The sequence below is a fragment of the Caballeronia sp. LjRoot29 genome (genome assembly GCF_964252755.1).
In the GTDB taxonomy this organism is placed as follows: Bacteria; Pseudomonadota; Gammaproteobacteria; order Burkholderiales; family Burkholderiaceae; genus Caballeronia.
Genome location: NZ_CAXUPU020000049.1, coordinates 1 through 51,077, shown reverse-complemented (window position 1 = coordinate 51,077; position 51,077 = coordinate 1). Strand labels below are relative to the sequence as shown.

Here is a 51,077-nt window from a genome sequence, read left to right as displayed (position 1 = left end):
CGCCGCCACGCGCAGTGGCTAATAGAGCTAAAAAGATCAATCAGAATAGAACCCGCGAAGACCTGAAAAGCAGCATCCCGGCACTGAACCAGACCGCAAACGCCAGAATCAGGGGCGCCGCGGCATAACCCCACCGCCCACTGCCCACCGCGATCGAATCCTTACAGCCCACCAAGCTGAAGTTCCTGCAGTGCAACCATAGCGGCATCCGCCGATTCTATCGGCACAAAGATGTGATCGTGGTACGCCGCCGCAACTACATTACAACTGACGTTTGCCTTCCCGAGCGCAGTAGCGAAGGCAGCAGTCAGCCCGACCGCCTGAAGGTCCGAATGGACGGTGAGCGTGATCCAGGCCGCGCGGAATAAGGACCGTATGCCCGCTCTCGATGCCGCCCCTTCCTCCACGATGATCGTCAGGCCTTCTCGTTCGCGGAACGTCGCAAGCGGGACGATATTGCCGAGGTCATAGGCAAAAGGCACAGTCGCGTAGATGTACACGCCCGGCTGGCGTTCAGGCGACATGGATGCAAGCAGCATGTTCAGGTCGGTGATGGGGTTGGTCATGGTTTGTCTATCCTGCAGTTATTTTGTCCACCAGCGAGCCGCGCGATTGGTCAATACACTCTCCTAAAACCACCCTCAAGGAGCAGCCCAAAAATGATTTCCGATCGCAGCGAAGTGACTCGCATGATTCTCGCCGCCAAGGTGAGCAAAGGCCTGAAATGGGCCAACGTGGCGGAGCAAGTCGGCATGAGCAAGGAGTGGGTGACGGCAGGTTGCCTCGGGCAGATGACGTTCTCCAAAGCACAAGCCGAAACCGTCGGCGCCCTCTTCGACCTCTCCGATGAAGCCGTCGCCTGGCTGCAGATTGTGCCCTATAAAGGCTCGTTGCCGACGGCCGTCCCGACCGATCCCCTGATCTATCGATGGTACGAAATAGTGAGCGTTTACGGGACCACGATCAAGGAGCTGATCCACGAGGAATTCGGCGACGGGATCATGAGCGCAATCGATTTTTCGATGGATATCCAGCGCGAACCCAATCCCAAAGGGGACCGGGTCAACGTGGTTTTATCGGGCAAGTTTTTGCCCTACAAGAGCTACTGAGGCGTTACCGAGAAGTCACTGCACCGCCTCGGCCGTCTCCGTCCCGCGCTCGAGCACCGGCCGCAGCGCGGCGCCCGTATGACTGCGGGGATTCTTCGAGAGCGTATCCGGATCGGTCGCGGCCACGATCGATCCGCCTTCCGTGCCGCCCTCAGGCCCGAGATCGATCACCCAGTCGGCTTCGGCTATCACATCCAGATCGTGCTCGATCACGACCACCGAATGCCCGCCATCCACCAGCCGATGCAGCACGCGAATCAGCTTCGCGACGTCGGCCATATGCAGGCCAACCGTGGGTTCATCGAGCACATACAGCGTATGCGGCGCCTTCTGCCCACGCTTGCCAATATCGTCCCTCACCTTCGACAACTCCGTCACCAGCTTGATCCGCTGCGCCTCGCCGCCTGACAACGTAGGCGACGGCTGCCCAAGCGTCAGATAACCCAGCCCCACATCCTTCATGAGTTGCAGCGGATGCGAGATGCTGGTCATCGCGGAGAAGAACTCGACGGCCTCGTCGATCTCCATGGTCAGCACTTCGCCAATGTTCTTGCCGCGCCACGTCACCGCCAGCGTTTCCGGATTGAAGCGCTGTCCGTGGCAGACGTCGCACGGCACCTTGACGTCGGGCAGGAAGCTCATCGCGATAGTGCGCACGCCCTGGCCCTCGCAGGCCGGGCAGCGGCCGTCGCCGGTGTTGAAGGAGAAGCGCGATGCCGTGTAACCCCGCGCACGCGATTCGAGCGTGTCCGCGAACAGCTTGCGGATGGTGTCCCACATGCCGATATACGTCGCCGGGCACGATCGCGGCGTCTTGCCGATCGGTGTCTGATCGACTTCAAGCACACGGTCGATGGTCTCGAACCCTGTCACCTCCGTGCACCCTTGCCAACGATGCGTGACGTCGAACTTGGCGCGCGGCGCCTCGCGTGACAAAACGCTCGAACGATTGCGCGCGGGCATGTCGGCTTGCGCGGTTTTACGCGCGCGGCGCGTAGCCGGCGACGACAGAACCGAGCGGCCCACGGCATCGAGCAGGTTCGTCATCAGCACGTCACGCGCGAGCGTGGACTTGCCGGAACCGCTTACGCCCGTAATAGCAATCAGGCGGCCGAGCGGCATGCTCGCGGTGACGTTACGCAGGTTGTGCAGCGTCGCGCCATGAACCGTGAGCCAGTTCTCGGGCGTGGCGGCGCGTTTCGCGGTCGCGGTTTTTACATCGCGGCGTGCTTGCAACGGATGCTGGATCGGGTTCGCCAGATACTGCCCCGTGAGGGAATCCGGTTGCGCCGCGAGATCGGCCACGTTGCCTTGCGCGACGACCGTGCCACCGCGTTTCCCCGCTCCCGGGCCAATATCGATGATGTGATCCGCGCGGCGAATCGTGTCCTCGTCGTGCTCAACCACCACCAGCGTGTTGCCCTTGTCACCGAGTTTCTTCAGCGCGTCCAGCAGGATCTTGTTGTCACGCGGATGCAAACCGATAGTCGGTTCATCCAGCACATAACATACGCCCTGCAAGTTGCTGCCGAGTTGCGCGGCGAGGCGAATGCGCTGCGCTTCGCCGCCCGACAACGTGGGCGCCGCACGATCCAGGCTCAGATAACCAAGGCCGACTTCTTCGAGGAAGAGCAAGCGGCCTTCAATTTCACTGACCACGTCGCGGGCGATATCCGCATCGCGGCCCTTGAGCTTCAGCTTCTTGATCCAGCCACGCGTTGCGCTGACCGTCCAGCGGCCGACTTCGGTTATCGGCTGATTGCCAAACGTCACCGCACGCGCAACTTCGTTCAGGCGCGTGCCGTTGCAATCCGGGCACGGTTGATCGACGACATCGTCCGGTTCCTGTTGCGCCGATGGAATCGTCTGCTCTCGGCCACGGCCGTCATCGGAGATCACGGTGTCGTCATAGACTTCGCGCTGTTCGCGTGTGAGCGTGACACCTGTCCCCACGCAGGTGTTGCACCAGCCGTGCTTGCTGTTGTACGAGAACATGCGCGGGTCGAGTTCGGGGTAACTCGTGCCACAAACCGGACACGCGCGTTTGGTTGAGAACACGCGAATCTCGCCAACGTGCTTTGTTCCCTTCTTGCCGCCATTCAGTGCGCCATGCAGGTCGTCGAGCGGAGCAAGCAAATGCATCACGCCCTTGCCCAGTTCGAGCGTTTCCAGCAGCATCGCTTTCAGCGTGGTTTCATCGCTGGCGCTGACAACCAGGTCGCCAACCGGCAACTCGATCGTGTGCTCCTTGAAGCGATCGATCTTTGGCCACGGATCGACAGCAAGGAACTCGCCGTCCACGCGCAAATGCGTGTGACCGCGTGTCTTCGCCCACTTCGCGAGGTCGGTGTAAATCCCCTTGCGGTTCACCACGAGCGGCGCGAGCAAGCCAATATGCTGACCTTTGAAATCCCGCATGATCTGCGCGACGATCGATTCCGGGCTCTGCGCCGTCACCGGCGCGCCGTCATGGATGCAATGCTGGATGCCGAGCTTCACATACAGAAGCCGCAGGAAGTGCCAGACTTCCGACGTGGTCGCGACCGTGCTCTTACGGCCGCCACGCGATAAACGCTGTTCAATAGCCACCGTCGGCGGAATGCCGTAGACAGCGTCCACTTCAGGACGCCCGGCCGGCTGAACGATCGAACGCGCATACGCATTCAGCGATTCCAGATAACGGCGCTGGCCTTCGTGAAAGAGGATATCGAATGCTAATGTGGACTTGCCCGAGCCCGATACACCCGTAATCACGTTGAACTTGCCGTGCGGGATATCGACGTCGAGCGACTTCAGGTTGTGCTCGCGTGCGTTGACAATACGCACCACGTCTTCGCCCTGCAATGCGCGCCGCGCCGCCGCGACTTCCGCGGCCAGTTGCAGCGGAACCCCCGACATGCGCTTCTGCGCCGCGCCCGGCGCCATGGCCTCTTCGTAGTCGAGCAGAGCACGGCCGGTATGCGATTGTTCGCACGCCGAAACATCGTCCGGCGTGCCGACGCAGACCACCAGACCGCCTGCATCGCCGCCTTCCGGACCGAGATCGATGATCCAGTCGGCCGCGCGGATCACGTCGAGATTGTGCTCGATCACGATCAGCGAATGGCCGCGCTCCAGCAAGCGCCGCAGCGCTTGCATCAGCTTGGCGATATCGTCGAAATGGAGACCCGTTGTGGGCTCGTCGAACATGAACAGGCGGCCCGGCAGGTTGCCGCTCGCCTGCGCCGTTTCCGCGAGGAACCCCGCCAGTTTCAGGCGCTGCGCTTCACCGCCCGACAGCGTGGGAACCGGTTGCCCGAGCTTCACATATTCCAGTCCAACGTCAACGATTGGCTGCAATACCCGCAGCACTTCCTTGTCTTTTGCAAAACAAACAACGGCTTCGCTGACGGTCAGGTCGAGCACATCCGCGACGCTGAGCGACTTGCCGTCGCGCTCGATCTGCACATCGAGGATTTCCGCCCGATACCGCCGCCCATCGCAATCCGGACAACGCAAATAGACGTCGCTCAGGAACTGCATCTCGACGTGTTCGAAGCCCGAACCGCCGCATGTCGGGCAACGGCCATCGCCGGAATTAAAGCTGAACATGCCTGCGCCGCTATAACCCCGTTGCGCGGCCAGCGGCGCTTTTGCAAACAGCTTGCGAATCTCGTCGAACGCGCCGACATAACTCGCCGGATTGGAGCGCGCGGTGCGGCCGATCGGCGATTGATCGACGAAGATCACTTCGCTCAACGCGTCCGCGCCCTTCAATCCGCGGAATGCGCCCGGCGATTCGGTCGCCTTGCCGAAATGACGCAGCAACGCGGGGGCGAGCACGTCCTGGATCAGCGTCGATTTGCCCGACCCCGATACACCCGTCACGCACACCAGCCGCTGCAACGGAATCTCGACTGTGACATCACGCAGGTTATGTTCAGTCGCACCTTCGAGCAGAAGCCTTGGCGTCTTCGCATCGACTGCACGACGCTGCCAGTTCGATGCATGCGCCACGTGCTTGCGGCCACCGAGGTAGGCGCCGGTCAACGTGTCGCTATGCTCGATATCGTTCGGCGGCCCGTCATAGACAATCTCGCCGCCGCGTTCGCCCGGCCCCGGACCCATGTCGATAAGACGATCCGCCGCGAGCATCACCGACGGATCGTGCTCCACCACCACGAGCGTATTTCCCGCATCGCGCAAGCGGTGCATGGCTTCGACAATGCGGTTCAGGTCGCGCGGATGCAAGCCGATGCTGGGTTCATCGAGCACAAAAAGCGTGTTCACCAGCGACGTGCCAAGCGCGGTCGTCAGGTTGATCCGCTGCACTTCGCCGCCGGACAGCGTGCGGCTCTGGCGATCCAGCGTGAGGTAACCGAGGCCGACATCGCAGAGGTATTTCAGGCGCGTGCGGACTTCGTTATGCAGGAGCTTGAGCGCGTCGTCGAGCAGCGTGCTCGGCAACGTCAGCGAGTCGAAGAAGCGGCGAATCCGGTCGATCGGCATCAGCATCAAGTCGTGCAGCGTAAGCCCCGGCAGCGCTTCGAGTTGCGGCCGCGTCCACTGCACGCCAGCCGGCAGAAAACGATCGGCGGGCTTCAGCACGGCATCGGCTTGCTCCTTCGTACCGAGACGCCATAACAGTGCTTCAGTCTTGAGGCGCGCGCCCTCGCACGTCGGACATTTCGTATAGCTGCGATATTTCGACAACAACACGCGGATGTGCATCTTGTACGCTTTCGATTCGAGGTAATCGAAGAAACGCTGCACCCCGTACCACTGGTTTTGCCACTTGCCAGTCCAGTCGGGCGAACCACCAATCACCCAGTCGCGTTCCTTCTGCGTGAGTTCGCTCCAGGGCACGCCGAGGCGAATGCCGGCCTTCGCGCCGTAGCGCAACAGGTCGTCCTGATTCTCTTTCCATGCCGGCGTTTGCAGGGTCTTGACCGCGCCCTCGCGCAGCGTCTTGCGCTCGTCGGGAATCACCAGGCCGAGATCCACGCCGATCACCCGGCCGAAACCGCGACACGTTTCGCACGCGCCATACGCCGAGTTGAACGAGAACAATGCGGGTTGCGGATCGGCATAGCGGATATCGCTTTCCGGGCTGTGCAAGCCGGTGGAGAAGCGCCACGTTGGCACGTCGTTTGTTTCAGGCGTTTCCTCACCCGGCTCCGGCAGCACGTAAATGTTCACACGCCCTGTGCCGCGCAGCAGCGCACTTTCAATCGCCTCCAGCGCCCGCGACCGCTCCATCTTCTGCAAGCGGAACCGGTCGGCGACCACGTCGAGCATTTGCCGGCCGTCGACATGCCGCTTGGCCTGCACGCGCGTATAGCCGCTGGCGGAAAGCCACTGCGCGACTTCTTCGTCACTCGCGGACTCAGGCAGTTCCACCGGAAACGTGATCGCAATCCGCGGATCACTCGCCTTCGTGCGCTCGAGCAATTCGACGTAGATCGTCTCCGGCGTGTCGTGCCGGACCTGATGCGAGGTCTTTTTATCGAAGAGCTCGGCGGCGCGTGCGTAGAACAGCTTCAGGTGATCGTTCAGCTCGGTCATGGTGCCGACGGTCGAGCGCGAACTGCGCACCGGATTCGTCTGATCGATGGCAATAGCCGGCGGCACGCCGTCCACGCGATCCACCTGCGGACGGTCCATCCGGTCGAGAAATTGCCGCGCATAAGCACTAAACGTTTCGACGTAGCGACGCTGGCCTTCGGCATAAAGCGTATCGAACACCAGGCTCGATTTGCCCGAGCCCGAAGGACCGGTCACCACGGTCATCTGACCCGTGTAAAGGTCAAGATCGATGTTCTTGAGATTGTGCTGGCGAGCGCCGCGAATGCGGATTGCGTTGTTGGATGCCAATTTTTCCTAACCGGTTCAATGAGTTAGATCGTCCGCCAAGTGGCGCTTGGGCGAAGCGTGGCTCGCGCTGAGGAGCCGCCGTTCGACACGCATTAGCGAGATAACGGCCGATGAAGTCGACACTGTACACCCATACAGTGTTTTCGACAGGCCCGGCCATCGAAGAAGAGGACGCGGAAATGCGGCGTTGAGGGACGCGTTTGGGCAGGCAATCGAACAAGGTGCACCCGGAGGCTTCCGGGTGCAAAAAGCGCTAGAACGATACGGCAGCACGCAAGCTGGCAACCGCAGCAGCGTTCAAACGTATTTGATAGTTCTGCGAGTAATTGAGGGTGAATCCCGACGTGCCGGGTATTGCCTGCACGTACGCGTTGCCGCCCTGCACCGTACCGGACTTGATCAAACTGCCTACGTAGACGTTGCCGTTAAGCTGGTAGTAGGTCCGATATGTCGGTGTCGTCAGGTTTGGGCGCACGTTCGACGATACATAGGTCGTGAGGCCATTGATTGTCGATATGCTGCCGTTGCTGAGCGTATAGACCGTCGCGTCGGAATTCGACGTAATGCCTCCCGCTGCCATCAGCGCCGCGATCGTCGTGCCACTTGCTACTGGCACTGGCGCATTGCCGGTCGTGGCACCCGTATAGTCCCCGACCGTGTAAAGGTCACCGATCTGCGTGCTGGTGTATTTCTCGTAGGCAGAGCCCGCATTCCAGGTAACCGTTGCACTGAGCAACAACGGGTTGGAATAAAGCGCGTTGAAAAATTGCGCGAACTCTGACGGTGCCGCGGCGACCGCCCCCGTTAGCGGCACCACCGAATAATTCGAGCGGAGCGAACTGGCGACAGCCGTTACGTTGTCCGCAGCAAGCCCGTCGGTCCGGACCCCTGTTCCCTGGTAACTCATGTAGCTCTGCGACGTCGAGCCGACGAGAATCACGCCGTTGACCATGTAACGCGCGGCTGTTGCCACTGGCAAACCGAGCGAATTTGCAATTGACGTAGGTGAAGTCTCAATGAGCTTTTGCGCGCCGGCTGTCAATGGCGACGCGGCAATTGACGCGTGCTCCTCTATCAGGAAATTCACGCCACTCACCGGGATACCCGCGCCGGGCAAATCCCACTGCAAATTATATGAAGCATTTGGCGCAAGCACGAATTGTTCAGACGCGGCCTGATCGGCACTGAGCGCCACCGTATTCGCAGAGGGACTCACATCGCTGCCGCCCCCACAGGCAGCCAGGAACGCTGACAGACCGAACGCAATGAGCGCCCCTCGCAGACCGATAGTTTTCATTTTCCTTACCCGTAGTTTTAATTTATTGTTTTGAGTGTATTTTTAATGCCGACTCGAATTCGGCTTTTTAATTACAGATTACTTTCCGCAAAATGGGCTCTCGCTGGTTATTAAAATGCTTTTAGCGAACCGGGAAAATATCTGATGTTGTCGCGAGTGTCCAGCCTTCAATTACGACCCGACAAGGCTTAATCCAAAAGAGCGTGCCGGGCGACCTGAAAAACTTCGGGTGACGAAGGCAGGAGAAAATATGCCGAAGGACTCACGCTCCCATGCGCGACTGTTGATGGAGTCGAAGGATAAATCGAGGATCATATCAATCCCGGCCGCCAGAACCGCAGGCGGCTCGCCGAACTCATGCTATGGATAACTCATCTTTTTCTGAATTTTTCCCGGCCTCCCCGCTACCTCTTGCCGTGGTCCACAAAACACGACCGTGCCGCTATCCGAACCTTCCGTTCTGGCACGCGGCAGTTTGCTCAATTGCTTCCTCGGTAAAGTTCCCGCATCTGCGCTGCCTGGGCGCTGTTCTGAAAATCTGCCAACTCGCGCTCCACTTGCTCGCGTGTCAATCCTGAGGAAGCCGAAGGTGTCAGTGCGATGGGCGAAACCGCGGCCCCTTGATCCTGCGAGGCGACGCCAGCCGCCATCGATTGCGTCTGATCGGTCGCTGATTGGGCAAAGCATCCATCTGCTGCGACGCCAGCCATCAGGGCAAGGCCGACGGCGATCGATTGATGAAGTTTCATGGGTGTTCTCCTTTGGCGTTTAAGAGATCGGCTTGCGCATCGTTTTGCCGACCGGCCGACAGCAGTCTTCCCACAAACCACTCAATGAATGCTCTCTGAGCGCTGCTGTCATAGTCATTCTTGGTCGGGCGACTCGCTGTTGCAACGCACATGCGTAGGCAACGGACAAGTCATCCGCGCGAAAGATGTATGCACTCCCGTTGACCGGTCCGGGTGAAGTCCGAGGTAGCCGCCTTCCATGACCGGGCTGCTCGCCAAGCCGTCCAGATGCGGACAAAAACACATCACGTTGCTTGATACATTTGTGGCTGATGGACGGGATGGCGACCTGCTATTCTGTTTTAATCGCGATGTGGCCAGAACCTGTCCAACTCCTGGTGCGCCAATCAAGCTTCTCGATTCCGCGCACTATCCGCCCACGGCAGCTTTCCTGATCAAGCAGCCTTATGAGACCGTCAGACTTCGTGGTGCGCAAGTTCAGGTCGGCGGCTTTAGAGCGCGCGTTTCGCCGGGACTATGCACGTCGCTACGCTGGTCAACGCAGGATTGCCTCGGCCATCTTCACGCTCATATGGGTCTATTTTGTTATCCGTGATTTGTCCCGGCCGGACGCGCTGGATCCCGCCGACCTCTACCACCATCAACTTGTCTACCTGAGACTTGTCACCGCCGTGGTTATGTCGGTGGCGGTGGGATTGTTGTGGGGACGACGCGCCTATGACGAACGCTGGGCAGTCGCATTACTTAGCGTATGGACGCTGAGCTGTTGGTTCACCTTGTTGCGGATGATGGAGATTGCCCTGATCGAGCAAGCGTGGCGGTCAGTTTTCCCCATCCTGTCTTTAGTCCTTTTCATGATATTCACGTCGTACCGGCTTCGTGCCATCACGGCAATATGGTTAGTTTTGCTATGCGTTACGTCATTTCACCTTACGCTTTACTGGTGGCCGAGGGGTCCTATTAAAACGCAATGGGCTGACTGGGTTACCCGTGGGACCATGCTCGATATGACGTATGCCATTGGCGCTGTCGTCAGCATTCCATTGGAACGCGCCGCACGGCGCGAATTCATGTCCCGGCGGACGCTGCGCGCAGCCAAGGCACGCGTTGACGCGACATCCCGCATAGTCAAGCAGCAAAATGAACGTATGAAAGATCTGGTTAAAGAAAAGGAGCGGTTCTTTTCATCGGCTTACCACGACATCCAGCAGCCTCTCGCCGCGATCAACCTCTTCATCCGTAGCGCGCGGGTGAAACTCGACGACAAACACGCCGCGAGTCATGACCTTGATGTCATCGAAGAAACCGCGCGCGATATCCTCGACATGTTCAAGGACATTCAGGACTACAGCGAGCTGGGCTCTTACACCCCACACAAGGTGCCAGTCGACACGCAGGCAGTGCTGACGGAGGTCTTTCAGCAATACCTTGAGCCTGCAAAATCGCGAGGCATCGAGTTGAGAATCGGCGCACGCCGGCACGCCCCGCCGCCCATTGAAACGGATCGCTCCCTGTTCAAGCGGGCACTGTCCAATTTCGTATCGAATGCGATCAAGAACACCCCCGCGGGCGGTGTCGTGATCGGCTGGGTGGAGATCGGGGAACGCCTTCGCATCGACGTGCGCGATACGGGCGTTGGCATTGCGCCTGCACATAGGGAAGCAATATTCACCGAGTATTATCAGATCAACAATCCGGGGCGCGACCGCTCGAAGGGGCTGGGACTCGGGTTGTCTATCGTGCATAGGGTGATGGGTATCTTGCCGAAGCACAGCATGAGTTTCTGGTCGGCCGAAGGGCGCGGGTCGCGCTTTTCCCTGTACGCACCAATTTCCGAAACGGCACCTGTCACTGCCACAGACGATCAAAGAAGCGTTGCCTCCACGTCCGTCCTCCAGGGCCGATACATCCTGCTGTGCGACGACGAACCGAACGTTCTCGAGGGCCTGCGGCGCTTGTTCCTCAGTGCGGGCGCGCTGGTGGATACCGCTGAATCGATGGCGGGATTCGAAACCATCATGGCCGATGACGGCCGCATACCCGACATCCTCGTCACCGATATCCGGCTGCGCGACGGACCAACCGGCATCGAAGTTGCGGAACGGATCCGGCGGCATTTCGCCTGGGCGGGCGTGCTCCCCGTCGCGTTCATTACGGGCGAACTGGTGTCCCCGCGCGCGCTTCGCGATTTCGCCGAACCGTTCGTTCTGCTCCGGAAATCTTCCGCGCCAGAAAACACGCTCGCCGAAATCAGCCGGTTCGTGGCCGCTCAACAGTCGACAGTGCTCGATCCAGCGCTGGATCCGTGACGGGCGGGACACCGAGTTTGATCCCTCTATCCGCCAGCATGACAATGAGTTCCGTACGGCGCCGCAGATTGAAATGCGCGAGCAGGTGACTCACGTATTTCCGGACCGTGATGTCCTCGAGCCCCATTTTCAGCGCAATCGCCTTGGACGGAAGTCCGCGCACGAGCCACGCCAATGTCTCGAACTCTCTCGGCGTCAGTTTCAGCTCGGACGCGGTGCTCATGTCCGAATTGACGCTCGGCCGAGTGTTTCCCGGTTCTCCGGGTTCATGCGCAGGAGCTTCGTCCGTGCCCATGTCACGCCTGAGCCTCGCAATGCTGGCGGCGGGCAGGAATACGCCCCCGGCAAGCACCGCGCTGATGGCGGCGTGAAGTGCTTCGGGTGGCGATGATTTGGGTACGTATCCCATGGCGCGAAGTTCGATGCATCGCGTAATGGTTTCCACGCTCTCGTCAGCCGAGATCACGATCACCGGTAACGACGGCCGTGACTCCTTCAATTCGGCTAGTGCGCTGCAACCGTGGCCATCGGGAAGATCGAGATCGAGAAAAACGATATTCAGCATTTCCCCGAGCGCATGACGCATCCCTTGCGACAGGGTGCTTGCGTGCAGCAACTCGATATCCGGAAAGAGGTCTTTCAGCAGCAGCGCCAATCCGGCCCTGAACAGCTCGTGATCATCAACGATCAGTACGCGCATGCCGTTGTCTCCCGGGAAGACTGTCGAGGGGAGCTGCAATTACACATTCGGATACTACACGCAGTGCAGCATGTCACGAACCGCCATGGTTTGATCAGACGAATGAATGGCGGTCGAGTACGGTGAATTGTCTGAGAGATGGGTGCGGAATTAACCCCCCGAGTGCGAACGAAACCCCATCTACGATACAAACGGCAGCTTCACATCGCGCGCCGCATCAAGCATCGACAAGGTGATCTTCCGGACCTCCAACTTGCTCTGCGTGATATGCGCGCGCAACAGAATAGTTGCCTCAGTCAACCGGCTACGCTCTATAAGATGCAGCATGGTCGAGTGCTCGTCATAGGTCGCACTGGTCCGATGAGGCTTAAGAAAATCCAGCCGCCGCACAATGCGGATACGCTCCGTGACGTCGTTATGCACGCGCACCATCTCGGCATTGCCGGTAGCCGCCACAATCTGCCGATGAAAATTTTCGTCCATGCCGAACATTTGCACCGGATCGGCTTCACGCGCTTCCGGCTCGACGCACCAGATTGCCTTGAGCGCATCAATAGCCCGACGCGCTGTTTCGCTTCCCGACGTCAACCGTTCAAGCGCCGCCACTTCAAGCACGATACGCAGGTCATAAAGCTGATCCATCTGATCGAAGTCGATTCGCGCAACCTTCCATCCGCGCCGGAAACCAACCTCCAGATAACCCTCGCGTTGCAGCCGGAACAAACCGTCGCGCATCGGCGTGCGCGATACACCGTAGTACTGCGCAATCCCATTCTCCGAAAAGCGATCACCCGGGAATAGACGGAAGTTGAAGATATCAGTCTTCAACCGCTGATAAACCTGCTCGGCAAGCGGATTGGCGGCGCTCGGCTCGATTGCTTCAATACCTGTTTCAATTGTCTCTTCCGACATGAGGGTTCCCCTTTGTTCTTATTATCGGCGTTTCAGGGCTTGGGAATGAGGCTCACGTGCGCAGCGATAATCTTCCAACCTTCGGCAGGACCGAGACGCGCCCAGGTCTGCATCTGACGTCCGATCAACGGCGTTGCGTCACTCGTGAACTCCGTGCTGACAGTCGCGAAGTCGCGGCCGAATGTGGTGATGACAGTCCGATGCAACGCGCGTGAAGCAGGCACCGGTTCACAGGTTTCGCGCCATTGGCGAATCGCTTCGCCGCCATGCTGGATTTCGGCAATGCCATAACGCACCGTCTCCGGTGCGTCCCAGAACAGCGCGTTCATCGTTTCAATATCGTTCGCCACGAGCGCGCGCTCATACTCCACGAACGCCGCACACACTTCGGCAATCACTTCCGGCAGATTGATGTCCATCGTCGGCAGGTTCCTCATGCGGCGGTAAAAGATGACAACGGCGCGGTCCATCCAACAATGCCGCCCTGGGACCGCACCATATCCAACGTCGCAAGCTTGAACGCCGGAAAATAGCTGGCGGTCGCGTCCTCGACCAGCAGGCAATCGTAACCGCGGTCATTCGCCTCGCGCATCGACGTCTGCACGCATACCTCCGTCGTAACGCCGGCGAAAACCAGATGCGTGATATGCCGCGCCTCCAGCGCCTGGGTTAATGATGTGGCATAAAACGCGCCCTTGCCGGGTTTATCGATGACAAGCTCGCCTTCGGCCGGTGCAAGGGCATCGACGATCGCATTGCCCGGTTCCCCCCGAATCAGGATGCGGCCCATCGGCCCCTCGTCCCCAATGCGCGCGTCGGGCGCGCCGCGAAGCCGTTTGGCAGGCGGACAGTCCGACAGATCCGCAGCATGCGATTCGCGCGTGTGGACTATGAACCATCCATTTTCACGCGCTAAAGCGAGCAGCGAGGCGACAGTCGGCACGATCTCTGCGAGCAGGGATACATCGTTGCCCAACGACTCCCCAAAGCCACCAGGTTCGATGAAATCACGCTGCATGTCGATGATGACAAGCGCCGTCGTCGACGGCTCAAATGTGAAGGGACCAGGCAGCGCTGGAATCGTGATCGTCATAGCGCTCATTCAATAACCTCCTTCAACGCTTCGGCAACCGGCGCAACGTGCGCCACCGAGTCACCATGTCCCGCCATGTGGTGGCCCAGCGTCGCGCGCTCGGCGCTCGAGGCGGGCGTCTCGTAGACAAGCTCCCCTTCCGCGATCACGACAATCCGGTCCGCCAGTTCCAGCAATTCGTCGAGGTCTTCACTGACGAGCAGGACGGCCGCGCCGGCATCGCGCGCCGCCATGATGCGCGCGTGAATATCCGCCACTGAGGCGAAGTCGAGACCGAACACGGGGTTCGCCACGATCAGCACATCGACCGGCTGACCCAGCTCGCGCGCGAGCACCGCACGCTGGACATTGCCGCCCGACAGCGTGCCAATAGCGCGTTCGGGCAGCGGCGGACGAACGTTAAAATCGTGGATGAGATGGGCAGCGCGGTCCCGCATCGCACGCCGGTCCAGACGCCAACCGCCCCGACGCAACGGCGCTCGATCGAAGTCCCGGAGAGCGAGGTTTTGCGCGACGCTCATGTTTGCGACGCACGCGTTTTTAAGCGGCTCTTCAGGGATCGCAAACACGCGGCGCTGCGTCATTTCCTTGCGCGTAGCGTGGTATGCAACGCCTGCTATCTCCATCTCGCCGGTCTTCACGCGGCGTTGCCCGACGAGCGCCTCGACCATCTCTTTCTGGCCGTTCCCCGAGACCCCCGCGATCCCGAGTATTTCACCTGCTCTGATCTCAAGCGATGCGCGTCTGACCGCCGTGTGGCCGCGATCATCGTCGATAGAAATATCCCTCATGGCAAGGCGTATTCGCGCTGCGGGGTCAACTGGTTTGCGCGCGGCCCGTTCCGCGTTGACCACCTCCATGACCGCGGTGTCACGCGTCTCGGCGGCGCCCATCATCAAACCGGCGAGCGCGTCGCGGCTGGTCGCCGATACCGCACTCGTCCCGACTTGCCGGCCTTTTCGAAGCACAGTCACATCGTCGGCATACGCCATCACTTCTCGGAATTTGTGCGTGATCATGAGCACGGTCAGCTCGCCGCGTGTTGTCAGGTCTCGCATCAACCCGAGCACCTCGTCCGCCTCTTGTGGCGTCAAGACGGAAGTCGGTTCATCGAGAATCAGGAAACGCTGCCGGAGATACAACTGCTTGAGAATCTCCAGCTTCTGCTTTTCCCCTGCCGCCAAGCCGGATACCGGCGCGTCGAGCGGCAAACGAAACGGCATGCGCTGCATGAACGCACTGAGTGCTTTACGTTCTGCGGCCCAGTCTATTTTCCAGGACAAGTTCCCGCGTGCCAGCAGCAGGTTCTCTTCCACCGACAAGCCCGACGCCAGCGTGAAATGCTGATACACCATGCCGATACCCAGCGCTTGCGCATCGCGCGGCGAGGCAATTCGGACCTCACGGCCATTAGCTGAGATCTGGCCTTGGTCGAGCAGGCCGTAGCCCACCAGTCCTTTCACGAGGGTACTTTTGCCCGCGCCGTTTTCACCGAGCAGCGCGTGAACCGTGCCCGGCCGGACTTTGATTGACACATTATCCAGCGCACGAAATGCACCGAACGACTTGCCGGCGTTGTGCACTTCCACCTCTAACGCATGCAGAGGAGTCGACATGGTCAGCCACCGAGTGTGGTCAGGAGTGCGGTTGAATCGGATACCGCGCCGAACACGCCGCCTTGCATCGTGATCATGTGCAGCGCCGCCTGATGGTTGCCCGGATCGGTCGCGCCGCAGCAGTCCGCTAGGACCGTGCATTCGAATCCGCGGTCGTTCGCTTCGCGCATGGTGGTATGGACGCAGACGTCGGTGGTGATCCCGGTCAGCACGAGGTTCACGATACCCCGCGTGCGCAGGATCAGCTCGAGATCGGTGGCGCAGAACGAGCCCTTGCCGGGTTTATCGATAACGATCTCGCCCGGCAGCGGCGCCAGCTCACTGATGATTTCCCAGCCCGGTTCGCCGCGAACGAGAATGCGGCCGCACGGGCCGTCATCGCCTATTCCCACGCCTTCCGTGCCCGCGCGGCGACTGCGCCAGCGCTTGTTCGCCGGCAGGTCCGACAAATCCGGCCGATGCCCTTCGCGCGTATGAATGATCGTGAAACCCTGCTCGCGCATCATGGCCATCACGCGCTTGATCGGCTCGATCGGCGCGCGCGTCAGCGACAGGTCATACCCCATCTTGTCGACGTAACCGCCATGCCCGCAAAAATCCGTCTGCATGTCGATCACGACAAGCGCCGTATTGTCGGGACGCAGGTTGCCATCGAAGGGCCAGGGGTATGGAGAGGCATTGATAAATCGGTTCATGGTGATGGCCGCCATTGAAAATGGATAAGCAGGTCGTTCAACGTGTAAGGCTCAACTCGCCCGGTGCACCGGCAAGCGTCCGGTCCGGACGGCAATTGATGATCATGATGACGAGCGTGAGCACGTAGGGCGCGGCGTTATACAGGTAGTAGCCGCTCGTCACGCCAATCGACTGCAACGCCGGACCAAGCGCGCCCGCCGCGCCGAAAAGCAATGCGGCCCACAGGCATCGCATCGGTTGCCAGCGCGCAAAAATAACCAGCGCGACGGCCATCAACCCCTGCCCGCTGGACAGTCCTTCGTTCCAGCTACCCGGATAAACCAGCGACAAGTACGCCCCGCCGATTCCTGCAAAAAAGCCGCCCACCGAGGTCGCGATAATGCGAATTCGCGTAAGCGGATATCCCATCGCGCGGGCGGTCTCGGCGTGATCGCCGACCAGACGCAGCGTCATGCCCCATCGTGTGCTGCGCAGTCCCCACTGCAACACGAACGCCAGCACCACACCGATCACGAACAGCGGGTTGATATGCAGCGCGTTATGCAATTGCGGCGAGCTTGTCCACGTGCCGAGATCGAACGATTGAAGGCCCGGCGCCTGAGGTTCAATGAACGGCTTGCCCAGATAAAACGCGAGTCCGGTCCCAAGCAACATGAGCGCGATACCGAACGCAATGTCCGACACCCGGGGCAGCGAACACACAAGCCCATGCAGGCATCCGAGCAGCAAGCCGACGCCGCCCGCCGCGAGCACGCCGAGCCACGGCGAGCCGGTCAGGAACGACGCGGCATACCCGCTCATCGCGCCCGACACGAGAATGCCCTCGAGCCCGAGATTCACGCGGCCGCCCTTCTCTGTCAGGCATTCACCCAGGCTGACAAACAGATAAGGTGTGCTGACGCGGATCGCACCCGCGAAGAGGGACAGCAGCAGGATCACGAAGGGCGAATGCGCATCAAGCATGGGTCTGCTCCATCGGCAAGTTGATGTCGGCGAGTGCGGCGGCTTGCAGTTGCACGCGCCACGCGGCAATCCTGCCGCCCAGCGCTTCCCATGCCAGCAGGTTCGCGAACAGCAGGCCTTGCAGCACGAGCGTGGTGGCATCGGGGAGATCGAGCCTGCGTTGCAGCAGACTGCCGCTTGCTTCGATCCCGCCGATCATCAGCGCGCACACAATGATCGCAAGCGGATTCTGGCGCGCGGCGAACGCGACCAGGATGCCGGCGTATCCGTACCCGGCGAGCAGCGACGCGTTCGCGCTGCCCTGCACCGCCGCCACTTCGAACATGCCCGCAAGGCCTGCCGCCGCGCCGCCAAGCGCGCAGGCGGCCAGCGCGAGCAGGTTCACCGGCAGGCCGACCAGACGCGCGGCGCGATTGCTGCCGCCGACCACGCGCATCGCAAAACCCTTGGTGCTGTACTTGACGAAGACCCATGCGCCAATGCACGCAAGAACGCCCCACAACAGGCCCCAGTGGACTTCGAGGCCGGGGAGCGACCCAATCATCATCGATGGGGGCACGGGGAGAGTAGAGGGCTTGTTGAGGCTCGCCGGATCGCGCAACGGCCCTTCGACCAGATGCTTGAACAGCGCAATAGCGATGTACGCCATCAACAGGCTGCTAATGGTTTCGTTCACGCCGCGCCATTGCCGCAGCGCCCCCACTGCACCGATCCAGACCGCGCCCGCCACCATCCCGGCGATCGCCATCAGCGGTGTAGCAATCAGCCATGGCGTGCTCGCCGGCAGCATCTGCGGGACGATGGCCGCGCACATGCCGCCGAGCGCCAGCGCGCCCTCACCGCCAATCACGATCAACCCGACCTGCGCGGGCAACGCAACGCACAACGCGGTCAGCATCAGCGGCGATGCACGCAGCAAGGTGCTTTGCCACGCGAACGACGAGCCAAACGCGCCCTTGAAAATCAGGCTGACGGCATCGAGGACCGGCTGACCCTGCACCAGCAGGAACAACGAAAACAGCACCAGTGTTCCGACGAGCGCGAGCACGGTCGGGATTGCAGGCAATAACGCGAGCAATACTCGGGCAGTCTGGGCATGAGGACGCATCACGACTCCTTCAGTGGTCAGGAAAGCCGCACATCAAATCTGGCCGGTTACGCCTGCCACGAGATAGTTCATGCTTTCCAGCGTGTAGTCGGTCTGCACGTGGCTTGTTCCGGAGGCGATCGCAACACCGCCCTTGTTGTCCTTCACCGGCCCTTTGAAGATCACGAAGTCGCCCGCCATCATGCTGCCCTTGATCGTATCTGCCGCTTTCTTGGCTTCAGGCGTGACCTTCGCGCCGTATGGCGACATCTTGACGAAACCTTCCTTGAGGCCGCCGCGCAGAACGTTGGGCTGAGGCTTGCCGGCTTGGGCATCGGCGACAAGCGCCTTGTACGGCGTCGCCCAATCCCACTCGGCGCCGGTGAGATAACCCTTGGGCGCAAGAGCCGCCTGGCTTGCGTGATAACCGCAACTCATCACGCCGCGCTTCTCGGCCGTTTCAACCACGACCTTCGGACCATCGACGTGACAAGTGATGACATCGCAACCCTGGTCGACAAGACTGTTGGTCGCTTCCGCTTCCTTCACGGGCATCGACCAGTCGCCGGTGAAAATAACTTGCGTGGTAATAGCCGGATCAACGGACTGCGCGCCGAGCGTGAACGAGTTGATATTGCGCAGCACCTGCGGAATCGGCTTGGCCGCAACAAAGCCAAGCTTCTTGCTCTTGCTCATGTGCCCGGCGACCACGCCATTCAGGTACTGGCATTCATCGATATAACCAAAATAGCTCGCAATGTTCGGCGGATTGCCCTGCTTCCACAAACCGCCGCAATGCGCGAAGCGGACGTTCGGATACTTGGCGGCCATCTTGAGCACATGCGGATCGAAGTAGCCGAACGAAGTCGCGAAAATCAGCGTTGCGCCGTCCTGTTCGATCATCGCTTCCATGGTCTTCTGGACCGCGATGGTTTCGGGCACGTTCTCTTCTTCCACGACCTTCACGTTAGGCATCTTCTTGATGATCGCTGCCGCCGATGCCTGCGCCTGGTTGTAGCCATAATCGCCGCGCGCGCCCACATAGATCACGCCGACCGTTGTGTTGCCCGCAGCGAAGACCGACTTGAACGGGACCATGCTCGCGAGCGCCAGCAGGCTCGCGTCCTTGATGAAATTGCGGCGGCTAGTCATGTCGTTCGATTCCTGGTTAGCGGTTAATGGGCTGGTTACTGAGCTTTTATTAGGCTATTTTTGAAGACTGTCGAGGTAGGCGATCCAGCCGCCGAAAGCGGTAATGTCGTTCGCGCCGCTATCCGCCGATACCGCCGACGGCTCGCAGATGAAACCCTTGACGATGCGGCCGTCGTTCAACTCCACGGTGCCGATTCCCATCGGCGCAGGAACGTCCGTCACGAACTTGCCGAACGTACGCAACGGCAGCTCCCACACTTCCACGGCAATGGCTGCACCTTGAGCGCCGGGGGTACGCACAAGCCCGGGTTTGGGCGGTGAGGTATTGGCAAGTGCAAAGAGCCGATACCCCGGCGCGGTATGAGTCGCTCCCTTGAAGCGAGCGCCCGCTTCCAGCAATTGCCGGTTAAGCGGCTGCCCTCTCAGATGCGCGCCGACCACGGCCAGCGCGACGGCCGGCTCCTGGAATGGCAGCGGCTGGAAATCGGGAGACGGATTGGAGTGTTGATCGAAAAACGCCTGGATCCGCGCGCCCAACACAGCCAGCCGATGGTCCGCGCCGCTCGGCGCAATCAGCGTCACGCCGGCCGGCAAACCGTCGCTGCGACGCAGGCATGGCACGGCCAGCGCGCACAGATCCAGCAGGTTGACGAAGTTGGTGTAATAGCCCAGTTCGCTATTTCGTTCGATAGGGTTTTCCTGCACATCGGCGATCAGCGGATGGGTCGGCGTGGTCGGGACAATCAGGATATCGAACTGATTAAAGTATTGATCAGCTTTACGCTTGAGTTCCGCGAGCGTGTATTGACCATTGAAGGCATCAACTGCGCTGAATTGCTCAGCCTTGCCGATCACCGCCGCCACCGTTGCGTCGATGTCCTCGTGGTGGGTCTCGAAGAATGTGCCCAGCGTAGCGCGGCGCTCGGCGACCCACGGGCCGTCGTAGAGCAACGCCGATACCCGTTTAAACGGGGCGAAATCGACCTTGACCGGCGTCAGGCTCAGTCCGGTCGAGATCGTATCGAGCGTCGAAAGAAACGCGTTTTTGGCGTTGGAGTCGCCGAAAAATTCCAGCTCGGCGGGCACTCCTATCCGGATGGGCGCAGCGCTCGCGCCCAGGGGCGGCAGCTTGCGCGAGTACGCATCGAGGGTATCGAACGCTGCCATCTGCTGCAGCACATGCCAGGCGTCCGCCACATCGTGCGCGAAGATTGACAGCGTATCGAGGCTGCGGCAAGCCGGCACCACGCCGCGCTTGCTCACCAGTCCCAGCGATGGCTTGAGTCCCACCAGCCCGTTGAATCCCGCCGGCACGCGGCCGGACCCGGCTGTATCCGTCCCGAGCGAAAACGCGACGCACCCGGCGGCAACGGCGACTGCCGACCCGGAACTCGATCCGCCCGATACATACGCGGGAAACTCAACCTGACGCACCGCGCCGAACGGCGAGCGTGTGCCGACGAGACCCGTAGCAAACTGATCCAGATTGGTCTTGCCGACAAGGATCGCGCCCGCATCGAGCAGACGCTGAACAGCGAACGCCGACACATCGGGCGTGTAACTGAAAGGTTCGCAAGCGGCGGTGGTCGGCAACCCCGCTACATCGACATTGTCCTTGACCGCGAACGGCACGCCGAACAGCGGCAAACGTTCGAACACCGCATCGCCTTCTTCGGCCAGTGCGTCTTCGAGCACCCGCGCCCGAGCGCACGCGGCGTCCTCCGGCAACAGCGCGATCCATACTTCCGGGCGGTCAATGGCGCTAATCCGCTTGAACACCGCATTGACCACGGCTAGCGGTGAGCAGCGTCGCGCCGCATACGCGGCTAAGAGAGCCGCGACGCGTGGTCGTTCGAAGAGGTCGATTGAGTTGGACATGAATTCCGTCTTGCATACAAGATTGAATTCATCAATGCAGAAGCTATGCCAGGCGCGCTACTGCAGCCTTCCAAGCCTTATTGAACAAGGCTCACGACCAATGTTGCACGCTCGGCGGATCGCGTCGCCGAGCAGCGGCCGCTCTAGTTGCTGGTGCGCGATGCACCGTCGGGAGACGCGCGCGCACAAAAGCGGCGCTCCCCGCTCCCAATCAGAGCGCGCTCAAAGAACGTTGTTTTCAGGAGGCCTGGTTGGCGCGCGACGACGCGGAAACGCTTCTTCCCGTCAGGTATCTACCCAGCAGGATCGATGGGCGTTCGATCACGAAATGCGTCACGGCAGCAACGGGAATGACCAGCACGACCGCCATCGCGATCGCGTGCCACGCCGGTCCCGAAGCAGGCATCAGATGGATGACTGCGAGCAGGACGACCGTGTGGGTCAGGTACAAGCTGTACGAGATCGTGCCGAGGAAAACGACCGGGCCCCTGGCTAGCATCAACGTGAATCGCCTGGATGCGATTGCGGTGCAGACGATGCCCGCAGCGCCCGCCACGACGCACCAGTCGAAGATGCACTGACCGACAGCACCCGAGTTAATCGACAACACCAGGCGCGACAGGAAAAAGAGCACGAGCGAAGCGGCGAGGACAAACATCTTCCGCTTGCCCTTCGCGAGCCACTGTTGCCAGCTCAAGCGATGGCGCGCCAGCGTCCCGCCGACAATGAACATCCCCAGGTAATGCGCGGTCATCACCCAGTCGCCGCTAAAGCTGGGATTGGTGGCCTCGCCCGCATTTCTCGCCATGGCGAACAGGAAGGAAATCACGGAGATAAAGAGTGCCGCGGACAGGCAAGCGCGCGCGGAAAAGCGGCTGACGCAATACACCACCAACGGCATCATCAGAGAAATACGCATTTCGTAAATCAAGGACCAGATCACGGGAATGACACGATTAGCTTTATATTGTCCGATGAATAACAAATGATCTAGTATCTCTCTCCCGGAGAATGATCCGGTCCATATATCGTTGAACCATGAACCAGCCCATTTGACCGGTTCTATATTGATCAGATTAATTACGGAGAAAGCAGCAAACAACACGGCCAGGTAAGGCAGATAGATCCGGCAAATTCGCCTGAGTGCGTAGTCGCGATAAGCAATACGCCGATCCGACATTAATTGCAGGGTCAGGACAAATCCACTAAGTATGAAGAATAGGATAACCGCTTCATGGCCGAGCGCCAGCAGGCGCAACGGCGACCTGGGTATCCACCAAAGCGGACTCACCAATAAGAAGTGATTAATCACAACCATCAGGGCGGCGATGCCACGCAATGCATCGAGTTGGGGAAAATAACGGCCACGAGAAGGGCTTATTTCATTCATCCGATAAATACCTTCGGTCGGGAGTATTGGCGGGCGATGACAATGTTCGGTTGATACGCTGCACCAAATTAAATATTTGGTAAAGGAAAGTTTAATAGGCAATTCAATAGACAATTAGCGCCGTATAACTTTCTAATACTTTTTTTCGTTATTGCCGATATCCGCCGCTCTGGCAGTCGTAATTATTGCCAGCGTGATTCAGGTATGACGAATAGATCCGTAAGGAACTCAAGCGGATGCGGTGGGCTCGCCAACGGGTTCGGCGGGATCGATGGGGCCGCCGGAAACCTCTGGCACGCCTTGGTTCTTTCGCCAGTACGCCGGCGGTGTTCCAAATTCGCGTTTGAACGCCCTGTTGAATGCCGCCTCCGATTCGTAGCCGACCTGCTCCGCCACCGCGGCGAGCGACTTGCTGCCGTTCAGGAGTTCTTGCGCCGCGACCTGCAGCCGCCAGCGGGCCAGATACTGCATGGGCGGTTGTCCGAGCAGGTCGGTGAATCGTTGCGCCAACGCGGAACGCGACAGACCCACCTTTCGCGCGAGTTCATCGACGGTCCGCGCGTGCGCGGGTTGCGCGTGAAGCATCGATAACGCACGGCCGACGAACCGGTCGCGCACACCCGCGAGCCATCCTTTGCGATCCGCAGGCAGGGTATCGATACAACGACGGACCGCTTCCACGAACAGCAACTCGGACAGTCTCGCGAGAACGATCGCACTGCCGGCCCGCCATTCGCTCGCTTCGGCGGCCGCGAATTGCAGTGACGACGTAAGCCATGCCGAGTGCGGATCGTGGCGCATGTCGACCTTGAGGATAGGCGGTAGCGAGGAAAGCAACGGATTGCTCAAGCTGTTGTCGCAGGCCAGGAAACCGCAGATAAGACGTGTGCTGGTTCCACCGCCTCCATAAGACAACGTCATCACCTGGCCCGGCGATGTCTGCAATTGACTGGCGAGCAAGGGCGCTGCCGACGCGGGAGAAAGCGCCAGGTCGCTGCCGATGACGTGCGCTTCGCCTTGCGGTACCACCAGTAATTCGCCGGCGTTGAGGTAGATCGCAGAGCCTTGATTATTAGCGAGTTGCGCCCAGCAGCGCCCTTCAGTGATCAGGTGATAGGACACCACGCGTTCCGATAACGGCAAGGAAAGCCCCATAAAAGGCCGCATTTCCCTGCCCTATCACGCACCACGGTTCAGTGAACTCGCCATTGAGATACACCGCTCCGCTCAGGCGCACCGCGCGAAGCACATCGGAAACGGCATCCATGAATTGTGTCCGTTGAATAGCGCCTGTTGAATCCGGCGTCCTGCACAAGAAATCTGGATGCCTGATCATTCACCAGGATAAGCGATTCGTAAATACTAGTACCCACGTACCGCAGCTTCCAGTGCCAATCCTGACGCTCAGACGAGTGCATGCGGTGCTATCGAATGCGTGCTGTGGGGCGCATCATTTCATCGGGTGAGGCTGCATGGTCAGACCCATGCGCGCCCGGGTAAAAATTATTGGAGGAGATGCATCATGAGCGACGAAAGAACCTACAAGGGAGCGTGTTTTTGCGGAGCGGTTCAGCTCACCGTCACCGGCGAACCGGTTGGCATGGGCTATTGCCACTGCGATTCGTGCAGGCACTGGTCGGCAGGGCCCGTCAACGCCTTCACGCTATGGAAGCCCGAGGCGGTACACGTTACGCAAGGCGCCGACAACATAGGCACTTACAACAAGACGCCGCACAGCTATCGCAAATGGTGCAAGTCCTGCGGCGGGCATCTCTTCACCGAGCACCCCGGCATGGGACTCACCGATGTGAGCAGCAACCGTTCAGGCGACAGCACGCTGGTGCTGCCTAGCGAATACCTTGAAATCGTGATCGAGAGAAAGTGACGATGAACTACCGCTGAATCAGTCGCGAACAGCAACAATAGCTTCGATCTCTACCGTGATGTTGCCCGGCAACGACCCCACGCCGACAGCAGAACGCGAGTGCCGTCCCGCATCGCCGAACACATCGACGAAGAGATCGGAGCAACCGTTGATCACGCGCGGGTGATCGGCGAAATCCGGCGTTGCATTGACCATGCCGAGCAGCTTCACAATGCGTTTTACCCGGCTCAAATCACCCAGTTCCACATGCAGCACCGACAACAGATTGAGACCCACGAGTAACGCGTGTTCGTACGCTTCATCGGCGGTGACGGTATCGCCGACCTTGCCCGTCATCAGATGGCCTGTTGCATCGAGTGGCCCTTGTCCCGACAAGAACAGCAGGTTGCCTTCGCGTGTGCAGTGAGTGAAGTTGCCTATGGGTGCGGGCACGTCCTGAAGTTTTAAGCCGCGCGCCTGCAGTCGTTCATAGCAGTTCATCTCAGTCGAAAATCCCATGTTGCGTTAGTTCTCTTTCAAGTGTTGAGGACAGAATTCAAATACCGGATAACCCGCTAACCGGCGCCTAGCCGATCGAATCAGGCGTGCGGCGCTGCCAGCCGAGCCGCGCTTCAATGCGTGCGGCAACGACCTTCAGTTCATCGCCAAAACGTTCAGTACTCTGAAGCGCTTTGGCTTCCGGCATCACGATCGATATGGTGAACACGCAGTCTCCTGCCTGATCGAGTACGGGCGCGGCCAGACACGCTACAGACGCATCCGATTCCCCGATCTGGATCGACAGGTGCGCATCCAGCGCTTCGCGCGCCATTTTCGCGAGCACGGCGGGACGCGTCTCGGCGCGCGCAGTGGGCGACGGTTTCGCATAGCGCTCGAAATAAGCGACCCGCTCGGCGTCCGGCAGATGTCCCACCAGCAACCGCCCTGATGCAGTCCAGTTGAGCGGCACGCGGCTTCCCACGCGCGAGGTCACGCGAAAATGCCCTGGCCCCTCCGCCATTTGCAACACGACCATCATCCCTTCTTCGAGTCCGCAGACCTGCACCGTCTCTCCGACCTGGGCCGACAACCGGTTCATCTCCTCGTGCGCGACCGCCAGATAGTCGAGCGAACTGGCGTACGTCAGCCCGTACCCGTACAACCGCGAACCGAGCCAGATTGCACCCTCGGGCGTACGGGCCAGCAGGTTCTTCTCCACCAGATCGTTGATGATGGAATAGACCGTCGATAACGGCGCTCCGACCAGACGCGCGATCTCATACGCCGTGGTGGGACGGTTGGTTTCCTGCAACGCGTCGAGAATCTGCACGGCCCGGTCGATGGCGCTCGTGCGCGTGCGGGGCGACGTGGCTGGAACCTCGGACGCGGCCTGCTCGACTGGCTGCGGTTCCTGCTTGTTTTGACTGGGCTTGGCGGCCATCGCGATCCTGGAGGCTGAATGTTTTTGTACAGTTTGACGCAAGCGCATCGTATGATAATCTAATACACAATTACAACATATATTCCACAATAAAGGAATGTCAGGAGCCGCACGATGGATATTTATTCCCGATTTGGTCTACGCCCGGTCATCAATGTGTCGGGCACGATGACGAGCCTGGGTGCGTCTATTGTCGCGGCCCCGGTCATTGAAGCCATGGCTGCCATCCTGCCTCAGTTCGTCGAGATCGACGACTTGCAGCGCAAGGCGTCGGCCGTGATCGCGCAGGCTTGCGGCAGCGAAAGCGGCTATGTCACGGCGTCCTGTTCGGCTGCGATCACGCTCGGGATTGCTGCGACCATGACCGGCGACGACACCGGACTGATCGAACGATTGCCCGATACAACCGGACTGCGCAACGAGGTCGTCGTGCAAACGGGCCACCTTGTCAATTATGGCGCACCCATCGATCAGGCGATCCGGCTCGCCGGCGCTCGCGTCGTGCCGGTGGGAGCGGCCACGGAGTCGCATGGCTACCAGCTATCCGCTGCGATCAACGAGCGCACGACCGCGGCGCTCTATGTAGTCTCGCATCACACGGTCCAGTTCGGATTGATCCATGTGGAAGAATTTATCGCTCTCGCGCATGCGAAGGGTGTGCCCGTTATTGTCGATGCGGCGTCGGAATATGACCTCACGCGTTTCATTGCCGCGGGCGCCGATCTCGTGCTGTATTCGGCGCACAAGTTTCTCGGCGGTCCGACTGCGGGTATTGTCGCCGGCAAGAAAACGCTGGTACGTGCCGCCTATTTCCAGAATGGCGGCATTGGCCGTGGCATGAAAGTGGGCAAGGAAGGGATTGCCGGTGCCATCGCCGCGCTTGAGCAATGGCAGCAGCGCGATCATGCAGCGGTGCGCGCCCGCGAGCGCGGTTATCTTGAGTTGTGGCGTGAAGCACTGAATGCTCGCCTTGGCGTGCGCGCGGAGATCGACGCCGATCCGACCGGCAATCCGCTCGATCGCCTGAAACTGTCTATCGATCTGAGTGAAGCGCGCATCAGCGCATGGGATCTGGCCGATGCCCTCGCCCATCCGCCCACGGGCAGCGTACCGGTGATTGTTCGCGATCACGAGGCCGAACTGAATTTCTTCTTCATCGATCCGTGCAATCTGCATCCGGGCCAGGAGCACAGCGTACTTGAACGCCTGCTCGAAGAACTCGAGCGCGCGCAGCAAGCGCCAGATCCGCTGATCACCCCGTTTTTCCAGCGCGATGCGCGGCGTGGCGCCGGCCGGCGGAATTGGCCTGAATAAGCACGCTGACTGAGAAGCCGGACCGAGTAGCCGGACGAACCTGATTTTTTGTATGACCGATACGCCGGATTTCTCCGGCGTCGCTTTGCCTTGCACGTTTAGTAATCCTTATTCCATCGAAGAGAACAAAAATTCATCGATGGATGCCCTTCTTTCGACCAGAGGAAACCAGATGCATAAGCAGATCCTTCGCACGGCCGTGGCCGTCGCCGTAACCGGAAGCGTTGCGCAAGCCGCTTTGGCCCAAAGCAGCGTGACGCTCTACGGTATTGTGGATGCCGGCTTCACGTACACCAATAATCAAAAAGGCAACAGCGCGTATCAGGCGACTCAAGGCAATGTGCAAGGGTCGCGCTGGGGCTTGCTGGGCAGCGAGGATCTGGGCGGTGGCAACAAGGCCATCTTCAGGCTCGAGAACGGCTTCAGCCTGGAATCCGGCGCGTCGGGCCAGGGCGGACGCATGTTCGGCCGCAGCGCATGGGTGGGTTTGGCCAACGACCGCGTAGGTACGCTTACGCTTGGGCGTCAGTACAACAGCGCGCAGGACTATCTCTCGAACTTGCAGATCAATGGCGTGGGCGCCCTGAGCCAGTACGGCAATGCGATCTACGACAACGACGACCTCAACAACACCTACCGCACCGACAACGCCGTCAAATACACCACGCCGACGTTCTCGGGTTTCACCGCCAACGCCATGTACGCGTTCTCCAACACGGCCGGTGACTTCGCCAACAACCGCGCCTGGAGCGTGGGCGCGGACTATGTCGCGGGACCGGTGCGCCTGGACGCGGCCTACTCGCTGGTCAATCGCCCGGCGTCGAACACGGCCGGCGCGGCGCCATCGGACAACTACTACGGCACCAGTTCGTCGATCATCAGCAACGTCGCGCGCAATCAGGTATGGGGTGCAGGCGGCGCCTACGCGTTCGGGCCGGCGACCGTCGCGCTGCTGTACACGAACTCGCATTTCGACCTCCTAACGGGTGGCAGCCTGCGTTTCGCGAACTATGAAGCAAGCGTGCGTTATCAGTTCACGCCCGTCACGCTGCTGTCGCTCGGCTATATCTACACGAGCCAGAACAGCAGTTCGGGGACGGCGACCAATGCGCATTACAACCAGCTCGCATTGGGCGGTGAGTACTTCCTGTCGAAGACCACGGACGTCTATGTGAACGGCATTTACCAGCGTTCGTCCGGCTCGAAGGCATGGGTCGAAGGCGTTACGAATCCGTCCAGCAACAACGGTCAGTTCGTCAGCGTCGTGGGTATCCGGCACAAGTTCTAACCGGGTATGCCGGACCCGTTGTTGTCCGAAGCGGCTCGACGGCCCGGCTTTTTCGACCGGTTTTTCCCACCGCTATTTTGGAGCCTCCATGGCGACTGTCCAGGGAAGTCTGTTACTCGTCTACGCGCTGGTCGCGATCATCGCGCTGGTCGTGCTGATCGCGCGATTCAAGCTCAATCCGTTCATCACGCTGATGGTCGTGTCGGTCGCACTCGCGCTCGCCGTCGGCATGCCGATGACATCCATCCTCAAGTCGTTTGAAACCGGCGTAGGCGGAACGCTCGGGCATATTGCGATCGTCGTCGGGCTCGGTACGATGCTCGGCAAGATGATGGCCGAATCCGGCGGCGCAGAACGCATCGCGCAAACGCTGATCGGATTGTTTGGGCCAAAGAATGTGCATTGGGCAATGATGTGCATCGCGTTCCTCGTCGGCCTGCCGGTCTTTTTCGAAGTCGGTTTCGTGCTGTTGATTCCGATCGCGTTCAACGTGGCGCAGCGTACCGGCACGTCGATGATCCGCGTCGGCATTCCAATGGTCGCCGGCCTCTCGGTCGTGCACGGATTGATCCCGCCGCACCCGGCCGCGTTGCTGGCTGTGACGGCTTATAACGCGGACATCGGTCACACGATTTTCTACGCGTTGATCGTCGGCATTCCTACCGCGATTATCGCCGGACCGCTGTTCTCGAAACTCATCGCCAGGTTCGTCGTGCTCGAGGGTGTCAACCCGATGGCGCAGCAGTTTATCGAGCAGGATGCCGCACGCGCCACGCGGAAACTGCCGAGCTTCGGTATAACGCTGCTGACGGTCTTGTTGCCGGTGCTGCTGATGCTGGTGGGCAGTTGGGCTGACCTGATCGCTCCGGCGAAGTCGACGGCCAATGACGTGCTGCGCCTGATCGGGCATCCGGATATGGCGCTGCTGCTTGCGGTGCTGTTGAGTTTCTACACGTTCGGCTCGGCGCGCGGTTTCAATCGCGATTCGATCCTCAGGTTCACGAACGAGTGTCTGGCGCCTACGGCCAGCATCACGCTCGTGGTGGGTGCAGGAGCGGGCTTCGGACGCATCCTGATCGACAGCGGCGCCTCCAAAGCGATTGTCGATGTCGCCACAGGCGCGCACGTGCCGCTCTTGATCCTGGCGTGGCTGGTCGCCGGGTTGATCCGCGTGGCGACGGGATCGGCGACGGTTGCCATGGCCACGGCCGCGGGGATTATCGCGCCGATCGCGGCCGCCGCCGCCTCGACCGCAACGGGCGTGCGCCCCGAGCTGCTCGTGCTCGCAACGGGCGCGGGGTCGCTGATCCTCTCACATGTGAACGATGGCGGTTTCTGGCTGGTCAAGGAGTACTTCGGCATGACCGTGACGCAGACGTTCAAGACCTGGACCGTGTGCGAGACGATCATCTCGGTGACCGCGCTGGTGTTCACGCTTGGGCTGTCGATGGTGATCTGAAGCAGCGCGGCAAGTGCATGGAACGCCTGCCTCATGACGTTTCAAATCCGGTGCACGCGTGCAAGTGCACCGGCGTAAAGGCGAGAACTAACTAACAATCTGCAAGGTCGCACCTCCCTGGTGCGCCTCGTCATCAAAGGTTCATTCAACTAGTCCAGTGTCGCGCCGTTAAGCCAATCAGCTCAACGGGACTCCAATGCAATTCTCTACCCTCCATGTGACCCACGGCGCGCCGTCAACCGTCGACGCGTTGATTGCCGATCGTGCGTTATGGGCGGTATTCCAGCCAATCGTGCGCCTTGCCGATGGCGAGATTGCAGGACATGAAGGTCTCATCCGCGGTCCGGCCGACACCTGGCTCGAGACGCCGCGCGGCTTGTTCGCACAGGCGCAGCAGGAAGGCGCGGCACATCGGCTGGAGATTGCGGCGGCACAGGTCTGTTGCGAGTCCTTTGCGCGCCTCCATGGCGCCGGCCTGCTGTTCGTCAACGCGAGCGCCGCCGTCATAGATGCGTGCGTGGGCGAAGACAACGGCATTGCCAGTCTGCTCGGATCAAGCGAACTTGCGCCCGAACGCGTGGTGATCGAATTGACCGAGCAGAGCGTCATTGCCGACCTCGATCGTTTCGATGCGACCGTTCGTGCGTTACGCACGAGCGGCGCCGCGTTCGCACTCGACGACTACGGCAGCGCGAATGCGAGCATGAATCTCTGGGTACGGCTCGCACCCAACTACGTCAAAATCGACCGGTTTTTCATCGACAACATTGCGCTCGATCCGCTGAAATTCGAGGCGGTCAAAGCGATGTTCGCGTTTGCACGAGCCAGCGGCGCCGAGCTGGTTGCAGAGGGTATCGAGCGGCCGGCCGATCTGGGAATCGTCCGCGACCTGGGCATTACGTATGGGCAAGGATTCTTGCTGGGGCGCCCGGCGGCACTGCCAAGCCGTGCGTTGCCCGCGCCTATCCAGCACTTGTTGCGGTCGTCGCGGATCACCGTCTACCCCTCGCATACGCACACGCATCGTGAGTCCGGCGCGAACGGATTCGAACTCGACCGGATGCTGATTCTCGCACCCTCGTTGCCGCTGGACGCACGCAACGATCACGTAGTCGACCTGTTCAACGTGGCGCCGGAGTTGCACGCGGTTGCGATCATCGACGATGGGCGGCCAGTCGCGCTGATCAATCGCCGCGCGTTCATGGACCAGTACGCGCTGCCATATCATCGCGAGCTTTTCGGCAAGCGCCCCTGCCTCCAGTTTGCCAATCCGGCGCCGCTGGTGGTCGAACGATATGCCACGCTGGAACAGGTCGCGCACATGCTTGCCAACGACGACCTGCGTTATCTCTCCGATGGTCTCATCATCACCGACGCAGGCCGCTACGTGGGACTCGCGACCGGCGAGCGATTGGTGCGCGCCGTGACGGACATCCGGCTGGAAGCGGCGCGTTATGCCAATCCGCTGACGTTTCTTCCCGGCAACGTGCCGATCAATTCGCATGTCGAGCGGTTGATCGACAACGGTCTCGACTTCGTTGCGTGTTACGTCGACCTCGACGACTTCAAGCCATTCAATGACTGCTACGGTTATTGGCAAGGCGACGAAGTGCTCAAGGCGGCGGCCGCCGCGTTACGCTCGGTCTGCGAACCAGCGTGCGATTTTCTCGGCCATATTGGCGGCGATGACTTCCTGATACTGTTTCAAAGCGCGGACTGGCGCAGTCGCAGCCTGCAGGCCATTCACCGCTTCAATGAAGACGTCAAACGTTTTTACTCGCCGGAAGACCGCCTTGCGGGCGGCATCTACAGCGAAGACCGGAGCCGGCACCGGCAGTTCTTCGGCTTCGTGACCATGTCAGTTGGTGCAGTCAAGGTGGCTGCCGGAACGGCGCGCATCTGCGAAGAAATAGGCGCGGTAGCCGCAGTCGCCAAGCGTCGTGTCAAAAAAGAAAAGACCGGGATTGTCGCAATCGATTTTGCGCATCACCGGTCGGTCTGATCACGCCAGCGCGGCGCGAACCGCACGCTTACACTACCTTTACATGCACGCCGTTGCATGAATTCCCGACCGGTCGGACGTTTTTCTCAACCTGTCCGGCGATCGTGAACCGCCGCGCCGCGCGTCATGTGCGAACCATGCTCGTTTAAAGCGTAACTGGTATAACGACATACTTAGCGTCGTAAACGGCCCGCTCCGCGGAGCGCAATTCTGACTGCACACTCGCGATTTCCTACGCACCATGACCAATCAAACCCACTTAGCCGCGTCCGATCTTCCCGTCGACATGATCATCTTCGGCGGCGGCGGCGACCTGTCCGCACGCAAGCTCTTGCCCGCTCTTTACATGGCGCATTTGCACTGCAACCTGCCGCCGAAAACGCGCATTATCGCGATCGGCCGACGCGACTGGTCGCGCGAGCAGTACGTGCAATTCGTGGAAGAGCAATCGAAACCCTTTGTCGACGAGAAGGCGCTTGACCCGCAATCCTGGGACTCGTTCCTGGCGCTCTTCGATTACGTGCGCATCAACATCGATCAGGCGCACGACTATTTGGGGCTCGCGGAAGTTGCGCGTAAGGACGTGTGCCGCGTGTTTTATCTCGCGACCGCGCCGGACCTGTTCACGACCATCTGCGACAACCTCTCGGCTGCCGGACTCGTCGACGGCAATGCGCGCGTCGTGCTGGAAAAACCGCTCGGTCATGACCTTGCGTCGGCGCAAGCGATCAATGCATCGGTTGGCCGTCATTTCGCTGAAGCGCAGATTTATCGCATCGACCATTATCTCGGCAAGGAAACGGTGCAGAACCTGATGGTCCTGCGATTCGGCAACGCGATCTTCGGTCCGCTGTGGCAGGCGCCGTACATCAAGAGCGTGCAGATCACCGTGGCGGAAACCGTGGGCGTCGGCAGTCGTGCGGGCTTCTACGATCAGACTGGCGCACTGCGCGACATGGTGCAGAACCACTTGCTGCAACTGCTGTGCATTGTGGCCATGGAGCCGCCTGTATCGCTCGATCCCGATGCCGTGCGCGATGAAAAGCTCAAGGTGCTGCGTTCGCTGCGCAAGATGACGGTCTCCGATATTGCCCGCGATACCGTGCGTGGCCAGTACAGTCCGGGCGCGATCGATGGCGAGCCGGTGAAGGGTTACATGGAAGAGGACAACGTGCCGTCCGATAGCCGGGCCGAGACTTTTGTCGCGATTCGCGCGCATATCAACAACTGGCGCTGGGCGAACGTGCCGTTCTTCCTGCGTACGGGAAAGCGCTTGCAGAAGAAGCAATCGGAGATCGTGATCGACTTCGCCGACCTGCCGTTCTCGATTATTCCGAGCGGGCCGCGCAACTATGGCAATCGGCTGGTTATCCAGTTGCAACCGGAAGAGTCAATTCAGTTGCAGATGCTTGCTAAAGAGCCCGGTAGTGGCATGCATATGTTGCCGGTGAACTTGAATCTGGATCTGCAGCAGGCATTTAGTGAGCGTCGGGCGGAAGCGTATGAGCGGCTTTTGATCGATGTCATGCGGGGTCGGTTGACGCACTTCATGCGGCGTGATGAACTCGAAGCGGCTTGGGCCTGGGTGGAACCGATTCTTGATGGCTGGAAGAAACTGAATGATCGTCCGCGCACTTATACGGCGGGTACGTTTGGACCGGCCGCGTCTTCTGCGCTGATGGCGCGGGAGAATATGGCTTGGGCTGAAGAGGCATAACGAAGGGTTTTCGTTCGCGCTCAGGGTTTTTGGGGCGGGCGGGCTAGGTTCCGGGGTTGGCGGTGGAGGTCAATGCCCCGGGGTTAGGTTCTGGGGGGAGTGGTCGGGGTCAATGCCCGGGTTGGTAGGTTCTTGCGTTAGCGGTCGGGGTCAATGCCGGGTTGCTGCTTTCCAAGTCTTCGCGCATTTCACGTTAGCTGATTTCTTTATCACTATTAGCCACTGCGCGTGGCGGCGCGTCATTTCTTTGTCCAAAGCGACAAAGAAACGAAGCAAAGAAAACGCTTTCACCGCTCTACCCTAAGTGTCCACAGCGTGCAGTTCCATTTCATGGGTGCCCCAAAAGCACGGTGCTCGCAAGAGCTTAGGATGGGTGAAACCCTCCTTCTCGCGAATCCTGACAGTAAAACGCTTCGCCCCGTACGCTCTCGGGCAAGCACCCGTGTTCCACGGACCGGCACGGCCTCACGCGTATTTGCCGCTGTGGGGCTTCGCGGGTTAGCTATCAGTTTGCATTGTTATTTTGCGGGTTAGGCCTTATGCATTCTGCAGATCCATTTCTCGGTGGTTTAAAAGATGGTTCGGCATGCATACAAATTGGAGGTTGGTTTTCCGCGGATAGCGCGGGGTACTCCTTGGGCAGGTTCAGTCGCTAGTGCTTGCCCGAGAGCGTACGGGGCGAAGCGTTTTACTGTCAGGATTCGCGAGAAGGAGGGGTTCACACATCCTCCGCTCTTGCGAGCACCGTGCTTTTGGGGCACCAATGAATAGAAACTGCACGCTGTGGACACTTAGGGTAGTGCTGTTAAAAGCGTTTTCTTTGCTTCGTTTCTTTGTCGCTTTGGACAAAGAAATGACGCGCCGCCACGCGCAGTGGCTAATAGTGATAAAGAAATCAGCTAACGTATAACCCGCGAAGACTTGGAAAGCAGCAACCCGGCACTGAACCAGAACCGCTAACGCAGGAACCTACCCCCGGGCATTGACCCCAACGACCAACCCCAAAACCTAGCCCCGCCCCCCAAAAACCCCAAGTGCGAACGACACGCCCAACACTAACCGCTAAATCAAAAACCGAACCTCGACCGCAAGGCCCGTCCCGCCCGGGACATCATCGAGACTAATGCTTGCCCTGTGCGCCCGCACGATCTCACGCACTATTGCAAGACCCAGCCCGCTACCCTCTTCCCCCGAAGCCCTGAAGAACGGCTCGAACACACGATCACGGACATCGGCTGAAATGCCGGGACCATCATCGGTGACAACGAGCACAATCGCCTTCTCGCGCCGCTCGATCAACAACATAACGTGCCCCGATGCAGGCGTGTATCGAATGGCGTTATCGACCAGGTTAAAAACCAGCACCGATAATAAACGCGCGTTTCCTAGTACGATCGCATCGTCGGCAAGTTGCGCAGCCAACTCAATTCCACGACGCTGCGCCAGCAACGCCAGCTCTTCAATCACGGTGGTTGCCACCTCGCGCAAATCGACTCGCTCACCTTCGAAATGGCTGTAGTCAGCAGTCTCCGCTTGCGCGAGCAACAGCAACTGATTCGTCAGCGACACCAGCGCTCCATTGCTCTTGTGCATGGCAAAAAGCGTCTCTTTGACGGTGGCGAGATCATCGTGGCGCCGCGCATATTGCAGTTGCGCACCGAGCAACGTCAGCGGGGTTCGCAACTGATGCGCAGCATGCGCAATGAAACGCCGCTGCATGGCAGTCTGCCGTTCGATCCTGGCAATGCACTGGTTTATCGCATCCACAATGGGCCGCAACTCGCTCTGAAGATGCTCCGAGCGCAACGGCACGAGTTCGTTCGGCGCACGGTCGCGAACGTCATTGGTCAGTGCCATCAGGTGCCGCAACTCAAACGTCAGGCCGACGCACACCAGCACAATTGCAATCGCAATGATCTCCGCGAAATGCAGCAATTGCGGCCGCCATAACTCGGTCGCCAATGCATCGCGCTCCAGTTCCGTACGGCCCACCGAAACAAGAATGCGCTTGCTCTCACCGGAGTCGTACATCGGCCGGATGATGGAAACTGCCCGCACCGGCTGACCATCGATCTCGGTGTCGTACCAGCCAGGTGAACTCGGGGGCTCGACTTGCTCAAGATCCGATGTGCCCGCAATCGCCGGCCCGTCAATCGCGCGGATACGGAAAAATACCCGGTCACCATAGGGCGAACTCAGGATCTCGATAGCGCTCGGAGAAATGTCGGCATGCAAGAAACTGTCGTCCCATTTCACGTCGCCAGCCATCACGCGGGCGGACGCAAGCAGCGCATTGTCCTGGATCAGGCTCGCGGTTTTCTGCGCGCCCTCGCGGGCCATGTAACCCGCGGCAAGCACATAGACCGTCAGCGGCAACAGCAACCACAGCAGAAGCCGAAGGCGCAGGCTATTCGTCATCGCTGCTGGCTTGCAACAGATAACCCAAACCCCGGAGCGTGATGATGGTGGCGGTGCTTTTCTCGAGCTTCTTGCGCAGCCGCGAGACGTAAATCTCGATGGCGTCTTCGCTCGTGTGGGTGGTCGAGCTGCCGAGCGAATCGGCAAGCATCGGTTTGGAAACCGTCTTCTTGGCCTTGAGGATCAAGGTCTCGAGCACGGCGTGCTCTCGTGGTGTCAGGCTTAAAACGTCGCCCGCTACTGAGAACTGCCGCCGGTCGATATCGTAGGAAAGGTCGCCGCAGCGCATACTGTTCGAGCGCGAAGGCAGTTGACGCCGCACCAGCACCTTGACCCGCGCGACCAGCTCGCGTGCATCGAACGGCTTGACGACGTAATCGTCCGCGCCGGCGCTCAGGCAAATCACCTTTTCATCTACTGAGCCGCTTGCGGTCAGGATCAATACCGGGGTGTCGTCGCCGCGTTCTCTCAACCGCCGCAGCACGCCCTTGCCGGATAAATTCGGCAAGTTGAGATCGAGCAGCACGACGTCATAGCGCGTGGTGCGCAGGAACCGGTCGGCCGCGTCGCCGTCACTGACGCGATCGAGCACAAAACCATCATCTTCCAGGATCTTAGCGAGCCAATGAGCCAGTTCCTCATTGTCCTCGACCAGCAGTAGCTTCATCACATTCACCGCGTTATGCATGGGCATTGGCCGTCAGCCCGGCATGCGCATGGCGTAAACCGTTTCACGCCGCGCCGCGCCGCGGCCCTCAGGCGAAGTGTATATCGCTCGGGCGTGGCCATGCGCGCGGTGGTGTTGAGCGCTGCCCGTCACGCGGTCTTGTACTGGCCGCGCGCTTCCGTCGATCGATACAAAACCAGCGTCGCGATCAACCCGCAGACCGCGGCAACGGCCATCCATGCACCCGGCGCCGCCTTGTTGCCGGTCACGTGAATCAGGTACGTGGAGATGGCAGGCGTGAATCCGCCGATGGTCGTCGCCAGGCTATAGGCCAGCGAGAAGCCGGTCGTGCGAACTTCGACGGGCATGACTTCGGTAAGCGCCACGACCATTGCGCCGTTGTAGCTGCCGTACAGGAACGAGAGCCACAATTCGACGCCCAGCAAGCGCAGGAACGACGGATCGGCAACCAGCCACTGCACGGCCGGATACGACGTGAGGATGGTCAGTACCGTGAAGAACAGCAGCACCGGGCGGCGGCCGACGCGGTCAGACAATGCACCCGAGAGCGGCAGCCAAACGAGGTTCGACAAGCCGACGAACACGGTCACCACAAGCGCATCAATCGACGAAAGCTTGAGCACCTCTTTACCGAAGGTCGGCGTGTAAGCCGTGATCATGTAGAACGACACGGTCGTCATGATGACCATGCCCATGCCGGCAAGCACGATGCCCCAGTGCGAGACCATCGACTTCATGATCTCAGCCATCTTCGGGTGGTGTTTGCGCGCGAGGAATTCATCGGTTTCCTGCAGCGAACGGCGAATGATGAACAGGAACGGCACGATCAGGCAGCCAATGATGAACGGCACGCGCCATCCCCACGACGTCATCTGGTCAGGCGGCAAAATCTTGCTCATGCTCACGCCGATCAACGCAGCGAACACGACGGCCACTTGCTGGCTACCGGACTGCCATGAGCAATAAAAGCCCTTGTTGCCCTTGGTCGCGATCTCGGAGAGATACACCGACACGCCCCCGAGTTCCACGCCGGCCGAGAAGCCTTGCAGCAGACGTCCGAGCAACACGATGATCGGCGCCAACACGCCAATGGTCGCGTACCCCGGAATCACCGCGACGAGCAAAGTGCCAGCGGCCATCATCGCGAGCGTGAGGATCAAACCCTTGCGTCGTCCGTGATGATCGATATAAGCACCGAGCACGATGGCACCAATCGGACGCATCAAAAATCCGGCGCCAAACACGGACAGCGCAAGCATCAGCGACGCGAATTCGTTACCGCTCGGGAAGTAGGTCTTGGCGATGGCCGAGGCGTAATAGCCGTAGACCATGAAGTCGTACATTTCGAGGAAATTGCCGCTGACAACCCGAAATACCGACTTGAATTTCGAATCGGTTGGAGACATAGCGTGTGAGGACATGAACTTGACCTTCTCAAAGGATGCGGTGTGCCGGCGCAAAAATAACGACAACAGTCACTGCATTCAACAACAATTAACAACGACCGGCGCGGCTGCGACGGACGCATTGATGGTACTTATCCAATCATCAAAACCGACTTGCCCAACTGGCGGCGCTCCTCAAGTTCGGCATGCGCCTCTTCAACGTTATCGAGCGTATAGCGGGCACTGATGGCAATGTTCAGCGAGCCGTCGGCTAACGCCGCAAAGACATCGTCGGCGCGGCGCTGGACCGTTTCCGCGTCGGCCAGATGATCGGCCAGCCTCGGACGCGTCAGGAACAACGATCCGCTTTCACCCAGTTCAATGGGATCTAGGTCGTTCAATGAACCCGACACCGAGCCATAGTTCACGACTAGTCCGCGCACGCGCGTAGCGCGGAAACTGTCGCGCAGCGTCGTGCGGCCGACCGCGTCGTAGACCACATCCGCGCCCCGGCCGCCAGTCGCTTCGCGCACAAGGTCAGCAAAGTGTCCATCGTCGTAAAGCATCACGCGATCCGCACCGAGCTTGCGGGCAATGTCCGCTTTCTGCTCGCTGCTGGTGGTGGCAAACACCGTCGCGCCGCGACGCTTGGCAAGCTGCACCAGCAACTGACCGATACCGCCAGACGCCGCATGGATCAGGCACGTGGTGCCCGCGCTGACATGGCCGACATCGTCGATCAGGTAATGCGCAGTCGATCCCTGGAAGATCGCGGCAGCGGCGAGGTCGTACGGAATTGCGTCGGGGATTCGCGCGAGCTTCGCGGCCGGCACGACCGCGTAATCCGCATAAGCGCCCCACGATATGCACCACGCAACCCGCTCTCCCAATTCGAACGACGTCACGCCCGCCCCGGTTTTAACTACATCGCCGGAACCTTCCATGCCAAGCGTGCAGGGAATGCTCACGGGGTACGTGCGCGACGCTTTGTATTTACCCTGGCGTGTATGGATATCCATGAAGTTGACACCGGCGCATCTTACCTTGACCAGCACTTCTCCCGGCCCCGGCTGAGGAACTTCGATATCCTGACGAATCAGCACTTCGGGTCCGCCATACTGTTCTATGCGTATCGCTTTCATTGCATCGCTTCGAATAGGGGGAAATGGGTTGCCGGTTCCACGTTGTTGCCTTCGTTATTGTTTCGTTGCTACTTCGCGCCGAGCTGCACATGGTCCACGAACTCGTTCGTGTAGGTCCTCGACAGATCGATATGACGCGGATCGATCGACGAGTTGGCGAGCGTGAGCACCTTCAGCACGGCTGCGGGCGTTCCGTCCGGCATCCGGCCGTCCTTCGTAAACATGGGCATGGAGGACCTGAGCGCGCTGATATACAGCGCCTTGCCCTGTCCCGGTCCGTAAAAATCGCTTGGCACCCTGGCCGTTATCTCTTCGGCGCTATGGCTCGCAATGAACGCGAGCGAGCGCACCATGGCGCGTACGAGCTTCTGCGCTTCATCGGGGTGCGAGTTGACCCAGCTCCGCTGAGCGTAGAAACACGGGCCGGCATACGGGCCGCCCAGCGCCGCCACCGTGCCCGCGGCGCTGCGCATGTCCACCAGCACCTTCGCGTCGCCGCTGGCGAGCAGCCGGCTGGCGACCGGCTCCTCGATCATGCCGGCATCGATACCGCCCTGATTCAACGCCGCGATAAAACTGTCGTCAGAACCCACCGGCAACACCGAGTATTCCTTCGGCGTCAACCCGGCGCGGGCAGCAAGATAATGCGTCAGGAAGTTCGTCGATGAACCCAGTCCCGTCACGCCCAGCGTCTTGCCTTTCGCGTCGGCCATGGTGTTGAAACCTGCCGCGGATCTCTTCGATACCAGCTCGACCAGCCCCGCGCTTTTGCTGAACACCATGAGCGCTTCAACGTCCTTGCCGCGGCTCTGCAAGTCGATCGTGTGATCGTAGAAACCGACCGCACCCTGGATCGCGCCGGCGAGGAGTTCCGTCGCGGTATCGACGCCGGCCGGTTGCGACAGGATCTCGAATTCGAGCCCTTCGTCCTTGAAATAGCCGAGTTGTGACGCAAGGATCAAAGGCAGATAGACGATCTTGGAGGTGCCTCCCGCCATCAGCGTCAGCTTTTCCGCATGAGCGGGCGTACCGCACAAAAGCGCGGCCAGGGTGCAAGCGAGCGTGAAAAAGCGGTGGGAAAACTGCATCGAAAAACGTCTCCTTCTATCCGTGGCAATCCGGCATCTTGTTCTAATGTGCCGCCAGTATAAGAAGGCAAAGCCTTCTGCCTGCTTTCTGCCAGGGTGGAAAAATATCGGCGTTTACCCTTGGCGGGCTGAATGGGCGTGATTTTGGCCGTGCTAAAACGACTGCGCGCTCCAACCCGTAAGGGAGAGAGCGCGCATGATTTTGTTACGGCGTCTTGCCTGAGCCCGGACTTACCAGGCCGCGATCACCGCACCCGCATACTTCGCTTCAATGAACTGCTTCACTTCCGGCGAGTGATAGGCGGCCACGAGTTTTGCCACCCACGGCTTGTCCTTGTCGACCGCACGAATCGCGATGATGTTCGAGTACGGGCCGTTCGGATCTTCAATCGCGATCGCGTCCTGCTTCGGCTTCAACCCGGCTTCCATCGCGAAGTTCGTGTTGATCGCGGCGGCGTCGACGTCGGCGAGCGAACGCGGAATTTGGGCAGCATCCAGTTCGACGATCTTCAGCTTTCGCGGGTTATCGACGATATCAAGCGGCGTCGCTTTCAAGCCCGCATCCGCGCGCAACTTCAGCAAGCCGTTCTTTTGCAGCAGCAACAACGCGCGCCCACCGTTGGTCGGATCGTTCGGCACGGCGATGCGCGCGCCCACCGGCAACTCTGCCAGCGTCTTGAACTTCTTCGAATAGATGCCCATGGGGAACGTGACGGTATCGGCGATCTTGATCAGCTTGTAGCCGCGGTCCTTCACCTGTGCATCGAGATACGGCGCGTGCTGGTAGCTGTTGGCATCGAGATCACCCGATGCCAACGCCGCATTCGGCTGGACATAATCGGCGAATTCGACAATCTTGATGTTCAGGCCATTCTTCGCGGCCACCTGCTTTACCACTTCCATTACCTGCGCGTGCGGACCGCCGGTCACGCCGACCTTGATGGTTTCGTCGGCTTGCGCGACGTTAGCGAGCAATGCCGTTGCGCTGAAAACAGCGGCCAGCTTGAGAATGAATCGACGTTGCATGGACTACCCTTTGAGCTTTATATAGAGACTTATTTGTGGCTGAGACGGCGCACGAGCCAGTCGCCGAACGACTGCACGAGTTGCACGAAGACGATCAGGATCACCACCACGGTCAGCATCACTTCCGGCAAGAATCGTTGATACCCGTAGCGAATGCCCAGGTCGCCCAGACCGCCGCCGCCGATCGCACCGGCCATGGCCGAATACCCGACCAGCGATACAAACGTAATCGTCAAACCGGCAACCACGCCCGGCAGGGACTCAGGCAACAACACCTTGAAGACGATCTGGCTAGTGGTTGCGCCCATCGCTTGCGCTGCTTCAATCAGGCCGCGATCGACTTCGCGCAACGCGGTTTCCACCAATCGCGCGATGAACGGTGCAGCTGCAATCGTCAGCGGTACGACTGCCGCCATGGTCCCGATCGACGAGCCCACCACCAGCCGCGTGAACGGGATTACCGCGACGAGCAGAATGATAAACGGTGTCGAGCGCACTGCATTCACGACGCCGCCCATGACCCGGTTCACCGCGAGATTACGCAATACGCCATCGCGGTCGGTGAGATAAAGCAGCACGCCGAGCGGCAGCCCCAAAGCCGCGCCGACCAGTCCGGAAATGCCCACCATCACGAGCGTTTCCCAGAACGACTGGACGAACATATCGAACATTTCACTCAACATGGGACATCTCCTCTACCACCACACCTTGTTCACGCAGATACGCAATGGCCTCGGCCACGTTCGCCGGCTTTCCGGCCGCGAGCACCGCCAGCGAGCCGAATGCCTGACCCTGGATCTCGTCGATCTGGCCGTGGAGGATGTTGAAATCCAGTTCGAAGCGGCGGATTGTTTCGGAAAGAATCGGCTGGTCGACGCCGGAGCCGGTGAACGCGAGCCGCAACAAATGACCGCTGCCGGTTTTCAACCGCTCGGCCACGCGCAGCTTCAGCGCTGGCGGCAATTCATGCGCGATCACATCGCCGATCAACGCGCGCGTGACTTCGTGATGCGGCTGCATGAAGACATCGACGACATTGCCTTCCTCGACCACGCGGCCGGCATCGAGCACCGCCACGCGATCGCAGACCTGTTTGATCACGTCCATCTGGTGCGTGATCAGCACGATCGTCAGGCCGAGTTCCTTGTTGATCTTGCGCAGCAGATCAAGAATGGAGCGTGTGGTTTCGGGATCGAGCGCGGACGTGGCTTCGTCGGAGAGCAGCACTTTGGGCTTGCTGGCGAGCGCCCGGGCGATCCCGACGCGTTGCTTCTGGCCACCGCTGATCTGGGCAGGATAACGATCTTTTTGCGTGGTCAGCCCGACGAGTTCCAGCAGCGGCAACACGGTGGATTCGATCTCGCTGCGCTTCATGCCGGCAAGTTCGAGCGGCAGCGCGACGTTGTCGAACACCGTGCGCGACGACAGCAAATTGAAGTGCTGGAAGATCATGCCGATGTCACGGCGTGCCGTGCGCAATTGCGCGGCGGGCAGCGTGGTAAGGTCGCGGCCGTCCACGATCACGCTGCCTTCGCTTGGCCGCGTCAGCAGGTTGATGGTGCGGACCAGCGTACTTTTACCGGCGCCGCTACGGCCGATGATGCCGAATACTTCGCCGGGCGGAATCGTCAAATTGACGTTATGCAGCGCTTCGATCCAGCCTTTTGGGCCTGCGAAGCGTTGCGACAGATTGCGTATTTCGATCATGTAAACAAAAAAAGCGGCGGACTTCCCGTTGAGCGAGTGTGCTCGGGCAGCCGACCGCCGTTCATCCCTGGTTCGCGAGAGGCGAAAGTTTAACGTAACCCGCGTCGCGGCTTAATAATCTATTGCGCAAGGCTAATTACTTATCCGTATGTAGGTTACGGGGCGGGGCCGGCGTGGGCATTGGATGGGGTCGAAATATGGAATGCTCATATCGATTCAAGCAAAGCTCGGTTCCATCGCGCAAAATCGGTGGATAAGATGGCGGCATGATCCATGCGTGGCGATTGTGTGATCGCGTCACCAAATACGCTGCGGCGTTCTTGCGTACGAACTGTGGGCCAAATGCGGCCCCGCTGCACTCCTGGGAGTATTTCGTTGAAGAGCTTTGAATTTCGCCGGCCGCTCGTGGTCGGCATTGGCGGCACGACCCGCGCGGCTTCGTCGACTGAACGCGCCCTTCGCATCGCGCTGAAAGGTGCTGAAGCCGATGGTGCGCGCACGCGCCTGTTTGGCGGAACGTTCCTGCACTCGCTGCCGCACTATGCGCCGGAACATGGCGAACGCACGGCGGAACAGCTCGAACTGATCGAGGCGGTGCGCGAAGCGGATGCAGTGATTATTGCAACGCCGGGGTATCACGGCGGGGTGTCGGGGCTAGTCAAGAATGCGCTTGATACGCTTGAGGAGCTTCGCGACGATAAGCGTCCGTACCTCGACGGCCGCGCTGTGGGTTGCGTGGTGACGGCTTATGGATGGCAAGGCGGTGGTGCCGTGCTCACGTCGCTGCGTTCGATCGTGCATGCGTTGCGGGGATGGCCGACACCGTACGGGGCTGCTGTAAATTCGCTGGAGACCCGCTTCGAGACGATGGATTCTTGCTCGGACCCGAAAGTGGCGGAGCAGTTGGCGACGGTTGGGCGGCAGGCTGCGCAGTTCGCGCTGGCGTTTAATGCGCGGGATGCGTTGAGTGATCTGGATTTGCGTCAGGGGTCGGGGACCATTTCACGGTGATGTTTTGCTCGCGCCGGTGGACTGGGGTGGTTTGCTGGCGCGATGGGTTTGGTCGGGGTGTGGTTCTGGGGTCGGTCGGGCTGCCTGGTTCTTGGGTTGCAGGTCTGAGTCAATGCCGGGTTGCTGCTTTCTAGGTCTTCGCGGGTTTAGTGCTAGCTGATTTCTTTATCACTATTAGCCACTGCGCGTGGCGGCGCGTCATTTCTTTGTCCAAAGCGACAAAGAAACGAAGCAAAGAAAACGCTTTCACCTCTCTAAAAATTAAGTGTCCACAGCGTGCGGTTTTCATTCATTGGTACCCCAAAAGCACGGCGCTCGCAAGAGCTTAGGATGTTTGAACCCCTCCTTCTCACGAATCCTGACAGTAAAACGCTTCGCCCCGTACGCTCTCGGGCAAGCACTAGCGACTGAACCTGCCCAAGGAGCACCCCGCGCTATCCGCGGAAAACCGACCTCCAAATTTGTATGCATGCCGAACTATCTCTATAACCCGCCAAGAAACGAGGCTGCAGAATGCGTAAGGCCCAACCCCCGAAAATGACAGCGCAAACCGGAGCAGCTAACCCGCGAAGAACCGCACCCATAAGAGTGCGTGAGGCCGTGCGGGTTCGTGGAACACGGGTGCTTGCCCGAGAGCGTACGGGGCGAAGCGTTTTACTGTCAGGATTCGCGAGAAAGAGGGGTTCAAACATCCTCCGCTCTTGCGAGCACCGTGCTTTTGGGGCACCCATGAATCAAAACTGCACGCTGTGGACACTTAGGGTAGAGAGGTGAAAGCGTTTTCTTTGCTTCGTTTCTTTGTCGCTTTGGACAAAGAAATGACGCGCCGCCACGCGCAGTGGCTAATAGTGATAAAGAGATTAGCGAGCCTAAGTAAACCACTAGCCTGGAAAGCAACAACCCGGCATTGACCCCGACCGCTAACGCAGAAACCTGGCACTCGAATAACAAAACCTGGACCCATCGTGCCAGCAAACCTCCCCGGTCCACCGGCGCCAGCAAACCTCCCCCTGCGAGCAAAAACCACCATCTAATCCCTAAACGGCAATTCCGGCGTAAAAACAAACGGATCCAACGCGTAACCCGTATGGAAGTACCCGCTGCACGCACACGTCGCTATCCTCTCAAGGTCATAAGGCTCCCGCGCCGCCCCGTGCGATTGATCCGCAGCAAGCGTCCGCCGCTCACGCCAGTGCCGCAGCACCTCACTGCCCCAGTTCCTAAAAATGGCTTTCGGTTCAGACATCGCAGTTCTCCTTGAACGCTTCCGGTACGGCCTACCCGCTAAGTACAAGGTAGGACAATCCCGGACATACCGAAACCATCTTTTATTCATTTGCATATCTGATGATGAATAGAAACGTATCGATCCATCCCCACAACTTCCAGACCAATTAAGCCAGCGCTTCACGGCATTTCGTCGAGGGTCCTTCATAAACGACCCACGTCCGGTGTGTAAAGCAAAGTCCAATCGCTTCGTTGCCGCGCCCGCGCACGGATGCTTCAATTTAATGCCGCTGTGTCTGCCACCTGTCCAGCGCGCAAGCATACAAATACACAACGATTCCCCAAGGAGCACCCGATGACCCTCATCGCCACGCCTGCCATTGCCGTCGAATCCTCAACCGCGCTGGACCTCGACGTCCATCCAGTGGGTGGCCGGATTGGCGCCGAAATCCGGGGCGTGCGCCTCGGGCCGGATCTCGCCGACTCAACCATCGCAGCAATCAACGCCACGTTGCTGCGGCATAAGGTGATCTTCTTTCGCGGCCAGTCGCATCTGGACGACGCCGCGCAGGAAGCGTTCGCCGCCCGCTTCGGCGAAACCGTCGCACATCCAACAGTGCCATCGGTTGCCGGCAGCAATCGGCTGCTCGAACTCGATTCGAAGAACGGCACGCGCGCCAACTCCTGGCACACGGACGTGACCTTCGTCGAAGCGTATCCAAAGATCTCGATCCTGCGAGGCGTCGTGATTCCGCCCGCTGGCGGCGATACGGTCTGGGCAAACACTGCTGAGGCCTACAACCGTCTGCCGGACCCGCTGCGTGCCTTGGCGGACTCCCTGTGGGCTATTCATACGAATACCTACGACTACGCGGCGACCCGCAGCGCGCCCGCCACCGACGCCGAGCTGGCCTATCGCGAACAGTTCACGTCGACGGTCTATGAAACCGAACATCCAGTCGTGCGCGTGCATCCGGAAACGGGCGAACGGACCCTCGTGCTGGGACATTTCGTACAGCGCTTCGTCGGCTTGTCACAGCGCGATTCCGATCGCCTGAAAGAGCTTTTCCACGACCACGTGACGCGCCTCGAAAACACAGTGCGCTGGCGCTGGACGCAGGGTGACGTAGCGATCTGGGACAACCGGGCAACTCAGCACTACGCCGTAGCGGATTACGACGAGAGCGCGCGGCGCGTCGTCCGGCGCGCAACGGTGCATGGTGATGTGCCCGTGGGTATCGACGGCCGCCGCAGCCGCGTGTTGCGTGGTGCGCCTGCGCTGAACTGATCCTGCATTCGACATTCGACCTTCGGCAACGCGGCCACGCTGCGCTGCCGTTCTCACCCCTTCCCCCGCAAATTCGATGACCCCACGTTCTCTTCTGCATTCCCTCATTGTCACGCTGGGCATGGTTGCCGCCACGAGTGCCCTGGCCGCCGCGCCTGCTGTTGTCCGCATCGGCGTGGCGACGCAAGGTTACGGCGATCCACCCGTGTTCGGGGGCTCGCCGGCAGCGACGGCCCAATTGCAGCACCGCACGGAAGATGCGCTCAAACCTGATGGCGTCAAGGTTGAATGGCTGTTCTTCAAAGGCGCCGGGCCCGCCGTCAACGAAGCGCTGGCGAATCATCAGATCGACTTCGCCTATCAGGGCGATCTCCCCGCCGTACTCGGCCGAGCAAACGGCCTCAAAACGAAATTGCTGGTCGAATCGGGCGTGCGCACCGGCGTCTATCTCGCCGTGCCGCCCGACTCCGACATCAAGGGCATCAAGGATCTCAAGGGCAAGCGCGTCGCCATCTTTCGCGGCACCAACCTGCAACTCGTAGTCGATAACGTCCTGAAAGCGAATGGCCTTTCCGAACGCGATCTGCGCGTGATCAATCTCGACGAAGCTGCCTCGCAAGCCGCGCTTGCATCGAAGGGCGTGGATGCGGTTTTCCTCGACTTCAAGCTCTTCAAACTGCAACGGCAAGGTCTCGCGAAGATCATCTACGCGTCGCGCGACGGCGGCCTGCAGTTCACGCGTCAATCGCATCTGCTGGTTCTCGACGACTTCGAGCATGACCATCCCGACATCGTGCAGAAAGTCGTGACGTCGGTCGTACAAGCGGCTCAGTGGTCATCGGACGAAGCCAATCGCGATGCGCTCTTCACGCTGTGGGCGAAGAGCGGCGTGCCGGTGGAATCGTGGCAATCCGAGTATGCAAACCAGACGCTCAAGGACCGCACCTCGCCGTTGATCGATCCGTTTATTGTGGCGCGCTATCAGGCCGTGGCCGACGACGCGCTGCGCCTGAACCTGATCCGTCAGCCCGTGAGCGTGAATGGCTGGTTCGAACCGAAGTATCTCGATCAGGCCTTGAAGACGCTGAAACTCGACAACTACTGGCCCCGTTTCGATCCCTCCGGCAAGCCGCTGGCATCGTGAACGCTTGAATTTTTCTGGAGAATCCGGTCATGGCGAACAGCATCGCTCGCACTCTGAATCCAGGCCAACGGGTTTCGCTCGATGGCAACCACGGTCACACCGCGAGCGTCGTGCGATCGCTTGGCTGGAGCGCGTTGCCGTGGCTCGTGCCCGTGGCGTTGGCTGTATTGTGGGTCCTCGGTTCACACTACGGCTGGATCTCGCCGCAGATTCTGCCGTCGCCTACGCTCGTCTTCGAAACCCTCGCCGGCCTCGCCAGCAGTGGCGAACTGTGGATGCACATTGGCGCGAGCCTGTCGCGGATCGCGGTGGGCTTCACAGGTGGCGTCGTGCTCGGCTTGCTGCTCGGCGCGTGGCTGGGACTGTCGCGCACAGCCGAGGCTTACATCCTTCCCAGCTTCAATGCTGTCGTGCAGGTGCCGGTGCTGGGCTGGCTGCCGTTTCTCATGATCGTGGTTGGAATAGGCGAGCCGTTGAAGTATTTGCTGATCGGGCATGCCGCGCTCGTGCCCGTCACCTTGAGCACGCTGCAGGGATTTCGCCGGACCCCGGCCGCCTATCTCGACGTTGCCCGAGTCTTTCGATACTCACGCCGACAGACCATCTTCAGCGTGATCCTGCCCTCGGCCGTGCCGGTCATCGGAACGGGTATTCGCCTCGCCTTTACAAAGGCATGGCTTACGCTGGTCGTGGTCGAACTGGTGGCATCATCGGAAGGGCTCGGTTATCTGATCGTGTATGGACGGCAGCTGTTCCAGCTTGACCTGGTGCTGGCGTCGGTGCTGATCGTGGGAGCAATTGGGTATGCCGCTGATCGCTTGCTGACTCTTCTCGAACACAAGTTATCGCCCACGCGGCTCGCCTGAAGGAGTATCGACATGTCCACGCCGTCTCTTGAACTTGAAACCGGCTCCGGGGCTATTGCAGCGCCGGATGAACCGGGCAAAGACGGACGCTGGCGCGCCTGGGTCATCCCGGTTGCCGCCCTCTTCGCGTGGTGGTTCGTCTCACGTCACGTAGTCGCCGGGCACGGCATGATGACTTCGCCCGCTCAGGTGTTGCACACGGCTATCGATCAAGCGAGAACTGGTGCGCTGTGGCGCGCGCTCTCCGCATCGCTTGCCCGCGAGCTGACAGGCTTCACCCTTGGCGCAAGCCTTGGGCTCTTGCTGGGTTCGCTGCTTGGTGTCTCACCCTTCGCGAACCGGCTGATCGGACCCAGCTTCAATGCGTTCAAGCAAGTCTCCTTGTTTGCATGGATACCGTTGATCTCGGTATGGTTCGGTCTCGGCGATGTCGCGAAGGTCGTCTTCCTTTGGCTTGCTGCGCTCGTGCCCGTGGTTGCGCATACCAGCGATGGTATCCGGGCGGTCTCACCTGAACTGCTCGATGTTGCCCGCGTGTTTCGCTACAGCAAGTTGCAAACGGTCAGATATGTTGTGCTTCCCGCTGCGTTGCCGTCCATCTTCACAGGCATTTATCTTGCGTTGATTTATTCGTGGCTTGCGACGCTCGGTGCGGAGTATCTGCTGGTCGCGGGGAGCGGCATCGGCAACACGCTGGTCGATGGCAGCGAACAGTTCCGCATGGACCTCGTGGTGTTTGGCGTGATCGTGATCGGCATTACCGGGTGGGCATTGAATGCGCTAGCCCGTGCCATCCAGCAACGCTGGTTCCGCGATCCGGCCGCTTGATCGAGAATTTTCCATCTTTCATAAAGAGTCCATAACATCATGGCGACTGTTTCCGTTACCCAGACAAGCGAGCTGAACCTGCATCACGTCACGAAGCGTTTTGCCGGCGATGACCACTCAGTGCCTGTACTCGATCGCATCGACCTGCAGGTTAAAAGCGGCGAGTTCGTGGCTATCGTGGGAGCAAGTGGATGCGGCAAGTCGACGCTGCTGCGCCTGATTGCCGGGCTCGACGATCAGTTCGATGGCGACATCGAATTCAGCGGCGAACGCATCCGCACGACTGATCTTGCGCGGGGTATCGTGTTTCAGGATCACCGGCTTTTTCCGTGGCTCAACGTGGAGCAGAACATTGCGGTGGCGTTGAAGAACTCGGGGCGTAGCAAGGAAGAGAATCGACGTGCGGTTGCCGAGCATATTGCGCTGGTGGGGTTAAAGGGCTATGAAAAGCATCATCCGCATCAGCTTTCGGGCGGCATGGCGCAACGCGTGGCTATTGCGCGCGGACTTGTGAACCGGCCGAAGTTGCTGCTGCTCGACGAACCGTTCGGCGCACTTGACGCGCTCACGCGCAGCCGTCTGCAAAACGAGTTACGACGCATCTGGGAGCACGAGCGGATCACGATGATCCTGGTCACCCACGACGTTGATGAAGCCGTGTTCCTCGCGGACCGCGTGGTGGTCATGCAGGCGCGGCCGGGGCGGATTGGCAAGGTGGTGAAGGTGGACCTGCAACGGCCGCGCAATCGTAGCGACGCCGCGTTCGTGCGTTTGCGCGATGAAATACTGTCGGACTTCAGCGTGCCGCAAGACGCGGCTGCTTGACTGAAAGCGTGTCCTCATGAGCACATGCTTCGCAGCGTTTTCTTCTTTCTAATCCCTGGCGTCGATGGGTTTGCTTTTGCCAAATGCTTGTTTCACTTGTTTTACGAGGCTGGTTAATCTGGTGCATATGCAAGTCACTGCATTGTGCACCGGAGGTAAAACAAGCATGCATTACAAGGGTTATGAAGTCGCTCCCGCGGCACAAGCGCTGCCAAGCGGATTGTTCGCCGCCAATCTCGTGATTCAGGATGAAGCGTCGCTGCAGAAGCGGGCTTATGTGTTCGATGCCCTCGACTATTTCTTCGAATCCGATCTCGCCATTGCTTATGCTGCTCGCTGGGCTCGCATGTGGATCGATAATCGGCGGAGGGTGCGTACATGAAACGGGTTTTTCGTTCGCACTCAGGGGTGGATGGGGGCGCGGTTCTGAGGTTGTGGGCGGGATTCGGGGTTGGGGTCAGGTTCTTGCGTTAGCGGTCGGATTCAATGCCGGGTTGCACGGGATCTGCGCTAGCGGTCTGGTTCATTGCCGGGTTGCTGCTTTT

At 59.9% G+C, this 51,077-nt stretch carries 41 protein-coding genes and 1 pseudogene; 15 read left to right on the top strand and 27 right to left on the bottom strand.

All coding sequences use genetic code 11. The annotated features are described in order from the left end of the window. Nucleotides 1-161: 161 nt before the first annotated feature. The gene (locus ACSQ83_RS33105; protein ID WP_436231017.1) at nucleotides 162-566 is read right to left on the bottom strand and encodes an ACT domain-containing protein; all 405 of its coding nucleotides are present in this window, start codon (nucleotides 564-566) and stop codon (nucleotides 162-164) included. 93 nt (nucleotides 567-659) lie between these two features. Here ACSQ83_RS33105 and cynS point away from each other — a divergent pair, with 93 nt between their 5' ends. After that, nucleotides 660-1,109 carry a cyanase gene (gene cynS / locus ACSQ83_RS33100; RefSeq protein WP_436231016.1) on the top strand — a complete coding sequence of 150 codons (450 nt, stop codon included), beginning with the start codon at nucleotides 660-662 and terminating at the stop codon, nucleotides 1,107-1,109. A gap of 15 nt (nucleotides 1,110-1,124) precedes the next feature. On the opposite strand, the gene uvrA is transcribed toward cynS, so the two are convergent. The 3 genes from uvrA to ACSQ83_RS33085 form a co-directional block, all read right to left on the bottom strand. Continuing rightward, entirely contained in the window at nucleotides 1,125-6,962 is a 5,838-nt protein-coding gene (gene uvrA / locus ACSQ83_RS33095; RefSeq protein WP_436231015.1) for an excinuclease ABC subunit UvrA, read from the bottom strand. A gap of 253 nt (nucleotides 6,963-7,215) precedes the next feature. Next, the gene (locus ACSQ83_RS33090; protein WP_414968785.1) at nucleotides 7,216-8,259 is read right to left on the bottom strand and encodes a hypothetical protein; all 1,044 of its coding nucleotides are present in this window, start codon (nucleotides 8,257-8,259) and stop codon (nucleotides 7,216-7,218) included. Nucleotides 8,260-8,738: 479 nt separating this feature from the next. Continuing rightward, on the bottom strand, nucleotides 8,739-9,008 hold the full coding sequence (locus tag ACSQ83_RS33085; RefSeq protein WP_436231014.1) for a hypothetical protein: 270 nt from the start codon (nucleotides 9,006-9,008) through the stop codon (nucleotides 8,739-8,741). A 446-nt stretch (nucleotides 9,009-9,454) separates the two neighbouring features. Between ACSQ83_RS33085 and ACSQ83_RS33080 the strand changes: the two genes are divergently transcribed. Beyond that, nucleotides 9,455-11,317 (top strand): ATP-binding protein, encoded by a 1,863-nt coding sequence (locus ACSQ83_RS33080; protein ID WP_436231013.1) that lies wholly within the window; start codon nucleotides 9,455-9,457, stop codon nucleotides 11,315-11,317. On the opposite strand, the gene ACSQ83_RS33075 is transcribed toward ACSQ83_RS33080, so the two are convergent. The 12 genes and pseudogenes from ACSQ83_RS33075 to ACSQ83_RS33020 all read right to left on the bottom strand — a co-directional run bounded on the left by ACSQ83_RS33075 (nucleotide 11,259) and on the right by ACSQ83_RS33020 (nucleotide 24,071). Beyond that, nucleotides 11,259-12,017, bottom strand: coding sequence for a response regulator transcription factor (locus ACSQ83_RS33075; RefSeq protein WP_414953558.1), 759 nt, complete (start codon nucleotides 12,015-12,017; stop codon nucleotides 11,259-11,261). The genes ACSQ83_RS33080 and ACSQ83_RS33075 overlap by 59 nt on opposite strands. A 180-nt stretch (nucleotides 12,018-12,197) precedes the next feature. Next, complete coding sequence (locus ACSQ83_RS33070) at nucleotides 12,198-12,929, bottom strand: GntR family transcriptional regulator (RefSeq protein WP_436231012.1); 732 nt, start codon at nucleotides 12,927-12,929, stop codon at nucleotides 12,198-12,200. Between the two features lie 32 nt (nucleotides 12,930-12,961). Continuing rightward, nucleotides 12,962-13,348: an oxalurate catabolism protein HpxZ gene (gene hpxZ, locus ACSQ83_RS33065; protein WP_414953556.1), complete on the bottom strand. Its 387-nt coding sequence runs from the start codon at nucleotides 13,346-13,348 to the stop codon at nucleotides 12,962-12,964. Nucleotides 13,349-13,362: 14 nt separating this feature from the next. Continuing rightward, nucleotides 13,363-14,022: a cysteine hydrolase family protein gene (locus tag ACSQ83_RS33060; RefSeq protein WP_414953555.1), complete on the bottom strand. Its 660-nt coding sequence runs from the start codon at nucleotides 14,020-14,022 to the stop codon at nucleotides 13,363-13,365. 5 nt (nucleotides 14,023-14,027) lie between these two features. Beyond that, nucleotides 14,028-15,638: an ABC transporter ATP-binding protein gene (locus ACSQ83_RS33055; RefSeq protein ID WP_436231011.1), complete on the bottom strand. Its 1,611-nt coding sequence runs from the start codon at nucleotides 15,636-15,638 to the stop codon at nucleotides 14,028-14,030. Nucleotides 15,639-15,640: 2 nt separating this feature from the next. Beyond that, on the bottom strand, nucleotides 15,641-16,333 hold the full coding sequence (biuH, locus tag ACSQ83_RS33050; protein WP_436231010.1) for a biuret amidohydrolase: 693 nt from the start codon (nucleotides 16,331-16,333) through the stop codon (nucleotides 15,641-15,643). A gap of 37 nt (nucleotides 16,334-16,370) precedes the next feature. Then, the gene (locus ACSQ83_RS33045) at nucleotides 16,371-17,297 is read right to left on the bottom strand and encodes an ABC transporter permease (protein ID WP_414953552.1); all 927 of its coding nucleotides are present in this window, start codon (nucleotides 17,295-17,297) and stop codon (nucleotides 16,371-16,373) included. Then, nucleotides 17,290-18,405, bottom strand: a complete 1,116-nt coding sequence (locus tag ACSQ83_RS33040; protein ID WP_414968778.1) for an ABC transporter permease — start codon at nucleotides 18,403-18,405, stop codon at nucleotides 17,290-17,292. The genes ACSQ83_RS33045 and ACSQ83_RS33040 overlap by 8 nt, the downstream gene beginning before the upstream one ends. 33 nt (nucleotides 18,406-18,438) lie before the next feature. Next, nucleotides 18,439-19,536, bottom strand: a complete 1,098-nt coding sequence (locus tag ACSQ83_RS33035) for a BMP family ABC transporter substrate-binding protein (RefSeq protein WP_436231009.1) — start codon at nucleotides 19,534-19,536, stop codon at nucleotides 18,439-18,441. A gap of 54 nt (nucleotides 19,537-19,590) precedes the next feature. Next, nucleotides 19,591-21,414, bottom strand: coding sequence for an allophanate hydrolase (gene atzF, locus ACSQ83_RS33030; RefSeq protein WP_436231008.1), 1,824 nt, complete (start codon nucleotides 21,412-21,414; stop codon nucleotides 19,591-19,593). A gap of 238 nt (nucleotides 21,415-21,652) precedes the next feature. Beyond that, complete coding sequence (locus ACSQ83_RS33025) at nucleotides 21,653-22,918, bottom strand: acyltransferase family protein (RefSeq protein WP_436231007.1); 1,266 nt, start codon at nucleotides 22,916-22,918, stop codon at nucleotides 21,653-21,655. Nucleotides 22,919-23,032: 114 nt separating this feature from the next. Further along, a pseudogene (locus ACSQ83_RS33020) lies at nucleotides 23,033-24,071 on the bottom strand (AraC family transcriptional regulator). A 255-nt stretch (nucleotides 24,072-24,326) separates the two neighbouring features. Here ACSQ83_RS33020 and ACSQ83_RS33015 point away from each other — a divergent pair. Further along, nucleotides 24,327-24,689 (top strand): GFA family protein, encoded by a 363-nt coding sequence (locus ACSQ83_RS33015; RefSeq protein ID WP_436231006.1) that lies wholly within the window; start codon nucleotides 24,327-24,329, stop codon nucleotides 24,687-24,689. A gap of 18 nt (nucleotides 24,690-24,707) precedes the next feature. Here ACSQ83_RS33015 and ACSQ83_RS33010 read toward each other — a convergent pair whose 3' ends face one another. Next, complete coding sequence (locus ACSQ83_RS33010; protein ID WP_414953565.1) at nucleotides 24,708-25,169, bottom strand: RidA family protein; 462 nt, start codon at nucleotides 25,167-25,169, stop codon at nucleotides 24,708-24,710. Between the two features lie 85 nt (nucleotides 25,170-25,254). Then, nucleotides 25,255-26,109, bottom strand: a complete 855-nt coding sequence (locus tag ACSQ83_RS33005; RefSeq protein WP_414953545.1) for an IclR family transcriptional regulator — start codon at nucleotides 26,107-26,109, stop codon at nucleotides 25,255-25,257. 114 nt (nucleotides 26,110-26,223) lie between these two features. On the opposite strand from ACSQ83_RS33005, the gene ACSQ83_RS33000 reads away from it, so the two are divergent. From ACSQ83_RS33000 to zwf, 5 genes are all read left to right on the top strand, one after another. Then, nucleotides 26,224-27,423 carry an aminotransferase class V-fold PLP-dependent enzyme gene (locus ACSQ83_RS33000; protein ID WP_436231005.1) on the top strand — a complete coding sequence of 400 codons (1,200 nt, stop codon included), beginning with the start codon at nucleotides 26,224-26,226 and terminating at the stop codon, nucleotides 27,421-27,423. A gap of 172 nt (nucleotides 27,424-27,595) precedes the next feature. Continuing rightward, entirely contained in the window at nucleotides 27,596-28,711 is a 1,116-nt protein-coding gene (locus ACSQ83_RS32995) for a porin (protein ID WP_414953543.1), read from the top strand. Nucleotides 28,712-28,799: 88 nt separating this feature from the next. Further along, nucleotides 28,800-30,170: a GntT/GntP/DsdX family permease gene (locus ACSQ83_RS32990; RefSeq protein WP_436231004.1), complete on the top strand. Its 1,371-nt coding sequence runs from the start codon at nucleotides 28,800-28,802 to the stop codon at nucleotides 30,168-30,170. A gap of 196 nt (nucleotides 30,171-30,366) precedes the next feature. Beyond that, nucleotides 30,367-32,172: an EAL domain-containing protein gene (locus tag ACSQ83_RS32985; RefSeq protein WP_436231003.1), complete on the top strand. Its 1,806-nt coding sequence runs from the start codon at nucleotides 30,367-30,369 to the stop codon at nucleotides 32,170-32,172. Between the two features lie 241 nt (nucleotides 32,173-32,413). Continuing rightward, nucleotides 32,414-33,889, top strand: coding sequence for a glucose-6-phosphate dehydrogenase (gene zwf / locus ACSQ83_RS32980; RefSeq protein WP_436231002.1), 1,476 nt, complete (start codon nucleotides 32,414-32,416; stop codon nucleotides 33,887-33,889). A gap of 1,062 nt (nucleotides 33,890-34,951) precedes the next feature. Here zwf and ACSQ83_RS32975 read toward each other — a convergent pair. From ACSQ83_RS32975 to ACSQ83_RS32940, 8 genes are all read right to left on the bottom strand, one after another. After that, nucleotides 34,952-36,307 (bottom strand): sensor histidine kinase, encoded by a 1,356-nt coding sequence (locus ACSQ83_RS32975; protein WP_436231001.1) that lies wholly within the window; start codon nucleotides 36,305-36,307, stop codon nucleotides 34,952-34,954. Next, nucleotides 36,297-36,974 carry a response regulator gene (locus tag ACSQ83_RS32970; RefSeq protein ID WP_414953538.1) on the bottom strand — a complete coding sequence of 226 codons (678 nt, stop codon included), beginning with the start codon at nucleotides 36,972-36,974 and terminating at the stop codon, nucleotides 36,297-36,299. The genes ACSQ83_RS32975 and ACSQ83_RS32970 overlap by 11 nt, the downstream gene beginning before the upstream one ends. 149 nt (nucleotides 36,975-37,123) lie before the next feature. After that, the gene (locus ACSQ83_RS32965; RefSeq protein WP_414953537.1) at nucleotides 37,124-38,416 is read right to left on the bottom strand and encodes an MFS transporter; all 1,293 of its coding nucleotides are present in this window, start codon (nucleotides 38,414-38,416) and stop codon (nucleotides 37,124-37,126) included. Nucleotides 38,417-38,532: 116 nt separating this feature from the next. Then, nucleotides 38,533-39,522 (bottom strand): quinone oxidoreductase family protein, encoded by a 990-nt coding sequence (locus ACSQ83_RS32960; RefSeq protein ID WP_436231000.1) that lies wholly within the window; start codon nucleotides 39,520-39,522, stop codon nucleotides 38,533-38,535. A gap of 68 nt (nucleotides 39,523-39,590) precedes the next feature. After that, complete coding sequence (locus ACSQ83_RS32955; protein WP_414953535.1) at nucleotides 39,591-40,610, bottom strand: ABC transporter substrate-binding protein; 1,020 nt, start codon at nucleotides 40,608-40,610, stop codon at nucleotides 39,591-39,593. Nucleotides 40,611-40,841: 231 nt separating this feature from the next. Next, nucleotides 40,842-41,636, bottom strand: coding sequence for a MetQ/NlpA family ABC transporter substrate-binding protein (locus ACSQ83_RS32950; protein WP_414953534.1), 795 nt, complete (start codon nucleotides 41,634-41,636; stop codon nucleotides 40,842-40,844). Between the two features lie 29 nt (nucleotides 41,637-41,665). Further along, the gene (locus tag ACSQ83_RS32945; protein WP_089160441.1) at nucleotides 41,666-42,319 is read right to left on the bottom strand and encodes a methionine ABC transporter permease; all 654 of its coding nucleotides are present in this window, start codon (nucleotides 42,317-42,319) and stop codon (nucleotides 41,666-41,668) included. Beyond that, nucleotides 42,309-43,343: a methionine ABC transporter ATP-binding protein gene (locus ACSQ83_RS32940; RefSeq protein WP_414953533.1), complete on the bottom strand. Its 1,035-nt coding sequence runs from the start codon at nucleotides 43,341-43,343 to the stop codon at nucleotides 42,309-42,311. Before ACSQ83_RS32940 ends, ACSQ83_RS32945 begins: the two co-directional genes overlap by 11 nt. Nucleotides 43,344-43,685: 342 nt before the next feature. Here ACSQ83_RS32940 and ACSQ83_RS32935 point away from each other — a divergent pair, with 342 nt between their 5' ends. Further along, nucleotides 43,686-44,354 (top strand): NADPH-dependent FMN reductase, encoded by a 669-nt coding sequence (locus ACSQ83_RS32935; RefSeq protein ID WP_436230999.1) that lies wholly within the window; start codon nucleotides 43,686-43,688, stop codon nucleotides 44,352-44,354. A 1,030-nt stretch (nucleotides 44,355-45,384) separates the two neighbouring features. Here the strand turns inward: ACSQ83_RS32935 and ACSQ83_RS32930 are convergent. After that, nucleotides 45,385-45,600 (bottom strand): hypothetical protein, encoded by a 216-nt coding sequence (locus tag ACSQ83_RS32930; protein WP_414953531.1) that lies wholly within the window; start codon nucleotides 45,598-45,600, stop codon nucleotides 45,385-45,387. Nucleotides 45,601-45,936: 336 nt separating this feature from the next. On the opposite strand from ACSQ83_RS32930, the gene ACSQ83_RS32925 reads away from it, so the two are divergent. The 6 genes from ACSQ83_RS32925 (at nucleotide 45,937) to ACSQ83_RS32900 (ending at nucleotide 50,914) form a co-directional block, all read left to right on the top strand. Next, complete coding sequence (locus tag ACSQ83_RS32925; protein WP_436230998.1) at nucleotides 45,937-46,869, top strand: TauD/TfdA dioxygenase family protein; 933 nt, start codon at nucleotides 45,937-45,939, stop codon at nucleotides 46,867-46,869. Nucleotides 46,870-46,945: 76 nt separating this feature from the next. Next, nucleotides 46,946-48,013, top strand: a complete 1,068-nt coding sequence (locus tag ACSQ83_RS32920) for an ABC transporter substrate-binding protein (protein WP_436230997.1) — start codon at nucleotides 46,946-46,948, stop codon at nucleotides 48,011-48,013. A 29-nt stretch (nucleotides 48,014-48,042) separates the two neighbouring features. Next, nucleotides 48,043-48,879 carry an ABC transporter permease gene (locus ACSQ83_RS32915; protein ID WP_436230996.1) on the top strand — a complete coding sequence of 279 codons (837 nt, stop codon included), beginning with the start codon at nucleotides 48,043-48,045 and terminating at the stop codon, nucleotides 48,877-48,879. A 12-nt stretch (nucleotides 48,880-48,891) separates the two neighbouring features. Then, on the top strand, nucleotides 48,892-49,707 hold the full coding sequence (locus tag ACSQ83_RS32910; protein WP_436230995.1) for an ABC transporter permease: 816 nt from the start codon (nucleotides 48,892-48,894) through the stop codon (nucleotides 49,705-49,707). A 39-nt stretch (nucleotides 49,708-49,746) separates the two neighbouring features. After that, entirely contained in the window at nucleotides 49,747-50,532 is a 786-nt protein-coding gene (locus ACSQ83_RS32905) for an ABC transporter ATP-binding protein (RefSeq protein WP_436230994.1), read from the top strand. A gap of 166 nt (nucleotides 50,533-50,698) precedes the next feature. Continuing rightward, entirely contained in the window at nucleotides 50,699-50,914 is a 216-nt protein-coding gene (locus tag ACSQ83_RS32900; RefSeq protein ID WP_414953525.1) for a hypothetical protein, read from the top strand. Nucleotides 50,915-51,077: the final 163 nt, after the last annotated feature.

What these genes read in the sequence shown, in the direction of transcription:
- ACSQ83_RS32920 (WP_436230997.1), top strand. Translation starts at nt 46,946, where the DNA reads ATGACCCCACGTTCTCTTCTGCATTCCCTCATTGTCACGCTGGGCATG.
- zwf (WP_436231002.1), top strand. Translation starts at nt 32,414, where the DNA reads ATGACCAATCAAACCCACTTAGCCGCGTCCGATCTTCCCGTCGACATG.
- cynS (WP_436231016.1), top strand. Translation starts at nt 660, where the DNA reads ATGATTTCCGATCGCAGCGAAGTGACTCGCATGATTCTCGCCGCCAAG.
- ACSQ83_RS32945 (WP_089160441.1), bottom strand. Translation starts at nt 42,319, where the DNA reads ATGTTGAGTGAAATGTTCGATATGTTCGTCCAGTCGTTCTGGGAAACG.
- ACSQ83_RS33085 (WP_436231014.1), bottom strand. Translation starts at nt 9,008, where the DNA reads ATGAAACTTCATCAATCGATCGCCGTCGGCCTTGCCCTGATGGCTGGC.
- ACSQ83_RS33055 (WP_436231011.1), bottom strand. Translation starts at nt 15,638, where the DNA reads ATGTCGACTCCTCTGCATGCGTTAGAGGTGGAAGTGCACAACGCCGGC.
- ACSQ83_RS33040 (WP_414968778.1), bottom strand. Translation starts at nt 18,405, where the DNA reads ATGCGTCCTCATGCCCAGACTGCCCGAGTATTGCTCGCGTTATTGCCT.
- ACSQ83_RS32940 (WP_414953533.1), bottom strand. Translation starts at nt 43,343, where the DNA reads ATGATCGAAATACGCAATCTGTCGCAACGCTTCGCAGGCCCAAAAGGC.
- ACSQ83_RS32965 (WP_414953537.1), bottom strand. Translation starts at nt 38,416, where the DNA reads ATGTCCTCACACGCTATGTCTCCAACCGATTCGAAATTCAAGTCGGTA.
- ACSQ83_RS32960 (WP_436231000.1), bottom strand. Translation starts at nt 39,522, where the DNA reads ATGAAAGCGATACGCATAGAACAGTATGGCGGACCCGAAGTGCTGATT.
- ACSQ83_RS32935 (WP_436230999.1), top strand. Translation starts at nt 43,686, where the DNA reads ATGCGGCCCCGCTGCACTCCTGGGAGTATTTCGTTGAAGAGCTTTGAA.
- atzF (WP_436231008.1), bottom strand. Translation starts at nt 21,414, where the DNA reads ATGTCCAACTCAATCGACCTCTTCGAACGACCACGCGTCGCGGCTCTC.
- ACSQ83_RS32995 (WP_414953543.1), top strand. Translation starts at nt 27,596, where the DNA reads ATGCATAAGCAGATCCTTCGCACGGCCGTGGCCGTCGCCGTAACCGGA.
- ACSQ83_RS33035 (WP_436231009.1), bottom strand. Translation starts at nt 19,536, where the DNA reads ATGACTAGCCGCCGCAATTTCATCAAGGACGCGAGCCTGCTGGCGCTC.
- ACSQ83_RS32930 (WP_414953531.1), bottom strand. Translation starts at nt 45,600, where the DNA reads ATGTCTGAACCGAAAGCCATTTTTAGGAACTGGGGCAGTGAGGTGCTG.
- biuH (WP_436231010.1), bottom strand. Translation starts at nt 16,333, where the DNA reads ATGAACCGATTTATCAATGCCTCTCCATACCCCTGGCCCTTCGATGGC.
- ACSQ83_RS33015 (WP_436231006.1), top strand. Translation starts at nt 24,327, where the DNA reads ATGAGCGACGAAAGAACCTACAAGGGAGCGTGTTTTTGCGGAGCGGTT.
- ACSQ83_RS32955 (WP_414953535.1), bottom strand. Translation starts at nt 40,610, where the DNA reads ATGCAGTTTTCCCACCGCTTTTTCACGCTCGCTTGCACCCTGGCCGCG.
- ACSQ83_RS33045 (WP_414953552.1), bottom strand. Translation starts at nt 17,297, where the DNA reads ATGCTTGATGCGCATTCGCCCTTCGTGATCCTGCTGCTGTCCCTCTTC.
- ACSQ83_RS32905 (WP_436230994.1), top strand. Translation starts at nt 49,747, where the DNA reads ATGGCGACTGTTTCCGTTACCCAGACAAGCGAGCTGAACCTGCATCAC.
- ACSQ83_RS33090 (WP_414968785.1), bottom strand. Translation starts at nt 8,259, where the DNA reads ATGAAAACTATCGGTCTGCGAGGGGCGCTCATTGCGTTCGGTCTGTCA.
- ACSQ83_RS32985 (WP_436231003.1), top strand. Translation starts at nt 30,367, where the DNA reads ATGCAATTCTCTACCCTCCATGTGACCCACGGCGCGCCGTCAACCGTC.
- ACSQ83_RS33075 (WP_414953558.1), bottom strand. Translation starts at nt 12,017, where the DNA reads ATGCGCGTACTGATCGTTGATGATCACGAGCTGTTCAGGGCCGGATTG.
- ACSQ83_RS32970 (WP_414953538.1), bottom strand. Translation starts at nt 36,974, where the DNA reads ATGAAGCTACTGCTGGTCGAGGACAATGAGGAACTGGCTCATTGGCTC.
- ACSQ83_RS33000 (WP_436231005.1), top strand. Translation starts at nt 26,224, where the DNA reads ATGGATATTTATTCCCGATTTGGTCTACGCCCGGTCATCAATGTGTCG.
- ACSQ83_RS33080 (WP_436231013.1), top strand. Translation starts at nt 9,455, where the DNA reads ATGAGACCGTCAGACTTCGTGGTGCGCAAGTTCAGGTCGGCGGCTTTA.
- ACSQ83_RS33010 (WP_414953565.1), bottom strand. Translation starts at nt 25,169, where the DNA reads ATGAACTGCTATGAACGACTGCAGGCGCGCGGCTTAAAACTTCAGGAC.
- hpxZ (WP_414953556.1), bottom strand. Translation starts at nt 13,348, where the DNA reads ATGGACATCAATCTGCCGGAAGTGATTGCCGAAGTGTGTGCGGCGTTC.
- ACSQ83_RS32975 (WP_436231001.1), bottom strand. Translation starts at nt 36,307, where the DNA reads ATGACGAATAGCCTGCGCCTTCGGCTTCTGCTGTGGTTGCTGTTGCCG.
- ACSQ83_RS33005 (WP_414953545.1), bottom strand. Translation starts at nt 26,109, where the DNA reads ATGGCCGCCAAGCCCAGTCAAAACAAGCAGGAACCGCAGCCAGTCGAG.
- ACSQ83_RS33060 (WP_414953555.1), bottom strand. Translation starts at nt 14,022, where the DNA reads ATGACGATCACGATTCCAGCGCTGCCTGGTCCCTTCACATTTGAGCCG.
- ACSQ83_RS33105 (WP_436231017.1), bottom strand. Translation starts at nt 566, where the DNA reads ATGACCAACCCCATCACCGACCTGAACATGCTGCTTGCATCCATGTCG.
- ACSQ83_RS32990 (WP_436231004.1), top strand. Translation starts at nt 28,800, where the DNA reads ATGGCGACTGTCCAGGGAAGTCTGTTACTCGTCTACGCGCTGGTCGCG.
- ACSQ83_RS32915 (WP_436230996.1), top strand. Translation starts at nt 48,043, where the DNA reads ATGGCGAACAGCATCGCTCGCACTCTGAATCCAGGCCAACGGGTTTCG.
- ACSQ83_RS32900 (WP_414953525.1), top strand. Translation starts at nt 50,699, where the DNA reads ATGCATTACAAGGGTTATGAAGTCGCTCCCGCGGCACAAGCGCTGCCA.
- ACSQ83_RS32925 (WP_436230998.1), top strand. Translation starts at nt 45,937, where the DNA reads ATGACCCTCATCGCCACGCCTGCCATTGCCGTCGAATCCTCAACCGCG.
- ACSQ83_RS32910 (WP_436230995.1), top strand. Translation starts at nt 48,892, where the DNA reads ATGTCCACGCCGTCTCTTGAACTTGAAACCGGCTCCGGGGCTATTGCA.
- ACSQ83_RS32950 (WP_414953534.1), bottom strand. Translation starts at nt 41,636, where the DNA reads ATGCAACGTCGATTCATTCTCAAGCTGGCCGCTGTTTTCAGCGCAACG.
- ACSQ83_RS33070 (WP_436231012.1), bottom strand. Translation starts at nt 12,929, where the DNA reads ATGTCGGAAGAGACAATTGAAACAGGTATTGAAGCAATCGAGCCGAGC.